The sequence below is a fragment of the Microbacterium sp. M4A5_1d genome (genome assembly GCF_053345465.1).
On sequence record NZ_JBKFAD010000002.1, the window covers coordinates 610668 to 668338 of the forward strand.

General features: G+C 69.5%; 42 protein-coding genes (2 of these 42 cut by a window edge). 20 read left to right on the plus strand and 22 right to left on the minus strand.

What is annotated here, in order from left to right:
• From ACLBWJ_RS11225 to ACLBWJ_RS11240, 4 genes are all read right to left on the minus strand, one after another.
• Positions 1-1136, minus strand: the 5' portion of a protein-coding gene (locus ACLBWJ_RS11225) for a UDP-glucose dehydrogenase family protein (protein WP_447660359.1). 175 nt of this gene lie to the left of the window's left edge; only the first 1136 of its 1311 coding nucleotides appear in the window; the start codon lies at positions 1134-1136; its stop codon lies beyond the left edge, outside the window.
• A gap of 96 nt (positions 1137-1232) precedes the next feature.
• Entirely contained in the window at positions 1233-3086 is a 1854-nt protein-coding gene (locus ACLBWJ_RS11230; RefSeq protein WP_447660305.1) for an amidase family protein, read from the minus strand.
• On the minus strand, positions 3083-3835 hold the full coding sequence (locus ACLBWJ_RS11235) for a hypothetical protein (protein WP_447660306.1): 753 nt from the start codon (positions 3833-3835) through the stop codon (positions 3083-3085). Before ACLBWJ_RS11235 ends, ACLBWJ_RS11230 begins: the two co-directional genes overlap by 4 nt.
• Positions 3836-3961: 126 nt before the next feature.
• A complete protein-coding gene (locus ACLBWJ_RS11240; protein ID WP_274179422.1) occupies positions 3962-4720 on the minus strand; it encodes a hypothetical protein in 759 nt (252 codons plus the stop codon).
• Positions 4721-4778: 58 nt separating this feature from the next.
• On the opposite strand from ACLBWJ_RS11240, the gene ACLBWJ_RS11245 reads away from it, so the two are divergent.
• Positions 4779-6239, plus strand: coding sequence for a protein adenylyltransferase SelO (locus tag ACLBWJ_RS11245; protein WP_447660307.1), 1461 nt, complete (start codon positions 4779-4781; stop codon positions 6237-6239).
• A 129-nt stretch (positions 6240-6368) separates the two neighbouring features.
• Positions 6369-6959 carry an excalibur calcium-binding domain-containing protein gene (locus ACLBWJ_RS11250; protein ID WP_205289239.1) on the plus strand — a complete coding sequence of 197 codons (591 nt, stop codon included), beginning with the start codon at positions 6369-6371 and terminating at the stop codon, positions 6957-6959.
• Between the two features lie 11 nt (positions 6960-6970).
• On the opposite strand, the gene ACLBWJ_RS11255 is transcribed toward ACLBWJ_RS11250, so the two are convergent.
• Positions 6971-7906 (minus strand): aldo/keto reductase, encoded by a 936-nt coding sequence (locus ACLBWJ_RS11255; protein ID WP_447660308.1) that lies wholly within the window; start codon positions 7904-7906, stop codon positions 6971-6973.
• Between the two features lie 59 nt (positions 7907-7965).
• On the opposite strand from ACLBWJ_RS11255, the gene ACLBWJ_RS11260 reads away from it, so the two are divergent.
• Positions 7966-8454 carry an SRPBCC family protein gene (locus ACLBWJ_RS11260; RefSeq protein WP_447660309.1) on the plus strand — a complete coding sequence of 163 codons (489 nt, stop codon included), beginning with the start codon at positions 7966-7968 and terminating at the stop codon, positions 8452-8454.
• Positions 8455-8488: 34 nt separating this feature from the next.
• Here the strand turns inward: ACLBWJ_RS11260 and ACLBWJ_RS11265 are convergent, their stop codons facing one another.
• Together ACLBWJ_RS11265 and ACLBWJ_RS11270 are read right to left on the minus strand one after the other, a co-directional pair.
• The gene (locus ACLBWJ_RS11265) at positions 8489-9919 is read right to left on the minus strand and encodes an HNH endonuclease (RefSeq protein ID WP_447660310.1); all 1431 of its coding nucleotides are present in this window, start codon (positions 9917-9919) and stop codon (positions 8489-8491) included.
• A 196-nt stretch (positions 9920-10115) separates the two neighbouring features.
• Positions 10116-11513, minus strand: coding sequence for a hypothetical protein (locus tag ACLBWJ_RS11270; protein ID WP_447660311.1), 1398 nt, complete (start codon positions 11511-11513; stop codon positions 10116-10118).
• A gap of 257 nt (positions 11514-11770) precedes the next feature.
• Between ACLBWJ_RS11270 and ACLBWJ_RS11275 the strand changes: the two genes are divergently transcribed.
• The 3 genes from ACLBWJ_RS11275 to ACLBWJ_RS11285 all read left to right on the plus strand — a co-directional run bounded on the left by ACLBWJ_RS11275 (position 11771) and on the right by ACLBWJ_RS11285 (position 14428).
• A complete protein-coding gene (locus ACLBWJ_RS11275) occupies positions 11771-12145 on the plus strand; it encodes a hypothetical protein (protein ID WP_447660312.1) in 375 nt (124 codons plus the stop codon).
• A gap of 523 nt (positions 12146-12668) precedes the next feature.
• On the plus strand, positions 12669-12851 hold the full coding sequence (locus ACLBWJ_RS11280; protein ID WP_447660313.1) for a hypothetical protein: 183 nt from the start codon (positions 12669-12671) through the stop codon (positions 12849-12851).
• A 284-nt stretch (positions 12852-13135) separates the two neighbouring features.
• Complete coding sequence (locus ACLBWJ_RS11285; RefSeq protein WP_447660314.1) at positions 13136-14428, plus strand: hypothetical protein; 1293 nt, start codon at positions 13136-13138, stop codon at positions 14426-14428.
• A 38-nt stretch (positions 14429-14466) separates the two neighbouring features.
• Here ACLBWJ_RS11285 and ACLBWJ_RS11290 read toward each other — a convergent pair whose 3' ends face one another.
• The gene (locus tag ACLBWJ_RS11290) at positions 14467-15267 is read right to left on the minus strand and encodes an SGNH/GDSL hydrolase family protein (RefSeq protein WP_447660315.1); all 801 of its coding nucleotides are present in this window, start codon (positions 15265-15267) and stop codon (positions 14467-14469) included.
• Positions 15268-15311: 44 nt separating this feature from the next.
• Between ACLBWJ_RS11290 and ACLBWJ_RS11295 the strand changes: the two genes are divergently transcribed.
• The gene (locus tag ACLBWJ_RS11295; protein ID WP_447660316.1) at positions 15312-15599 is read left to right on the plus strand and encodes a hypothetical protein; all 288 of its coding nucleotides are present in this window, start codon (positions 15312-15314) and stop codon (positions 15597-15599) included.
• 65 nt (positions 15600-15664) lie between these two features.
• Here the strand turns inward: ACLBWJ_RS11295 and ACLBWJ_RS11300 are convergent, their stop codons facing one another.
• The 4 genes from ACLBWJ_RS11300 to ACLBWJ_RS11315 are packed head-to-tail and all read right to left on the minus strand — an operon-like array spanning position 15665 to position 19279.
• Complete coding sequence (locus ACLBWJ_RS11300) at positions 15665-15976, minus strand: Dabb family protein (RefSeq protein ID WP_447660317.1); 312 nt, start codon at positions 15974-15976, stop codon at positions 15665-15667.
• The gene (locus ACLBWJ_RS11305) at positions 15973-16953 is read right to left on the minus strand and encodes a GDP-L-fucose synthase family protein (protein ID WP_447660318.1); all 981 of its coding nucleotides are present in this window, start codon (positions 16951-16953) and stop codon (positions 15973-15975) included. The genes ACLBWJ_RS11300 and ACLBWJ_RS11305 overlap by 4 nt, the downstream gene beginning before the upstream one ends.
• Complete coding sequence (gmd, locus tag ACLBWJ_RS11310) at positions 16950-17978, minus strand: GDP-mannose 4,6-dehydratase (RefSeq protein WP_447660319.1); 1029 nt, start codon at positions 17976-17978, stop codon at positions 16950-16952. Before gmd ends, ACLBWJ_RS11305 begins: the two co-directional genes overlap by 4 nt.
• A complete protein-coding gene (locus ACLBWJ_RS11315) occupies positions 17975-19279 on the minus strand; it encodes a glycosyltransferase (protein ID WP_447660320.1) in 1305 nt (434 codons plus the stop codon). The genes gmd and ACLBWJ_RS11315 overlap by 4 nt, the downstream gene beginning before the upstream one ends.
• Positions 19280-19334: 55 nt before the next feature.
• Here ACLBWJ_RS11315 and ACLBWJ_RS11320 point away from each other — a divergent pair, with 55 nt between their 5' ends.
• From ACLBWJ_RS11320 to ACLBWJ_RS11335, 4 genes are all read left to right on the plus strand, one after another.
• On the plus strand, positions 19335-19895 hold the full coding sequence (locus ACLBWJ_RS11320) for an acetyltransferase (protein WP_447660321.1): 561 nt from the start codon (positions 19335-19337) through the stop codon (positions 19893-19895).
• On the plus strand, positions 19832-21019 hold the full coding sequence (locus tag ACLBWJ_RS11325; RefSeq protein WP_447660322.1) for a glycosyltransferase: 1188 nt from the start codon (positions 19832-19834) through the stop codon (positions 21017-21019). The genes ACLBWJ_RS11320 and ACLBWJ_RS11325 overlap by 64 nt, the downstream gene beginning before the upstream one ends.
• Entirely contained in the window at positions 21012-22112 is a 1101-nt protein-coding gene (locus tag ACLBWJ_RS11330) for a glycosyltransferase (RefSeq protein ID WP_447660323.1), read from the plus strand. The genes ACLBWJ_RS11325 and ACLBWJ_RS11330 overlap by 8 nt, the downstream gene beginning before the upstream one ends.
• A gap of 624 nt (positions 22113-22736) precedes the next feature.
• Entirely contained in the window at positions 22737-23447 is a 711-nt protein-coding gene (locus ACLBWJ_RS11335; protein ID WP_447660324.1) for a glycosyltransferase, read from the plus strand.
• 424 nt (positions 23448-23871) lie between these two features.
• On the opposite strand, the gene ACLBWJ_RS11340 is transcribed toward ACLBWJ_RS11335, so the two are convergent.
• The 8 genes from ACLBWJ_RS11340 to ACLBWJ_RS11375 all read right to left on the minus strand — a co-directional run bounded on the left by ACLBWJ_RS11340 (position 23872) and on the right by ACLBWJ_RS11375 (position 34260).
• On the minus strand, positions 23872-24963 hold the full coding sequence (locus ACLBWJ_RS11340; RefSeq protein WP_447660325.1) for a glycosyltransferase: 1092 nt from the start codon (positions 24961-24963) through the stop codon (positions 23872-23874).
• Positions 24861-26063 carry a lipopolysaccharide biosynthesis protein gene (locus tag ACLBWJ_RS11345; RefSeq protein ID WP_447660326.1) on the minus strand — a complete coding sequence of 401 codons (1203 nt, stop codon included), beginning with the start codon at positions 26061-26063 and terminating at the stop codon, positions 24861-24863. The genes ACLBWJ_RS11340 and ACLBWJ_RS11345 overlap by 103 nt, the downstream gene beginning before the upstream one ends.
• A gap of 5 nt (positions 26064-26068) precedes the next feature.
• Complete coding sequence (locus ACLBWJ_RS11350; protein WP_447660327.1) at positions 26069-27154, minus strand: hypothetical protein; 1086 nt, start codon at positions 27152-27154, stop codon at positions 26069-26071.
• A gap of 68 nt (positions 27155-27222) precedes the next feature.
• Positions 27223-28782: a sugar transferase gene (locus ACLBWJ_RS11355; protein ID WP_447660328.1), complete on the minus strand. Its 1560-nt coding sequence runs from the start codon at positions 28780-28782 to the stop codon at positions 27223-27225.
• Between the two features lie 321 nt (positions 28783-29103).
• Positions 29104-31068: a glycoside hydrolase family 127 protein gene (locus tag ACLBWJ_RS11360; RefSeq protein ID WP_447660360.1), complete on the minus strand. Its 1965-nt coding sequence runs from the start codon at positions 31066-31068 to the stop codon at positions 29104-29106.
• A 2-nt stretch (positions 31069-31070) separates the two neighbouring features.
• Positions 31071-31994 carry a carbohydrate ABC transporter permease gene (locus ACLBWJ_RS11365; protein WP_274179402.1) on the minus strand — a complete coding sequence of 308 codons (924 nt, stop codon included), beginning with the start codon at positions 31992-31994 and terminating at the stop codon, positions 31071-31073.
• A gap of 1 nt (position 31995) precedes the next feature.
• Entirely contained in the window at positions 31996-32901 is a 906-nt protein-coding gene (locus ACLBWJ_RS11370) for a carbohydrate ABC transporter permease (RefSeq protein WP_274179401.1), read from the minus strand.
• A gap of 57 nt (positions 32902-32958) precedes the next feature.
• Positions 32959-34260 (minus strand): extracellular solute-binding protein, encoded by a 1302-nt coding sequence (locus ACLBWJ_RS11375; RefSeq protein ID WP_274179400.1) that lies wholly within the window; start codon positions 34258-34260, stop codon positions 32959-32961.
• Between the two features lie 158 nt (positions 34261-34418).
• On the opposite strand from ACLBWJ_RS11375, the gene ACLBWJ_RS11380 reads away from it, so the two are divergent.
• The 9 genes from ACLBWJ_RS11380 to ACLBWJ_RS11420 all read left to right on the plus strand — a co-directional run bounded on the left by ACLBWJ_RS11380 (position 34419) and on the right by ACLBWJ_RS11420 (position 56362).
• Entirely contained in the window at positions 34419-35441 is a 1023-nt protein-coding gene (locus ACLBWJ_RS11380; protein ID WP_269268067.1) for a LacI family DNA-binding transcriptional regulator, read from the plus strand.
• A 134-nt stretch (positions 35442-35575) separates the two neighbouring features.
• Positions 35576-41809, plus strand: a complete 6234-nt coding sequence (locus ACLBWJ_RS11385; protein WP_447660329.1) for an OmpL47-type beta-barrel domain-containing protein — start codon at positions 35576-35578, stop codon at positions 41807-41809.
• A gap of 115 nt (positions 41810-41924) precedes the next feature.
• Positions 41925-42938, plus strand: coding sequence for a LacI family DNA-binding transcriptional regulator (locus ACLBWJ_RS11390; protein ID WP_447660330.1), 1014 nt, complete (start codon positions 41925-41927; stop codon positions 42936-42938).
• 65 nt (positions 42939-43003) lie between these two features.
• Entirely contained in the window at positions 43004-47131 is a 4128-nt protein-coding gene (locus tag ACLBWJ_RS11395; RefSeq protein ID WP_447660331.1) for a LamG-like jellyroll fold domain-containing protein, read from the plus strand.
• A 255-nt stretch (positions 47132-47386) separates the two neighbouring features.
• A complete protein-coding gene (locus ACLBWJ_RS11400; RefSeq protein WP_447660332.1) occupies positions 47387-51016 on the plus strand; it encodes an OmpL47-type beta-barrel domain-containing protein in 3630 nt (1209 codons plus the stop codon).
• Complete coding sequence (locus ACLBWJ_RS11405) at positions 51013-52977, plus strand: discoidin domain-containing protein (RefSeq protein WP_447660333.1); 1965 nt, start codon at positions 51013-51015, stop codon at positions 52975-52977. The genes ACLBWJ_RS11400 and ACLBWJ_RS11405 overlap by 4 nt, the downstream gene beginning before the upstream one ends.
• A 21-nt stretch (positions 52978-52998) precedes the next feature.
• The gene (locus ACLBWJ_RS11410) at positions 52999-54696 is read left to right on the plus strand and encodes a LuxR C-terminal-related transcriptional regulator (RefSeq protein WP_447660334.1); all 1698 of its coding nucleotides are present in this window, start codon (positions 52999-53001) and stop codon (positions 54694-54696) included.
• 191 nt (positions 54697-54887) lie between these two features.
• Entirely contained in the window at positions 54888-55241 is a 354-nt protein-coding gene (locus ACLBWJ_RS11415) for a PadR family transcriptional regulator (protein ID WP_282501499.1), read from the plus strand.
• Positions 55238-56362 (plus strand): hypothetical protein, encoded by a 1125-nt coding sequence (locus ACLBWJ_RS11420; RefSeq protein WP_447660335.1) that lies wholly within the window; start codon positions 55238-55240, stop codon positions 56360-56362. The genes ACLBWJ_RS11415 and ACLBWJ_RS11420 overlap by 4 nt, the downstream gene beginning before the upstream one ends.
• A 145-nt stretch (positions 56363-56507) precedes the next feature.
• On the opposite strand, the gene ACLBWJ_RS11425 is transcribed toward ACLBWJ_RS11420, so the two are convergent.
• Together ACLBWJ_RS11425 and ACLBWJ_RS11430 are read right to left on the minus strand one after the other, a co-directional pair.
• Positions 56508-56963: a MarR family winged helix-turn-helix transcriptional regulator gene (locus ACLBWJ_RS11425; protein WP_274179391.1), complete on the minus strand. Its 456-nt coding sequence runs from the start codon at positions 56961-56963 to the stop codon at positions 56508-56510.
• Positions 56964-57074: 111 nt separating this feature from the next.
• Positions 57075-57671, minus strand: the 3' portion of a protein-coding gene (locus ACLBWJ_RS11430; RefSeq protein WP_447660336.1) for an SDR family NAD(P)-dependent oxidoreductase. 159 nt of this gene lie beyond the right edge of the window; 597 of the gene's 756 nt are visible here — the last part of the coding sequence; the start codon falls outside the window, past its right edge — the gene reads right to left on this strand; it ends in the stop codon at positions 57075-57077.

The following is a 57671-nucleotide window of genomic DNA, read 5'->3' on the forward strand; positions in this document are numbered from 1 at the left end:
CGGAGGGCCTCGTCGCGGTCCTCGACGTAGTTCAGCTGAGGGTGGATGCGGCGGGCGTTCTCGATCGCCTCGGGGTCGGTCACGGTGACCCAGGCACCGAGACCGTGCAGGCGTACGGCGACGTCGAGTGCGGGGGAATCGCGGGTGTCGTCGCTGTGCGGCTTGAACGCGGCGCCGAGCACCGTGATGTTCTTCTTGAACACCGACCCGCCGAAGGCGCTGACGACGAGGTCGACGGCGCGGTCGCGGCGGCGCATGTTGATGGCGTCGACCTCGCGCAGGAACGCGACCGACTCGCCGCGGCCGAGCTCCTCGGCGCGAGCCGAGAACGCGCGGATGTCCTTCGGCAGGCAGCCGCCGCCGAAGCCGATGCCGGCCCCGAGGAAGCGGCGGCCGATGCGGGCGTCGTGGCCGATCGCGTCGGCCAGGGTCGTGACGTCGGCGCCGGTGACCTCGGCGATCTCGGCCATCGCGTTGATGAAGCTGATCTTGGTCGCGAGGAAGGCGTTCGCGGCGACCTTGACGAGCTCGGCTGTGGCGAGGTCGGTGATGATGAACGGCGTGTTCTTGGCGACCGAGGGGTGGTAGACCTCCCGCAGGATGTCGGCGGCGCGCTCGCCTTCCGGCCCGGCGGGGACGCCCGCGACGAGGCGGTCGGGGTCGACGGTGTCTTGCACCGCCCAGCCCTCGCGCAGGAACTCGGGGTTCCAGACGAGCGTGGCGCCGGTGGGGGTCACGCGCTCGGCGAGCGTGGCCGCGGTGCCGACGGGGACCGTCGACTTGCCCGCGACGATGTCGCCCTGGGCCAGGTGCGGGATGAGCGCGTCGACGGCGGCGTTGACGTAGGTGAGGTCGGCGGCGTAGCCGTCCTTCTGCTGCGGGGTGCCGACGCCGATGAAGTGGACGGCGGCGCCCGCGGCATCCGCCATGTCGGTCGAGAACCGCAGGCGGCCCGAGGCGAGGCCGTCGCTCAGGATCTCCTGCAGCCCGGGCTCGAAGAACGGTGCGTCACCGTTCGAGAGCGAGGCGATCTTGCGCTCGTCGACGTCGATTCCGACGACCTCGTGCCCAATGGATGCCATCGCGGCCGCGTGGACCGCACCGAGGTAACCGCAACCGATGACCGACAGACGCATCATGCTCTCTCTCCGCGGCCCCGACGGCACCGACACTCTTTCATACCAACTTCCCGTGACGCGGGTGTAAACGAGCCACCCGCGTCACGGGAATGATCAGCCCGCCGGAAGCGGTCCGTAGAGCGCCGGCGTCGTCCGCGCGCCGGTCGCCTGCTCGAACGAGAACGCCAGACCCAGCAGGGTTCCCTCGGCGAAATCGCGTCCCAGGAACTCGAGGTTCACGCCGGCGCCGGGGATCTGCTCGGTCGCGCTCGCCTGGCCCATCGGCACCGTCACGGCCGGAAGGCCCGTGTTCGGGCTCAGCCGCATGTTGCTGCCGACCGTGCCGTAGGGCGTGCCGCTGGGATAGATGATCGCGTCGATGTCGTTCGCGTCGAGGAACTCCGTGACGACCTGCTTTCCGCGGGCGAGTTGCAGCGTGTGCGATCCTGCCGGTCCCGCCCAGTCCTCGTACTGCTGCGGGGTGACGGTCGAGCGCGGCCCGTACGTCGATGCGCCGCGGTTCGGCGCGATGTTCGGCGACTGCGCGATGGCCGCGAGGCTCCGGGCGCCGACCGCCGGGTTCAGGTAGTCGTCGATGTAGGCCTGCAGGTCGTACCCGAACTCGACGGCGCTGCCGCTTCCCTCGCCCAGGATGCCGCTGAATCCCTCGGGCGCCGCGAGCTCGACGACCTCCGCGCCCTGCGCTTCGAGCGTCTCACGCGCAGCGCTGAACAGGCGCTGCGTCGTGGCGTTGCTGCCGACCATGTTCTGCGAGGTCGGCAGACCCGTGATCACGGCGATGCGCGCGCCGCGGAGGGCGTCGGCGTCGAGTGAAGCGGTGTAGCTGGCGGGGACGAGCCCCTCCTGGCGAGCTGTCACCGGATCCGCCGAATCGGCGCCCACGACGGCGTCGAGAGCGACCGCCGCGTCGGTGACCGAGCGCGCCATCGGGCCGCCGGTGTCCTGCGAGAGCGCGAGCGGCACGATGCCGTCGCGGCTCGCGAGTCCGACCGTCGGACGCACGCCCACGAGCTGGTTGTAGGTCGACGGGATGCGGATCGAGCCGCCCGTGTCGGTGCCGAAACCGATCGCGGCGAGGTTGCTCGCAATGGCGGCGCCCGTCCCTCCTGACGATCCGCCGGAGCTGCGGTTCGTCGCGTACGGGCTCGAGACGGTGAGGGCGGTGCCCGCCGGCTGGTAAGCCGACCACTGCGACGACAGGTTGATGGCGAACTCGTCCATGCTCGCCTTGGCGAGGATGACCGCGCCGTCGGCGCGCAGGCCCTCGACCATGTGCGCGTCCGAGGCGGTGCGGTTGTCGTTCCAGCATCCGCAGCCGGCCGTGGTGGGCATGTCGACGGTGTTGTAGTTGTCCTTCACCGCGATCGGCACACCGAGCAGCATGCTCGTCATGCCCTGCTCGGCGCGAACGGTGTCGGCCGATGCCGCGGCGGCGAGGGCGGCGGCGTCGCCGGTCGTGATGATCGAGTTGAGCGGCCGTCCGCCGGGCTCGATCACCGCGCGATCGTAGGCGGCGATGCGGTCGAGATACTGCTGGGTGAGCTCGACCGAAGTGACGACCCCGGCGTTCATCGCCGCCTGCATCGACACGACGTCGGCCTCGACGATCTCGAAGGGACCGTCGTCGTAGATGGCCCGCTCGGAGACGAGGGCGATGTCGGATGCCGTGATCGCGCCGTCCCCGTCGAGGTCGTACGCGCCTGCCTCCGCCCAATCGGCGTCGGTGTCGGTGCTCCCGATGAACGCCGCGACGACGGCGAGGTCATCCGTGGTGACCCTGTCATCGCCGGTGAGGTCGAGCTCGGTGTAGTAGGGCGCGAGGAACGCGGCCCCGACGGTGGGCGCGGCCGCTGCGGCCACGGCGGGCACCGCGGCGGCGGGGGCGGCGACACCGCAGGTCAGCAGCGCGCCGACGGCGGCGGCGGGGACGATCAGCCGGCGGTTCATGCGTTCACCGCCCGACGGCGCAGGACGATCGCGGTGCCCGCGGCGAGGAGGACGGCGCCGAGCGCCGCGCCCAGCACGATCGGCGTCGCGTCGCCGCCGGTGGCCGAGAGCGATCCGCTCGCGGCTCCGCCGCCGGAGGCGGAACTTCCGGATCCGGCAGCCGGGGTGCCCACGACGGGCGCGCTCGCCGACGGTTCGGGTTCGGGTTCGGGTTCGGGTTCGGGCTCGGCGACGGGAAGGGCGGCGATCGTGATGTCGGTGGTCGCGGCATCCGTCGCCGTCGCCGTCTCGCCGGTGCCGCCGACGAGGCGGACGCTCGGGAGCGCGATCTCGGCGGCCCCGGCGCCCTCGGCGGTGAACGAGAGCGTTGCGAGCGTGAGGGGAGCGCCAGGGTCGGACGCGAGGCCGGGCGAGGTGCCGAGGCGGGAGTGGGTGACGGTGATCGTGCCGCTCGCGGTCTCGCGCGCGGCGGTGAAGCCGCCGTCGGGACCGGTGGCCGAGTCGTCGACGTAATCGAGCAGAGCGCCCGGCACGGAGACGTCGAGGTCGTAGGCGTAGAGGTCGACGACGTCGGTCGCCGTGAGGACGACGTCGATCCGATCGCCTTGCGTGGCGGTGGCGGCGACGCCGATTGCGAAGGTCGCGCTGGGCGGTGCGGCCACGGCGGCCGGTGCCGCAGCGAAGGCCGCGGTCAGTGCGACGACGCCGGCGAGCGCTGGCGGGAGTGTGATCGATGGGCGAGCAGGCATGCGGAAGCAGCCCCTTCCTGGGTCGGGTGCACTCAGGACGGCAGGCTCTCGTGGGGCTCCGAGCCCACGGTCCTCGGGGGATGTGCCGAGCCTGGCAGGACAGCGTTTCCTGCCGGTGTCGGTGCGTTACGCGCCGGTTTCGCCAGCCTCGCCGCGGAAGCCGGCCGCGAGCCGGCCGTCGAACTCGCGTCGGCCCGCCTTCGTCAGCGAGGCGGAGGGTGCGGCATCCGCATGCGTGATGCTGACGAGCCCCTCGCGTTCCAGCGCGCTCAGGTGCCCCTGCACGCTCGGCTGCTCGCCGTTCCCGTGCCCGAGGCTCTCTGCCAGGACGTCGACGCGCGCCGACGTGACCGGGCGGAGGGCGGCGCTCAGCCGGAAGCGCTGGGCGTCGGCGAATGGGGCCGCAGAGCGCGGAGCGCGGGCGAACGGGCGGACGACGTCGGCGGCGAAGGTGCGGTCGTAGGCGGTCACACCCAGGAACGAGACGACGAGACCGGCACCGGCCGTCAGCGCGATCCAGCCGCCCTGCCCGATCACCGCGAGGGCCATCGAGGTGACGGCGAGCCCGAGGACGACGACCGCGAGAGCGAAGCCCACAGCCCAGCTGCGCCATCCCGCCGGCAGGTCGATCGCCATGCCGAGGCGGCGGCGGAAGAACATCTCGACACCGACGAGCGCGCCGACGACCACGACGAAGGCGACGATCGTCGGGATGCCGACGCCGAGGGCGGGTACGGCGATGATCAGGGCGAAGCAGACCGATTGCGCGAGCGAGGCGGCCGGCGAAGCTCTGCGGAAACGTTGGGCCAGGCGGCGGCGGTCTTCGGCCACCGTGCGGAACAGGTCGTGGATCGGGGCGGAGTGGTCGGTCGTTTCGATCGCCATCACTCCACTCTGTCAAACCTGCGGCCCCGGTGGGGCGCACCGCGCGTAGCCTCGATTCATGACTCCCGTCACGCTCTCGCTGTCGCACGACTTCGCTGACGCGCTGCCCGCGCTCGCGCGGCCGTGGTCGGCGGATCCGGCGCCCGCCCCGCGGCTGCTCGTGCTCAACGAGGCGCTGGCCGACGAGCTGGGGCTGGATGCCGGGTTCCTGCGCAGCCCCGCGGGGGTCGACCTTCTCGTGGGTGCCGCGCTGCCGGAGGGCGCGCAGCCGGTCGCCCAGGGTTACGCCGGTCACCAGTTCGGGGGCTTCTCGCCGCGGCTCGGCGATGGGCGGGCGCTGCTGCTGGGCGAGCTGACCGCGCCTGACGGATCGCTGCGCGACATCCACCTGAAAGGCTCCGGGCCGACGCCGTTCGCGCGGGCCGGCGACGGGCTCGCGGCCGTCGGGCCGATGCTTCGCGAGTACGTCATGAGCGAGGCGATGCACGCCCTCGGCATCCCGACGACCCGGTCGCTCGCCGTCGTCGCGACGGGGCGCGAGGTGCTGCGTGAGGCGGCACTGCCGGGAGCGCTGCTCGTGCGGACGGCGTCGAGCCATCTGCGGGTGGGCAGCGTCGAGTTCGCGCGGGGGACGGGCGACATCGCCGTGCTGCGCGCGGTCGTCGACTACGCCATCGCGCGGCACCACCCCGAGGCGGCGGACGAGGATGTGCCCGCGCTCGGACTGTTCCGCGCGGTCGTGGCGGCGCAGGCCGACCTCGTCGCCCGCTGGATGCTGGTCGGCTTCATCCACGGCGTGATGAACACCGACAACATGACGCTGTCGGGCGAGACGATCGACTACGGCCCGTGTGCCTTCCTGGACGCGTACGACCCGGCGACCGTGTACAGCTCGATCGACACCGGCGGGCGTTACGCCTACGGCAATCAGCCGTACATCGCCGAGTGGAACCTCGCGCGGCTCGCCGAGGGGATGCTGCCGCTGTTCGACGACGAGCTCGAACGCGCGGTCGAGCTGGCGCAGGGCGTGCTGGCGGAGTTCCGCCCCCGGTTCGCCGAGGCCCGGGCGGCGGGCATGCGGCGCAAGCTCGGGCTCGCCGATGCGCGAGTCTCCGATGAGCAGGTCGAAGCGCTCGCCGGTGACTTCCACGAGATGCTCGAGCGCAAGCGCGCGGACTACACCTCGACGTTCCGGTCGCTGTCTGCTGCCGCGCGGGGCGACGCGGCAGGTCTCGAGGCGGCGCTCGGCGGGGATCCGGCGCTGACCGGCTGGCTGGATCGGTGGCGTGCGCACGCGCCCGACGCCGAGGTGATGGATGCCGCGAACCCGATCTACGTGCCGCGCAACCACCTCGTCGAGGAAGCGCTCGCCGCGGCGACCGCCGGAAACCTCGAGCCGCTCGGCTGGCTCACCACCGTCCTGTCGACGCCGTTCACGGCGCGCTCGGGCGCGGAGCGGTATGCCGAGCCGGCTCGTCCGGACTTCGCGGCCGGCTACCAGACGTTCTGCGGCACCTGACCGGATCGGAACGCGCGCGGGCGGTCCGTATTGCGACGCTCGTACCGCGCGTGCGTGGCGCGGCGATGCGCGTCCCGCGATGATGACGGCGGGGCCGCGCGGGGGCGCGGCGATGGGGGAGAAGAGAACATGGCCGGATCGAGCCTGCGCGCCGATGGCAAGCCGTCGTTCCTGGCGCGTCCGATGTCGCGCAAGGCGGCGCTGATCACGTCCGGGTCGGCGCTCGTGGCCGGGTTGCTGCTCGGCGGTGGCGCCGGAGGCGCGGGTGCGCAGTCCGAGGTGACGTCGCTGAAGGACCAGGTGGCCTCGCTCGAGACGGATGTCGCCGACGCCGAGACGGTGGCTGTCGAGAACGACACGGCGCTGACCGACGCCCGAGCGGATCTGGACGAGGCGCTCGATGACCTCGCAACGGCGACTGCGGCGCTCGAGACCGCCACCGCTCAGGTGACCGAGATGCAGACCGCGGCGACGGCGTCGCAGACCGAGCTCGATGCTCGCGCGGCCCGGATCTCGGACCTCGAGGGCCAGCTGTCCGCCCGGACGGTGCAAGCCCCCGCTGCTCAGGCACCGGCTGCGCAGGCACCCGCGGCACCGGCATCCACGTACTACGACAACTGCACGGCGGCCCGGAACGCCGGCGCCGCCCCCGTCCGGACGGGGGATCCCGGTTACGGGCGTCACCTCGACCGGGACGGCGACGGCATCGGCTGCGAGTAGGTCTCCCGGGCTCAGGGCACCTTGTGCCCGGCGGCCTGGATCAGCCCGTACCACTCGCCTCGCGTCAGGGGGATGTCGCTGCCTTCGGCTGCATCCGCGACGCGCTGGGGGTTCGTGGTGCCGAGCACGACCTGCATCGCGGCGGGGTGGCGGGTGATCCACGCCGTCGCGATGGCGGTCGGGGTGACGCCGTACTTCGCGGCCAGCTCGTCGAGCTTGGCGTTGAGCTCCGGGTACTCCTCGGCACCGAAGATGACGCCGTCGAAGAAGCCCTTCTGGAACGGCGACCAGGCCTGGAGCGTGATGCCGTTGATGCGCGAGTAGTCGACGAGTCCGCCGCCGTCACGGGTGATCGAGTCGTCTTCGCCGGCCATGTTCGACGCGAGCCCCTGGGCGATGATCGTCGAGTGCGTGATCGACAGCTGCACCTGGTTGGCCACGAGCGGCTGAGTCACCGCCGTCTTCAGCAGATCGATCTGGCGGGGCGTGTGGTTCGAGACGCCGAAGGCGCGGACCTTGCCCGAGGACTCGAGGTGATCGAACGCGCGGGCGACCTCGTCCGGCTCGACGAGAGCATCGGGGCGGTGGAGCAGCAGCACGTCGATGCGGTCGGTGCCGAGCGCTTCGAGCGACTCCTCGGCGGAGGCCACGATGTGCTCGTACGAGTGGTCGAAGTGCCAGTCGTCGGCGACGATGCCGGTCTTGGTCTGCAGCGTGATCTCGTCGCGCTCGGATGCCGTGAGCTTGAGCGCTTCGGTGAAGCGTCGCTCGCACGCGTGGCGCGACGAGCCGTAGAGGTCGGCGTGGTCGAAGAAGTCGACGCCGACCTCGCGGCAGCGGTCGTAGAGGGCGCGGATGTCGTCGTCGGAGAGCTCCTCGATCCGCATCATGCCCGCGACGACGTTGGGGACCTGGATGTTGCTCTGACCGAGGGGGACGCTGCGCATGATTCTTAGTATGCGCCGCGGGAGCAGGACGCGCGGCGGGGGCATGCCACCATGGGCGGATGCCGGTCGTCGAGTCGCGTTGCGTCGTTCCCGTGCCCGTCGAGGTCGCGTTCGCAGTGTCGCAGACGCAGGGCGAGGTGCGGAAGCGGTGGGATCCCTTCATCCGGCGACAGCACCTGATCGGCGCGGATCGGCCCGCGAAGGGCGTCCGCACGTACACGGTGCAGCGATTCGGGCTGGCGATGGAGAGCGAGTACGTCTCGTACAACCCGCCGTCGAACGTCGGGATGAAGATGACAAAAGGCTCGTGGTTCTTCGCTCGGATGGGCGGCGGATGGCGGTTCAGTCCGGTCGAGGGCGACCCCTCGCGCTCGGTCGCGGTGTGGCGCTACAACTTCGCCTGCCGTCCGGCATGGCTCGCGCCGCTGGCGGAGCGCATCGGCATGGTCATCCTGCAACGCGACATCGACCGGCGGATCGCGGGGTTCGCGCGCGGATGCGAGGATCCGGTCGTGCTCGCCGAAGCGGAGCGCATCCGGGGCGTGTGACTGCGCCGGACGGCGCCGGGCGGAGCCGGCCAGCTCAGAAGGGCGGTGGCTCGTCGTTGCCCACCACGGGTGGTGGCGCCCCGCCGGTGTCGGGAACGAAACACACCGACGGGATCGGAACGTCTTCTCGGTAGATCCGCCCCAGGGGTGAGGTCCACTCCAAAACCCCGCCGCCGACCTGCCTGACCTCCCACTTCGTGAACTGCTTCATCGAATGGTGTCGTTGGCACAGGTGCGCGAGGTTGAAGATGTGGGTGTGCCCGCCGAGGGCGTAATCGATGGTGTGGTCGAGTTCGCAGCGGATGGCCGCCCTCCGGCATCCGGGGAATCGGCAGTGCTGATCTCTTGCTTTGAGCAGTCTGCTCATCGCCGCGGTCGGCCGGTAGGTGTCGACTTCGACCGGGGTGCGGGTGATGGGGTCGATGAAGAGTCGGTTCCAGATTTTGGCGCGGCCGGCGAGCTTGCGGGCGGTGTCGGCGTCGATGAGCGCGGCGCCCACCAGTTCGGCGGGGGCCTCGTCGGCGCCGGTCACCGTCTCGGATGTCAGCGTCACCTGGACCTGCGCCCGGATCGCACCCAGCGGCCCGGCGGCGTCGCTGCCGTACGTCGGGTCGACGACCGGGGCGCCCCCGAGCAGCAGGTCGCCGAGGATGTCGGCGCGGAGCTGATCCATCGTGCGGACATCAGGCCCGGCGGCATCGGCCGGCGCCGCGGCATCCGCCGACGCAGCCGCAGAGCCCTCACCCGCGGCAGCATCCCCAGCCGCAGCATCCGCAGGCGCCTCCCCGGCGGCGGCACGAGCGTCTTTGACGGACTGCGCCATGGCGGTGAGGCGGTCGTGGATGCCCGCGGCGATGACCGTCGGGAGAGTGGCGCCGAGTTCGGACATGCCGTCGGTGCCGTGGGTCACCCAAACGCCTCGCTTTGCCGCGGCGGTGCGGTGTCGCTCGGCGAAGGACTCGGACCCCATGCGGGCGGCGAGGTTGCGGAGCGGCTCTCGCACGCGCGAGGCGATATCGCGCTCGCAGATCGAGATCGCCTGCCGCGCGTAGTCGTCGCGGATGTCGTCGGCGAGGCCGCATCCCATTCGGACGACGACGTCGACGTGGTCGCGCGTGATGCGCTGCTGCTCCCACGCCTCGAACACAGCGGGGTAGTCGTCGACGATGGTCAGCGCGTGGTCGATCTCGCTCTGCGCGCGGCGGTCGTGCGACCGTCGCACCCCGGCGATCTCGGCGGCGATCGAGCGCATCTCCATGTCGGAGCCCATGCCGCGCGGCCGCTCGCCGGAGCGCGCAGCGACGCTCAGAGCGCTCCGCCCCGCCTCGGCGAGCGCACGGGTCATCGCGATGTTCGCCGCGTGGAGCAGATCGTCTGCCTGACAGACCCGGTCGACGATGCCCGCGTACGGCGAGCCCGACGAGCCGGCATCCGGTTCGTGTGCGCTTTCGCCGTTCGTTGTCATGTTCCCATTCTGCCCAGGGGGTCAGACATTTTCATCGAATATCCGTACATCTGTGGAGAACAATTTTGCGGCTCGGTTGGGGAGGAATGGGCGGCCCCGGCAGAGCCCGTTTCTCTACAGCGAGCTCCTGGATTTGTCGTTTCTCTCTGACGAATCGAGGGATAACTCGAGAGACGGGCCGGTTGGCAGTGCCGACTCACGTGGTCGTTGCGGTGGAAATCGCGAGTGCCACGGCGGGGACGATCAGCACGAGGCTTGCAACGGTCCACGAGATCACCTCCGCGGCTCGCGCCCACCCTTCGCCGCGCTCTTCCGGCGGTGAGACCGTGGCGATCTGTTCGCGCGCTGCGGCGGCGAGTATCAGCCCGAGGGGGAACATGACGCTGACGAACGGACTGATGACAGCGAGCCGGTTCAACGGCAGCGTCGCAGGGCGCCTGCTCTCGTCCCGCAGGACACCGTCGTCGAGCCGGTTCGCCTTGCTTTCTGCGAGCTTGATTGCGATCGCTCGGAGAAGCCGGCTCTCGGCGGGACCATCGTCGGAGCGCGGCCGCCGTCGCCGGCCGGTGAGATAGAACGCCATGCCGGCGTTGCTGCAGGTGACGACGGCGAATCGAAGAAGAGCGTCGGCCGCAGCGCGGACCGGGTTCGTCCCGTCGGCCGATTCGATACTCGCGATGACGATCGTCCCCGAGACGCCCACCATGGCGAGGATGAACGGCAAGAACGCGGGTGTGAGCGGTGACCACCGGCGGCGAGCGGCCGCGACGAACGTGTCGTACACGGCAGCCGTGACGAAGACGGCGAAAGCCGTCAATGCGACGGCGCGCGCCACGACCACCTCAATGTCGGCAGGTGTGACCGCGTTGAGCACGAGGAGCTGAGCAACCACAAGACCGACGATGCGCGCAATGTCGCCGATCACCCCACGCACGGATGACGGCCCCGCGCGGAGCTTGAGCGCGGAAAGGGCTGCGCGCTGTTCTTCCGCGGCAATCTTCCGGCGCGTGCGACGCACAGCTGGGTCGGTCGGTGGGAGGGGGACTGCCGCAGCGGCGTCTGCCGCGAATAGCGCTAGGAGGATTCCAATAGCTATCGGGCCGAAGCCGCGCACCAGGTCGATGCCGGTCGGCGCGGATTCGATCATGTAGGGGATGGCGATGTAGATGCCCAAGCCGAGCGAGGTGGGCACGAGCAGCGCGGCGATCAGTGTGAGTAGTTGCTGCCGTCCTGCCGATGCTGTGGGCTGTTGAAGCGCCCCGGGGTCTCGTACGGCGAGTTGCAGAGTGGTGACGAACAGGCCGACGACACCGAACGCGGCGAGTGCGTCGCCGCCGCCGAACCGTGGCAGGACGAGCCGGGGCGCGTCTGGGTTGAGCTGGGTGAGGGCGAAGAGTGAGACGAGCGCGAGGGCGGCGACTCCGCGACCCAGCGTTGCGCCCAGAGTCCGCGCGTACTGCGAGAAGTCCTCGTCATGGGCTCGCAGCAAGTCGGCGAGATCGTCCGCGACCGATTCCTCTTCGGCAACCGGATCGGTGTCGGCGGGTGCGCTCAGCGAGGCATCCCGACGCGGCCGTCGGCTACGCAAGAGCATTGTCGCGAGGACTCTCATAAGGCGATTCTGCCGGTGGGCGCCTCGCCGCCGTGACGGCGCCGGGCATGTGACTTTGCCAGTCAGGTTGCGCCGATGTCACTCGCGTGGACGCGCGAAAGGCGCGCAGGTAGCCGTGATCACTAGAGTGGCGCCGCGGGGACACTCGGTCGCTTCGGCAGACGCGGCACTGCCCGCTCGAGCCGGGCGGTGACCGACTGAACGTGATGCGACGGAGCGTGGCGCGAAGGCCGCGCCGCGTGTTCGTCGCGACCGTCGGGTGCGTCGCCCTCGTGCTCGCGGTGAGCGCGTGTTCGCAGGGGCGCGTCGACCCGCAGGAGTACGACCCGTACACGGTGGCGCAGCGTGCGGATGCCGCGGCGGCGGCCGAAGCGGCCCTTTCGCGCGCGGCGGGCGGGGTCTTGCTGGCCACGGAGACCACGGATGTCTGCTCGCCGGGGAAGAGGAACTGGTGGGTCCAGGATCTCAGCGCGTGGACCTGCTCGCGTTCCTCTCGATGGCTCGTTGCGCCTGCGAGCGGCGACCCGGGGGAGGTGATCGCCGGATATCGGGCTCATCTGACCGACGCCGGATGCACGGTCGACGAATTGTCATACGAAATGGTCGAGCGCTAGTCGGCTGACTGGGGAGTCATCCTCAGCTACCACTCCGTCGATTGGACGGGCGAGATCAGCGGGACGGGCGAGGATGAGGCGGATTCGGACTTCGCGCCCGGCTGGTGCGCCTGCCGCAGCGACGACGACTGCGACTGCCCGGGCGGATAGGGGCGTCACGGGTGACGGTCACGTGCGCGTTCGGTCAGCGCTTGCGGCGGCTGCGTCGCCGACCGTACGCGGCTGCCGTCGCGATCGCCGCGACGGCGAGCAGCGCGGCGATGAAGAAGAGGGTGGTGTTTACGGTGGCTCCTCACGGTCGTCGGGTCTTCTCCACGCTACGCGGACGACGGATGCCGCGGGCGGCCCGGCTGTGTCGGAACCTCAGTGCCGGCGCAACCCGACCGGTAGTCGATACGGGTGGTAGCCCCGGGTTTGCTCAGGCCTCCTGTGCGCCCGACGTAAGCGGCGTATCGTCGCGTTCTGTCGGGGGCAGGGTGCCGACGCGCATCGATCAGGGGTGGTCTACGGAAGGGGAGGAACCATGCGCAAGTATCGAGTTACTCACATCTACGACGCAGCCGATGGCTGGCGCCAGGTGCAGCCCTTCGTCCTGACCGCTGACATCCGCGACGAACTCGTGCAGGGCGGATGCAGCATGGTGCGAGTCCGCTCAGGGCTCACGCATCGCAAGCTCTCGCTCCTTCGGGTACGCGACCTGCACTGAGGTGACCGCAGGTTGCTGATTGCAACGCTTCTCAGCCGAACCAGCCGGCGCCACGGGATCGATGAACCATCGCGGCTGCGTAGACCTCTCCCGCGCGGTTGCAAAGCGGAAGGCAGAGGCAGTCTTCTGATTCGGAGTGGCATCCGCTTCTCGGGGCTTCGATGATCGCGCCACTCGTCGTTGTCTTCCTGCTATTCCTCGGGTGGGGAACGCACTGGTAGGGCTGGCTGGTATCAGCGACCTCGCGACGAGCAACAGGTGAGCGGGGCCGATAGCATCGGCCTGTGAGTACTCAGCAACTGCCCGCGCAACTCCGCGCGGATGGCGGCCTGGCGGTCGGTGCTGGGGCGCTCGCATCGGGCGGCTTCGGTGCCGCGGTCTTCCTCATATCTGGCGACCCAGCACTCGCTGGGATGGTGGCCGTGGCGGTCGCCGCGCTCGCGTTCGTGGTCGCGCGAGTGGGGTTTCGGGGCGCTCTCGGGGCGCTGTTTGCCTTCCTTGTGGGGCCTGGCGTCTTCGGTGAGACGTCGTTCCTCTACTCCCTGATCGGAGTGCTCGGGCTGCTGGCCGTGTGCCTGTCGTACCGTCCGACTGTCCGCAGCGACGCCGGCCTGGTGACGTGTCTCGGTGCATTCGTGCTCCTGCCGGGTGTCGGCATGGCAGTGACATTTGGCGCCCCGGTGGCGGGCTTGTTCGCCGTCGCTGCGCTCGTCGGCGGCCTGGCCGTGTCCCGACCCAAGTTCGTTCTGGAGCTACTAGGTGGCATCACTTGGGTTTTGGGGGCCTTCGCGGCTTCGTTCGTCGTCACCTACCTTCTCGGAGCATTCGCTAACCCGTTGGCCGCATTTGCGGTTGAGAACCGTACCTTCACGCTCCATGTGCCGTTCACTGTGGCGACGGGCGGCGAACCGTTCATCCCGGGAACGCGACGCCTGGCGCCGCTCACAGGTGAGCCAGGGCTCGCCGCGTTCTACCTAGCGCCCCTGCTCGCAGTTGTCTTCGGGACGTGGGCGAGCCGACGGCGACGCATCTGGACCGGGGTCGTCTTGATCGCCATGATTGCGTTCGCGCAGTCTCTGGCGACCGTCCTGGCTTTCGCGGTTGCGGTCACGGCCGGGGTGATTATGATGCTCGCCCGCCAGCGTCGTTACTTCCTCGTCGCTGTCCTCGTGGGGGTCGCGGCGCTATCAGCGCCTCCGGTTATCGAGGCCGCGCTCGGCGAGAAGGCAACGGTAGCCGCAGCTTCGTTCACGGACCGCGGGATCGCCAACCTTGGGAACGCAAGCGCTGCGTCCACCGGAAACATCAACCTGTTGGTGACCTTCACGAACACCCCAGCGCTCGCCCTTGCCCTCTCCGTGGCGTTGATCTTCGGGGCCATCGCTGGCCTTCGGACCTTGCCCGGTGCAGTCGCCTTCGCCGCCTTCTTAGTCGTTGTCGTTGCTGCGCAACCCTCTCAATGGCATCCCGGTGCGTGGTTATTGATGGCGGGGGCGATGACGCTGACTTCCCGGTCGGGCGCGACCGATGGCGCGCAGGTCCGACCTGCGCGACAAAGCGCTGCCGCACGGTCGTAATCGACCGGACCGCGCTCGGCGTCACAATGCCATAAGCGCTATTGCGGGAGTGCCGCGTTGATCGCGTCGACGATGCGCTGGTAACCGGCATCGCTCGGGTGTATGCCGTCAGCGGCGACCAGCGCGGCGTCTCCTGCGAGCGGCTGACCGATGTCGATGTACTCGCCGCCGACGGCTGCAACTGCGGTCTGCACAGCGCTGCCAATCTGACCGATAACGGCGGGGACCGGGTCGTCGTCCCATAGGGGCGATGTCGCGATGATGCGCGCATTCGGCAACGCTGCACGGAGTTCGGTGAAGAACTGATCCACGTGCTCGGCCGTCAGGCCGATTTTCGCCCACGAGTTGTTGCGGCCGCCGCTGACCACAACGACGGCCGGGTTGGCATCCGCGGCCGAGTTGATGACCTCGCCGTAGTTTGGGCAGTAGTCGAGTCCGCAGGCGGCCCGCGCGTCTTCAGGGTCCTGCGCTTCGCCGGTCGTGATGTAGCCCGTACCTCCGACGCCGAGATTGAGCGCCTGCCAACCGTGGGCCGACGCGACGGAGTCAACAAAGCCTGCGCCGCTGCTCGATCCTGCGCCAGCCGTATACGAGTCGCCAATGAATGCCGCCACGACGGGGGCTTGAGCCGGTGTCCCGAACGAGAATGTGGGGATCGGACGCGGCTGCTGGTTCGGGTCTGCAGTGCTCTGCGCGGGCATCGCGAGCATCGTCCCGACACCGAGGACGACGAGGAGCGCGAGCGCGCCCACGAGGCCCCACAGTGGCATCCCGCCGAACTCCTGACGCCAGAAGCCCCCGGGCTGATCGTAGCTGTGGCGGCCGCGTCGTTTCCCCATGCGCGCGATTCTACGGGAGCGTCCGACTCGCTAGATTCGGCAGCATGCTGATTGTCATCATCCTGATTAGCCTTGCGCCTCTCGCCGCGTTCTGGCCCACGATAGACACCGTCGACGAGTTCGCTTGGCGGGTTGCCCTGTTCGGTCTGTTTGTGGCCATTGAGGCGTTCATCGGTCACACGTTCTCGTTGCCCCACCTCCACGGCGAGGACCGCCAATGGGGCGCGTTGACGCCCGATGCGTGGGGCAAGCTCGTGCGTTGGTGTGCCGCTCTCACTGCCGTTATCGGCCTCGCGATAAGCGTCTTCCTGGTTCCCGCCTTGACTCGCTGACCCCGCAGCGCCTCTTCATGTGACCTCGAGTAACGCACGCACTTAGTCCAGCAATGCCGTCCGAGCTAGGGGACACGAGAGTGCTGCCGGGGTCCGTGCATGTCGCCGACCCACCAATCCGAGATCTCAGCCATCGCCTGGGCCGTCGATCTGTGCAGCGACGCCGCGTGGAACGCCTCGAACGCGGCCTGATCACTGAAGACCCCATCCTCCACGATAACGCGGCCCTTGCGTCGGTCCAGCGACAGCTCGACCGCCCACGATTCGATGCCGGGCAGAACGGCGAGTGACCGAAGCGCGTAGATCGCTTCGGTCACTCGTTCATCCGAGACCTCATCGTGGATGCGGAACAGCACGATGTGGCGGAAGGCGCTCACTCGCGGATGCGCTCCACGTTGTCGTGGTACCACGCCACAGTGCGCTCCAGGCCCTCTTGCAGCGAGATCTGAGCGGTCCAGCCGGCCTCGGCGAGCTTCGATACGTCGAGCAGCTTCTGCGGCGTGCCGTCGGGCTTCGAGGTGTCCCACTCGGTCTCGCCCTCGAAGCCGGTGACGTCGGCGATCGTCTCGGCGATTTCGCGAATCGTGACGTCGGACCCGGTGCCGACGTTGACCTGCTCGGGGCCGTCATAGTGCTCGAGCAGGTGGAGCACGGCATCCGCCATGTCGTCGGAGTGCAGGAACTCGCGGCGCGGGGTTCCGGTGCCCCAGTTCGTCACTGAGCTCGCACCCGAACGCGCCGCCTCGTCATAACGACGGATGAGCGCGGGCAGGACGTGAGATCCCTGCGGCGAGAAGTTGTCGTTAGGCCCGTAGAGGTTCGTCGGCATGGCCGAGATCCAGGGGAGCCCGTACTGCCGCCGAACCGCCTGCGTGTGAAGGATGCCGGCGATCTTGGCGATCGCGTAGGCATCGTTCGTCGGCTCCAGGTGGCCCGTCAGCAGCGAGTCCTCGCGGATGGGCTGCTCGGCGAACTTCGGGTAGATGCACGACGAGCCGAGGAAGGCGACACGCTCGACGTCGTTCGCGAGTGCGGCATCGAGCACGTTCGTCTGGATGCGCATGTTGTCGCTCAGGAAGTCGACGGGGTACGTGCTGTTCGCCATGATGCCGCCGACCTTGGCTGCCGCCAAAACGATGTACTTCGGCTTGATCTCATCGAGGTAGGCGAAGACGTCGTCGCGGTTCTTGAGGTCGAGCTCTTTTGAGGTCTTGCCGACGACGTTGGTGAAGCCGGCTTTCTCGAGTCGCCGCACGATGGCGGAACCGACGAGACCGCGGTGTCCCGCAACGTAGAACGCCGCGTCACGGTCGAGCTCGCCCGGCGTGTAGCTCAGGCCGTCGCTCGCGGTCACTTGTGACCCCACGAGGCGAGCTTCACAGTGTCGATCCAGTTGGGGCCCTGTTCGAGTGCTTGCACGTCGGCATCAACCATCAGCTTCGCCAGTTCCTTCCCATCGATGGTCGGGACCCAGCCGAGCTTGTCGGCAGCCTTGGCGGGCTCGCCAATGAGGGCGTCGACCTCGGTGGGACGCAGGTAGCGCTCGTCGAACTTCACGTACTCCTGCCAGTCGAGCCCGACATGTCCGAACGCTGTCTCCAGGAAGTCACGGATCGTGTAGCCGACACCCGTGGCGAGAACGAAGTCCTCCGGCTCGTCGACCTGCAGCATCCGCCACATGCCTTCGACGTACTCGGCGGCGTAGCCCCAGTCGCGGATGGAGTCGAGGTTGCCAAGGTAGATGTCCTTCTGAACACCTGCCTTGATGCGCGCGACGGCCCGGGTGATCTTGCGGGTGACGAAGGTCTCGCCGCGGCGGGGAGACTCGTGATTGAAGAGGATGCCGTTGACCGCGAACATGTCGTACGCCTCGCGGTAATTCTTCGTGATCCAGTACGAGTACAGCTTTGCGACGCCGTAAGGCGAACGTGGGTAGAACGGGGTCTCCTCGTTCTGCGGCGGGGGAGTCGCGCCGTACAGCTCCGACGTCGACGCCTGGTAAAAGCGGGTTGAAATGCCCGAGAGGCGAACAGCCTCAAGCAGTCGGATGGTTCCGGTGCCGGTGGTGTCGGCCGTGTGCTCGGGCTCGTCGAACGAGACCCGAACATGCGACTGTGCGGCGAGGTTGTAGACCTCGTCGGGGTTGATCTCCGACATCAGCGTGACCATGCGCGCACCGTCGGAGAGGTCACCGTAGTGCAGGAACAGCTTCGCGCTCGGGTCGTGCGGGTCGACGTAAAGGTGGTCGATGCGGTGAGTGTTGAAGGTGGACGCTCGGCGGATGAGTCCGTGCACCTCGTACCCCTTCGACAACAGCAACTCCGCGAGGTAGGAGCCGTCCTGGCCAGTGATGCCGGTAATGAGTGCGCGCTTGGTCAAGAGGAAGCTCCGTCCAGGGGGCTGTGGCGAGTCGAGGGCGCTCGTTGCTGCTCATGTCCCCCACGGATGAGCTGCTCAAGTAGGTTAGCGAATCGATCGATCGCGAAGGATTCGTCGAGGACCGTCTCTCTGTAATGACGACCATTAGCACCGAGCGCGTCGGCACGCGCGGTGTCACGGCCGAGAGCAACGGCGGCTTCGAGAAGCGCTGACGGCGAGCCAGCCGGAACGACTACCCCGGCGTCAGCCGCACGAATCTCCTCGGCTGTGATGCCGCCCTCGTCGGTGGCTGCAAGCACCGGTCGGCCTGTCGAGAAGTACGAGGTGAGCTTGCTCGGCACAGCCATCTCGGAGACGCCGGGCTTCTCGTTCACGAGCAGAACGTCGGCGGCGGCGAGAGCAAGCGCGAACTGGTCGTCTGCGAGGGGGTCCATAAACTCGACCTGTTCGATGCCTTCCGCCAAACCCTCCAGGTGTCCGCGTTGGCCACCGTTTCCCAGCAGAACGAACCGCACGCGTGCGCCGGTCTCGCCCGACAAGCGAGCTGCGTTGACGACGTTTTCGAGCCCTTGCTTCACACCCATGTTGCCGGCGTGCAGCACGACGACTTCTTCCCCCCAACCGAAAACGCTCCGCGCGGTGGCCCTGTCAATAGCGGGAGCAAGAGGAAGATGTGTCCAGTTCCGCACAATCACGATGCGATTGGGTGGCACTCCGAAATCGGCAGCGACGCGGCGAGCGAAGCGATCGTGAATGACGACGACCCTGCTCGCTGCGCGAAGGAGCCTGCCCTCGACAACGCGCATGACCCGTGCCGTCAGCCCAGCCCCCTGTCCGGTCTCTGTCAACCCGAGACTGTAAAGGTCCTGCACCCAGACCGCGGTAGGAGTTCTGCGATGGAACAGCTTCGCCCGGATCATGCCCAAACTCGCACCGAAGAGCGCAGGTGAGACGAATACGAGCACGTCCGCCGCCCCCCACCGGGTCAACGCAGACCGGACGCCAAAGGTGATCTCCGACAGCAGCCGGCGGACGCCCGTCGGTGGGTTCGGCACGTAATGCCGGACTCGCTGGACCTGGACGGAATCCAGATGTTCGCTACTCGCCCACTGCCCGTAACCTGGCGCAACCCGCCAGTCCGGATAATGAGGGTGCGCTGTGACGGTTCGCACGCTGGTACCGCGAGCAGCTAGTCCACGGGCCATCGCTCCGGTGTATGGAGCGATGCCTGTGGGCTCCGGTGGGTAGTTGATGCCGACTACAGTGACAGCGGGGGCATCCTTCGGCATACCCTCGACCATATAGCGGGCATCGTTTCGCAGTCGTTACGGAGGGCGCACATTGGATGACATCCCGGTGATCGACCTTTCCCGGGCGCCCGGCGAACGCGCGGCCTGGGACCGTCCCAACTGGCAGGTCTACCTGTGGGCGGTGGTCGAACTCCTGCTCGTCACCAACCCGTGGCAGATCAGTTCCGGCTTACGCATCCGCACCCTTCGAGCGTTCGGCGCCGAGATTGGACGCGGAGTCGTCTTCCGCCCGCGGACGCGGGTCAAGTTTCCGTGGAAGCTCCATATCGGAGACCGTTCATGGATCGGAGAAGGCGTCTGGTTCCACAACCAGGATCATGTGTACGTCGGTCATGATGCCGTCATCTCGCAGGAGACCTTTGTCACTACGGGCAGCCACGCGCACCGACGCGACATGGCGCTGATCACACGCCCGGTCCACATCGGAGACGGGGCCTGGATCACATCCCGGTGCGTCGTGCTCGGGGGGAGCCGCATAGGACGGAGCGCTCTGGTCCGCCCGTTGAGCTTGGTCGACGGACGCCCCGTTCCGGACGCCGAGGTGTGGGGCGGCAATCCGCTGGCCTACATCGCTCCGCGCTTCTCGAAGACGGCCGTGCCCGAGTGAAAATCGCGCACGTCGTCACGTATTCGTCGTCGGACGGGGCGTTTGGGGGGCCGACGCGAGTTGCTCTCGCCCAAGCTAAGGCCCTTGCTCGTCGTGGGCACGAGGTCACGGTCTACGCCGGCACTCCTCGTGACGAGGCGAACAATGTCGTACAGGACGGCTACCGATTGCGTACCTTTCCCGTTCGACGGCTCGCGCCTTTTGGAGGGTTTGCCACGCTGTGGCCGGAGGGGATGCAGCGAGCGTTGCGTCGTGACCTCAGCGACACCGACGTCGCGCACATCCATCTCGCGCGCGACCTGGTCACCCTCCCCGCGGCGATGCTGTCCGCGAAGTCGGGGGTCCCCTTCGTCGTGCAGCCCCACGGGATGGTGGACGCCTCAGATCGTCTCCTCGCCAAGCTGCTCGATGCCGTTGCAATGCGAAGAGCGTTGCGGCGTGCGCGGGCCTGGCTCGTCCTGACGGAGCGGGAGCACTCCGATCTCGCTGATCTCGCATCCGCCGCACGCGTGACGCGCCTTGTCAACGGTGTGGAGCCCACGCCGCCGCCGCCCTACGACGGTCGACGTGACGAGGTTGTGTTTCTTGCTCGACTCCACGAGCGCAAGCGGCCCCTGGCGTTCGTCGAGATGGCCCGGGTGCTGGCGGATCGCCTGCCGACTACGACGTTCCGGATTATCGGACCCGACGAAGGCGAAGGCGGCAAAGTCGCAGCCGCGATCGACGCGGCGCGGATGGGTGACCGGCTCGTGTGGTCGGGGCCGCTTCCGCCATCGGAGACCGCCGATGCTCTCGCGTCCGCTCGGGTGTACGTGCTTCCCTCAGTGAACGAGGTGTTCCCGATGTCCGTCCTCGAGGCCTTCATCGCGGGGACTCCTGTCGTGACCACCTCGTCGCTTGGTATTGCGGACGATTGTGAACGATATGGCGCCGCGATGGTGACGGACGGTTCCGTCGAAGCGCTGGCGAATGCCGTGCACGAGGTATGGGGGTCGCCAGCGCGCTCGAAAGAGCTGCGCGACGGGGCGCGGCGGTACGTGGAGGCGGAACTCGACATCGATGCTGTAGCGGCAGTGCTGGAGCGAGAGTATGGGCTCGCTCAGGAACCGGCGCGGCATGCGTGAGCTGTCGATCGTGCAGCCTTACGTGCCTCGCTACCGCGTGGCCTTTTTCGACGGCTTGGAGCGGGCACTTCGAGACGACGACGTTCGCCTACGAGTCATCGCAGGAGAGCCGACGAAGAGCCAGAAGGCACGGGGAGATTCAGCCACGGCTGGCTGGCTCGAGACAGTGGCGCCTCGAATAGTCGAGATCGGCAGTAGGCATCTATCGCTCACCTACTCGCGTTCGCTTTGGCGAGGATCCGATGCGGTGATCGTGCCGCACCAGGGGTCATCGCTTGACGCGATGTCAGCGCTGGCGCACCGGGGACAGGCCCGCGTGGGCGTGTGGGGCCACATCGCGTCTTATACCTCTCCTCTCAACGCCGTCGACGGGCTGGTCGAACGCTGGCAGCTGCGACGCGCTCACCACGTCTTCGCCTACACCCCGGGGGGCGCGGAATTCGCCAGGAACGCGGGTGTAGCCCCGCGGGATATCACTACGGTGATGAACACCATCGACTCAGACGAGTTGCGGAGCGCGCTGGACCAGCTGTCGGTCGCGGAGGCGCAGGCTGCGCTGCGTGCGCGCGGCGTTCCAGATGGGCCGTATCTCGCGTACATCGGTGGTCTCGACGAGAGCAAGCGAATCAGATTCCTCGCAGCAGCGCTGGACCTCGCTCACCGACGCGGCGCCGACGTGCACATCGTGGTGCTCGGCCGTGGCGACCAGGCCGAGCTTCTAGACCGCGCAGTCGCTCGTGGGCAGGTGACGCGGCTCGGATACGGCGGAGTTGCCGAGAAGGCCGCGGTCCTGCGCGGAGCACGAGCCGTCGTCAACCCGGGCCGCGTCGGACTGCTCGCGGTCGACTGTCTGGCGTCTCGTACCCCGCTCATCACCACGGACTGGCCCTGGCATGCTCCTGAACTCGAGTACCTGCGGGGCGAAGATTTCACGCAGGTCGTTGCGGATGACGCTGGAGCGTTCGCGGAGGCTATGGCCGCGACGATGCAGGGAGCATCGCCGCGCCGTGTTGCCGATTGGCCAGATCCACCGACGCTGGACGACATGGTCGAGAACTTTCGACGCGGCGTTCGTTTGATGCTGGACGGATGAGCGAGCGTGCGCAGCGGATGTGATCGTCCACGCGACTGTGATCATCTGTTCATTGTTCCGCGGTGAAAACGACCAATCTCGTTGACGTTATGCGGTACGCTCCGACAGCGACCTCGACGAGGGCTCAGGGGACTCCGTTTGCGGAGGGTTTCGACCCCACGATTGTCATACCCGAAGTGACTCTCGCGGCCCCGACGCTCTTTCCTGCCGTCGGGCCGCTGGGGAGCTTGTGTGTCATCGTCGTCTGGGAAGCCCCAAGTGCTTTGGGTGACCAACAATGCCGCGCCGTACCGGATACCGGTCTGGGAATCTCTCGCCGAAAACGTCGACCTGCGGGTACGCCTACTCCAGGGCGATGAAGAGTTGTTGTCGGCGGGTCGGCGATCCGCAGATTGGACTGTCTCGTCGGCGCGGTCGAGCGGTTTGGACATCTCCACCCTTCGTACCGTGCGCGTGGGTCGCGGGGAGCGCCTCTACTATGGCCTGCGTGAACCAGCCTCCCGCTTGGTCAACGGCTGTGATGCCGTACTGCTTGGAGCATGGGAGTCGCCTGCCTGCTGGCAGCTGTCCGCTGCGGCAAGGAGGTTCGGCGTCAGGCGGGTTGGGTTCTATGAATCCACTCGCATGTCCCAGCGCCATCATGATGGCCCTGTAGCTCTGGCTCGAGGAAAGTTCTTCCGCAGTCTGGATGCTGTCGTGGTGCCCGGGCCGGCCGCTGCGGACGCGTTGCGCGATTTGGGGGTCCACGAGTCCAGAATCCGTGAGGGCTTCAACGCCGTCGACGTTGAGTCGTTCGCAAGTGTGGCTCAAAGCGCGCCTGTGGCCGCGGGGCATCGCTTCTTGTACGTCGGGCAACTGATTGACCGGAAAAATGTGGATAGCCTTATTCGGGCGTTCGCGAGGGTCTTCTTGTCGGGTGACAAGTTGACAATAGTGGGAGCAGGCCCAGAGCGGCGTCACCTGGAAGCGGTCGCAAGGGACCTTCAAGTCGCGGGAGACGTGGATTTCCTTGGCGCTCTCCCTTATAGTGCGCTTCCGGACCAGATGGCGAGGCACCACACGCTCGTCCTTCCTTCCCTAGAAGAGGTGTGGGGCTTGGTCGTCAACGAGGCTCTCGCGGCCGGTCGACACGCTGTCGTGAGCGATCGCGCCGGTGTCGCGTCCAGTGTTGAAGGGATGCGAGGCGTGTACATATCTTCGCCGGATGTGGCGGGTTTATCTCAGGCGCTGACAAGTTCGAGAGGTGCTTGGCGGGATCCCATTCCGGACCACGAGATCCTAAGCCGAACACCCCGACAGTTCGGACAGACCTTCTACCGAGCGCTCATCCGGTGAAAAGGTGACGACATGGCCGGTTCTCTCCTTGAACCGCGCTGCGCGGCATTGTGCGGGCGGGGCCCACTAACCACGACGGGGGACCTGGGCGGTGCACGCTGAAGCGTCAGCGCGTAGCCCGTTGACGAGTGATCCGGTCGCGGGGTTTCAGGTGAAAACCGCGGCGCTTCCGCGCGCAGCTGCCGGCGGTGAGGTGATGTGACTGGAGGGGGCTCTGCCTTGTCGTAAGAGAACTCAGTATCGATGGATCGCGACCGTAGCTGTCGCGTTCGGCGCTCGCATCGGCGGAGCGCGGCCGATACACCGCTACGTCGAGCAACCGACGGAACTCGGGCTGAGCGTTTGGATCTCGCTCCTCAGTTGGCATGCCGAATGATGACCGCTCAAAGTGGCACACCCATCGGGGCGCACATCGCCTTCGGTGCTAGCGGCTGATTACCGCAAGATAGGCCGCCGCCGTCCGTTCGATGCCGAACTGATCTCGCACCTTCGCCGCGTGCAGCGCTGCTTCCGCCGCTTTGAGCGGCAGGTCGTCGAACGTCTCCTTCAATGCCCGGGCTGCGTCGGAGGCCTGCCCGCCGCGGAACGTGGTGCGCGGCAGCCAGTCGGGAAGTGTCTCTGCCACGCTGTCGCTGCAGACTACGGGCAGACCGGTTGCCGCAGCCTCGAGGATAGCGACGCTGTGGGCCTCCCGACGTGAAGGGTGGAAGAAGATCGAGCCCGAGCGGAGAACAGTCGCCACGTGATCGGTCGGACCGCGAAACACCACGCTTCCATCCGGCGTGCTGTGTCGCGCGACGAGGTCATCCCACTCGCGCTCAACCATCGTTGGTCCGTACCACTCGAATCGAACTGTCGGTCGATCAGCTAGAACTGCCCTCGCGGCTTCCGCCCAGAGGTCGGGATCCTTCTGCCTAGCGACCCGGCCGACCGTGATGACCGGTGCGTCCGGGTGATACCGCGCGCCGGGCCGGAACTCGTCAGGAATGCCGTTTGGAATGAGCTCGACTCGTTGATTCGGGAAATGCGAGAGGTACTCACGCCTCTGCTCTTCGCTGACAGCAATCACGGCGGCTGTTCGCCGAGTCAGGAGGCGCTCCGCAAGCCGAATCTTCCGGTCATCGAAGTCCCGTGTGGCGCTGTGGAGGACGCAATAGATTGATTGGCTGGAAGACACCAGGCGTGCGTAGATGTTGGGAAGCGCGGAGTGTGAGACGACTACGTCAGGTGAGATGCGTCGCAGGGAGCGATGTAATTCTGAGATTCGTCGCCACGCACCCTGCGGTTGATCGTTATCAAGGTAGACGGTCTCGCATGACGCTCCCGAACGTTCCCACTCGCGGGCGAGCGCGGCCGCGGCCGATTCGGCCCCTCCAATGCGAGGACTCAAAAGCACTTGAAGTATGCGCATCTTCATTCCTTCCGAGCGGTCCGAACCAGCACGATGATGAGCCCGCCAAGGAGCAGGACCTGCGAGAGCGCGAACGCGAGCGCCCCGCCGGAGGCGCCAAGCCATGCGCTCAGGAAGAAGGTCGCCGCGAGCCGCGCGGCTACCCCGAAGCCAGTGACGACGCCCACGGCCTTGTCGCCGCCCCGCATCTGACTGAACACGGCTAACGGTTGGTTCAGGAGCGCGGGAATCGTCCCCAGGGCCATGATCTGAAAGACGGTGACAGCCGAGGTGTACTTCTCACCGAGGAGCAGGGGCACCAAGACCTGAGCGAGGAAGAACGCCGCGATGCAGCAGGCCAGGGCGGCGCCCAGCATCCATGTGGCTTTCTTGATCGCGGCCCAGGCCGCCCCAATGTTGCGCGCCCGAGCGACGAAGGGGGCTGAAGCCGAGGTGAAGCCCCCTACGGCGAGGCCCAGGGGTTGCGTCCAACGATTTACGGCAGCATAGGCGCCCGCGGCGGCCGGGCCGGCAGCCAGCGTCAGGATCGGAACGTCCAGCGACTGTGCGCTGGTTGCCACCGAGTAGACCCCGAAATGGAGGGACCCCTTCCAAGGGTTGACCAGACGTAGCGATCCGCGCCGGAACCGATGAGTGACGGGCGTGAATAGGAGGTAAAGCACCGTCTCTACAGCACCGTTGACGACGAGAGACACCCACAACGCGGTCGTCGACGGGACCTGAAGGTGCGTCATTCCGATCAACACACCAAATCCCGCAAGTCGACTGAGCGCGATGGCGAACGCGATCCGATCGCTCCGCGCTGCCGCTCTAAGGGGCACCTGAGCGAGCTGGGCGCCTGTGCTCGACAGGAATATGAGACCAAGGCCGATGTACTCGAGGGGTTGCTCGGTCCAGATCACGAGTGCAGTTGCCAGAGTCGCGATCACGAAGGCGAGCACTGCCTTCCAGAACGAGCGCCGAGTCACCTCCTCGATCGTGAGCTCGCGCGCCGTGAGCGACCTCACCCATAGTGAACCTGCCCCGAAATCAACAATCCCGATGAGCGAGGTGCCGAGAGCTATGGCAGCTGCAACCGCCCCGAAGGAGCCAGGGTCGGTTCCCCGGGCGGCAAGAATGTAGGAGACGGCAACGAGAAGTTGTGCGGAACCTGTCGCGACGACGAGATAAAGCGCTTGGGATGACGCTCCTGGCGTTCGAGTCATGGCTGCTAGACGGCCTCGCCGAGGAGGCGAGCGGCGAAGTCGGAGCTATACGGGCCGCCGCCAGTGCAGCGCTTCCTACTCAGAAGCGCCTCCGCTGCGCGCGCCATCGCTGTCGGCTCGAGGGGCGTCCACAATCCGAGCGCTGGGTTGGCCCGTATATCTGCCTTCAGGGAGAGGGCCCCTGCTGCCAGCACGAACCGGTTTGCGGCATGGGCTTTGCCCACGATGCCGCTTGGGCCCTCATTTGAATGCGCGACGACGGCGACGTCGAGGGCGCTGATGATGCTGTCGAGTTGCTCATCTGAAAGAGTGCCCGCCACCCGCTGAACGACGATATTCGCTGCGACGAGGGGCGCAACCCACCGTGCCACCTCGGCTTCGCCATCTTCCGCGTGGCCTGCGAGGACGAGGCCCACGGGCTGCGGAACCCGCGTAAGCGCGTCGGAGACCACCAGGATGTTCTTCCGGCTTGTGAGAGCTCCTACCACCCCAAGCCAACGGGTGCCTTCGGCCGCGGACGAGGCCCACTCCCTTCGATAAGCGTCTGCCAGATGCGGGTCGGGAGAGAATGCGATCGGGTCGCGTACCTCGAATGGACTTACATGCGCCGCCACCGCGCTGGCTAGCGTCATCACGGTCACGCCCGCTCGTCGGCGGGCAGCCCAGCGGACGCTGGCTTTCGCCGCGGTCGCTGCGGACCTGACCGCTAGAGACTTCTGTTGCCCTTTGGGACGCATGACCAGGATGGAAACGTCGTTACTGCCTCGGTGCAAGAGGCCGGAGGCGAATGCTGCAACGACGTCGTCGCCGTCGGGGAAGACCACGCTCGCGCTCTTCGATTCATCAAGAAGGCGCTGAACTGCGGCCGGCCCAAGATCTGGAAGCTCGCGAAGGTCGTGTGGCACGGTGTTTGCGGCCAAGTGCGTCCGATACTCGACGGCGGTGCTGATCCCGCGGGGCCCTACGAGCACCGCGTCGCGTCCGGTCGCTGCTGCGTGCTGAAGAAGCAGCTTCGCATAACTGAGCCGATGGCCCTCGATGCGTGGACACACAACAATCGCGGTCTGCCGTTGCCGACTGGTCGAGCTCATCTATCTCAGCTTTCGGCGATTACGTTGATTGGTGCCGCGGGCGCCTTTCGCGCGTTCAGAAACGCTCTCTACGACGCGCTTTCCCCTGGTGCGAGCGCTGCCCGGCCGGTCCGCGCCGCGATCACCAAATCGCCCACCAGCGTCCAGTTTTCCACGTACGACAGATCGAGGCGAACCGATTCCTCCCACGACAGGCTGGAGCGCCCGCTGACCTGCCACAGGCCGGTGATGCCGGGCTTGACGAGGAAGCGGCGGTGCACGTGGTCCGCGTACTTCGCGACCTCTGAGGGCAGCGGTGGACGGGGGCCGACGAGTGACATCGATCCGCCGACGACGTTGAAGAGCTGGGGCAACTCGTCGAGGCTGAACTTGCGCATCACACGGCCGACGGGCGTCACCCGCGGGTCGTTCTTCATCTTGAAGAGCACCTCATTGCCCGAGTCGCGTTGCTGTTTGGCAAGCGCCTCGAGCATGTCTTCCGCGTTGACGACCATCGTGCGGAACTTCAGCATCGTGAATTCGCGTCCGCGCAGTCCCACGCGCGTCTGCCGGAAGAAGATCGGCCCCTGGCTCGATAGTCGAACGCTGAGCGCCAGGAACAGCAGAACGGGGCTCAGGAAGATGACACCCATCGTGCTGGCGACGATGTCAACGGTGCGCTTGAGGAAGAGCTGACCGCGGCTGAACTTCGGCGTCTCGACGTGCATGAGGGGCACGCCGGCAACGGGGCGCGTCTGCACGCGCGGGCCTGCGATGTCAACGATGCTCGGTGCGAGCACGAGGTGCTGGCGGCCGGCCTCGAGCCCCCACGAGATCTGCTTCACCTTGTCGGGTGGCAGCTCGTCGGTGCTCGTCACGGCGACGGTGTCGGCGTCGGTCGCGGCCATGGCTTGGGCCACGGCATCCACGCTTCCCATGATCGGGATGTTCGTTCCCCGTACGGTCCCGGCAACGCGACCCGACGGGACGCATGCGCCGACGACGCGGTAGCCCGAGCCGGGCATCCGTCGCAGCTCGCGCGCGAGGTGGGTGACGGATGCCTCCGACCCGACCAGCAGAACGCGCGCGGAGTACTCGCCCACGGACCGTTTCGCGACGAGCCACTGGCGGCACAGCCAGCGCGAGAGCAGCAGCATTCCCACCCCGACGGGCAGGCTGATGAGCAGGAATCCGCGAGCGACGTCGACGCGCGCGAGGAAGGCGAGGATCGCGATGACGCCGAAGAGCGACAGGCTCGACCGCGCGATGCGGGCGTACTCCTCGGACCCGGCACCGATGATGCGGTGGTCGCGGGTGTCGGCGAGGCTGAGTGTCCACATCCACAGGGCGATGAGGGCCGCCGAGAAGAGCCAGTAGGAGAAGTCCGTGATGCGCGAATCTTCGCGGATCGAAACCTGGGCGTTGCCGATCCCGAACCAGGCGATCTGCGTTCCGTAGACGACCCAGACCAGCACCAGCAGATCGGTCACCCTCAGCAGTGAGGCATAGCGGCGGCGCCAGTCGCGGGGTCCGCGGTGGGCCGTGGCGGATGACGATGTGGCCGGGTGCGCGGTCGCGGCGGGCGGAGGTGAGACCTCGCGCGTCCCGGCGACGCCAGGCGCGGTGGCAGCGGAGAAGTCGTACGGCATGACATCCTCCTCGCGCTGTGTGATGTGGTGCTGAGGGGGAGATCGTATGCCTGAGATGTGTCGGGCATGTGAACCAGGATCGCCAAAATCGGCAAACTTCCCCCACGCCGATGGTACCGGTGCCACGCCTCGGCGTGATGTCGGCCATTCGGTGGACAAGGCTCGAAAAGGCCCGGTCAGGAGCCGGCTTGCCTGCGGGTAGCGGCCGGGCCGACTCGTAATTCGTACTAGTGGTCACGCAAGCGGGACATCGCCTCGATCAGGTGCCCCGGACATGCGTCCGGCTCGTGCGGCGCAGGGACCGCACGAGCCGGACGAACATCACTCGACGGGCAGCCAGACCCGCATCGTCGAGGGGCCGCGGTTGGCCCAGTCGTGGTACGCCACGAGGGGGACCAGGTCGCCCTCGCTGGCCGTCGCGGTGTCGCTCGCAGCATGATTGCCATATGGCCATCCGCGGGTTTCGTCGGGTCGCAGGCCGACCTGCAGCCACACACGGCCGTCGCGCTCGACCGGTTCGGCGTCACGCGCGATGGCCGCACGGCCGACGTCGGCACCGCCCGGCAGATCGGTCGACTCGAGCGCGAGCACCTCGGGGCCGCGCTCGACGGCGACGCAACCGCGCACGGCGTCGATACGCGCATCGGGGGCGACGAGCCGCGGCGCCATCGGCAGCTCGAGCTCGACGACCTCGCCGGCGCGGAAGTCGCGCCGCACCTCGACGCGGCCCGGAGCAGCGGCGTCATCGTCGATGACCGCGCCCGCGGCATCCCGAACGCGCAGGCGCGCGCCCTCGGCCCACTCGGGCACGCGCAGCGACAGGGTCCACGCGCCGCCGGCATCCTCACCGACCACCACCCGCACGACGCCGTCGGCGGGGTAGGCCGTCTGCACGTCGAGCGACACCATGCGGCCGTCGGGGAGAACCGTGCGGATCTCTGCCGGCGCGTACTGGTGCAGCTGCACGCCCTCGTCGTCGGCGGTCGCCACGTAGGCGTCGAGGCTCGCGAGCGTGCGCGCCACGTTGGGCGGGCAGCACGACACCTCGAACCACGGCGCGCGCAGCGACGACGACGCGCGCGGCGACGTGCCCTCGGGATCCGCCTCGACGCCGGGCACGCGCTGGTGCAGCGTGTTGGCGTAGAAGAAGCTGCGACCGTCGGCCGCGGGCGAGGTGGCTACAACGTTGTAAAGCGTGCGTTCGATGAGGTCGGCATACGCGGCATCCCCCTCGGCGAGCAGCAGCCGCCACGAGAACATGATCGACGCGATACCGGCGCACGTCTCGGAGTAGGCGCGGTCCGGCGGCAACTCCCAGTCGTCGCCGAACGCCTCGTCCTGGTGGTGCGACCCCTGACCGCCGGTGATGTAGGTGCGGCGGCCGCGGGTGCGCTCCCACTGGCGGCGCAGGGCGGCGAGCAGCTCGTTGTCACCCGCGTCGACGGCGACGTCGACCGCCCCGGCGGCGAGATAGTTCGCGCGCACGGCGTGGCCGGCGAGGGCGTCGGCATCGCGCAGGGGCACGTCGTCCTGGAAGTACGTGCGCCCGAACTCGATGTCGTCGAGCGTCTCGTGTCCGCGGCGCTCGACGAACAGCTCCGCCTGGGCGCGATAGCGCTCGTCACCGGTCACGCGGGCGAGCTCGGCCAGCGCGGTCTCGACCTCGGGATGCCCGCAGAAGGCCGGGATGCCGGTCGGCCCGAAGACCTCGCACACGAGGTCGGCGGCACGTCGGGCGACGCCGAGCAGACCGTCATCCGCTCCGGGGCGCGTGCGCTCGCGAGCGACGGCCGCCTGGAACAGGTGACCGAGGCAGTACAGCTCGTGCCCCCACTCGAGGTCGGACCAGCGCGGCTCCTGGCCGGGACGGCCGAACTTCGTGTTGAGGTAGCCGTCGGGCTCCTGCGCTGCGGCGACCCGGGCGACGACCGAGCGCAGCGTCGCCTCGAGCTCGGCGTCGTCGCTGCGACCGATCTCCCAGGCCACGGCTTCGAGGTACTTGTAGACCTCCGAGTCGGAGAACTCGCGCCCGCGGCGTCCGGCGGGAAGCGTGCCCGCGGCGGCGCGATCGAAGTTGGGCAGCCAGCCCTCGGACTCGAGGCGGCCGAGCACATGGCCGAGGGTATGCGCCGCGTTGATGCGCTGGCGCTCACCCCAGAAGCCTCCGGTGATCCGCACCTCGTGCAGACCGAGCGGACGCAGCCGCGAATGAGCGGGCACGACGGGAGCAGCGGCGACGGCGGATGCCGCGGAGCCGATGGAGCGTGCGGGGAAGGTAGTCGACATGGTCATCCCTTGAATGCGCCCGACATGAAGCCGCGCACGTAGTGACGTTGAAGGATCAGGAACAGAACGATGCAGGGCAGCGCGAGCACGACGACACCGGCTTCGGTGACCCCGTAGTCGATGACGCCCATCGTTTGGCCGCGCAGGTTCGCCACCGCGAGGGGCAGCGTGATGCGCGAGGTGTCGTTGATGAGGATGAGCGGTGCGATGAAGTCGTTCCACGCGGTGAGGAACGCGAACAGACCCACCGTGATGAGGCCCGGCTTGACCGCGGGGAGCAGCACGCGCCACAGGGCGGTGAGGCTCGTGCATCCGTCGACCAGCGCCGCCTCGTCGAGCTCGCGCGGCACCGATTCGAACGAGATGCGCATCATGAACATCGAGAACGGCAGCTGGAACATCGTGAGCACGAGCGCGACCCCGACGAGCGAGTTCTGCAGGCCGACGGCATTGAGGATGACGTACAGCGGGATGAGCAGCGTCGCGTACGGCACCATGAGGATCGCCAGCACGAGCAGGAACAGCGCGTTCTTGCCGGGGAAGTTGAACCGCGCGAACGCGTACCCGCCGAGGAAAGAGGTCAGCAGCGTCAGCGCTACCGTCAGCAGCGACACGAAGAGCGAGTTGCCGAGGTAGACCCAGATGCCCGACTGGAAGTTGGCGAGGGTGACGTAGTTGCCGAACCCCCACCCGTCCGACTGGCTCGTGCCGGCCTGCGGGCTCACCGAGGCGACACCGGTCCAGACGAGCGGGTACAGGAAGATGATCGCCAGCGCCCCCGTGAACACGGTCGAGGGGATGCCCCACAGCAGGCGACCGGTCGGCCGGCGCCGCGTGCGCGGCCGGGACTTCGGGATGACGATCGTGCGCGTGGTGTCGGGGGCGGCGGGCGGGACGGAGCCCGCCGGAGCGTCGGTCAGAGCCATGTCAGGCCTCCTCGGGGCGACGGAACGCGCGCAGCTGCACGACGTTGATGACGACCAGGGCGAGCAGGATGACGACCGACAGCGCCGCGGCGACGCCGAGGTTGTTCTGCCCCTGGAACGCGATGTTGTAGATGAGCTGCACGACGGTCATCGTGCTGTTGTCGGGTCCGCCCTTGGTCAGGATGTAGAACTGGTCGAACGCCAGGAGCGACCCGGTCACGCACATGACGGTCGTCAGTGCGAAGGTCGGACGCAGGAGCGGCACCGTGATGTCGCGGAAGATCTGCCAGCGCGAGGCGCCGTCGATGCGGGCGGCCTCGTAGACGTCTTCGGGGATGCCCTGCAGGCCCACGAGCAGCAGCAGCATGTAGAAGCCGGCGTACCGCCAGACGATGAGGAACACCGTCGACCACAGGGCGCCTTCGGGCGTGCCCAAGAACGTGATGCCCCACGATTCCATCAGCCCCGCGAAGGGACCGGCGATGGGGGAGTACAGCACGTAGAAGAGGAGGGATGCCGAGGCGAGACCCAGGGCGCTCGGCAGCAGGAACGCCGTGCGCAGGAAGCCCTTCCAGGCGGTCGACTCCTGCACGAGCAGGGCGAGCCCGAGCCCCAGGCCGATCAGCAGCACGGTCGTGATCCCCGTGTAGATCAGGGTGAACCGCACCGAGTCCCAGAACAGCCGGTGGTCGAGCGCCTCGGCGAAGTTCGTCGGGAAGTTCGGCCCCATGTTGCCGCGCAGCAGCGGCCAGTCCGAGCCGGACATCTGCAGCACCAGCACGAGGGGGATGAGGAAGAGCGCGATGACGAACAGCGCCGTCGGGGCGGCGTACAGCCAGCCCTGGACCGGTCCGCCGAGGGCGGTGCGCCGATATCGGGTGCGGCGCGGTGATGTGGTGAGTGCCACGTCATTCCTTTCGGAGGGTGGGGGCGCCGCCGCGCGGCGGCGACGCCCCCGGGTGTGTCACTGACCGAGGATCGCGGTGATCTCGTCGTTGTCGGCGTCGACCGTCGAGGTGCCTTCGAGCACGGCGTTGCGCACGAGGGTCAGCCAGGGGCTGCCCGGGGCGTTGAACGCCTGCTGGAAGTTCAGCGCGACGGGCGTCTGACCTTCGGCGGCGACCTGGTTGATCGTCACCTGGCGCGGGTCGGCCGAGGCGTAGGTGTTCTCAGCGAGGTCGCCGCGCGAGACGGCGTTGCCGTCCTTGGCGAGCACCTCGACCTGAGCGTCCTCCGACATCATCCACGAGAGGAAGTTCCACGCCTGCGCGGACTGCTTCGAGTCCTTGGAGATGCCGATGCCGTCGCCACCGACGAACGTCGAGGCGCCGCCGTCGACACCGGGGATGCCGGCGACCCCGGCCTCGAAGTCGAGGCCGGACAGCAGGGTGGCCGGGAACGGCATGACGCCGACCTTGCCTTCCTGGAAGCCCGCGACCCACGTGGCACCGGTCTCGTCGGCCGAGCCGGGAGCGACAGCGCCCGCAGCCTCGAGGTCCTTCCAGGTGTTGTAGACCTCCTGCGCGGCGTCGCCGGCGAGAAGCGACTCGGTGCCGTCGTCGCTGAGAACCTGCTCACCGGATGCCCAGACCGAGGGGAACCACGTGAAGACGAGGCAGCCACCGCAGTTCAGGCCGGTCGAGGTGCCCGAGACGCCCGGCTTGCCGAGGTCCTGAACCGCCTTGGCCGCGTCGGCGAACTCCGACAGCGTCGCGGGAGCCTTCTCGGGGTCGAGGCCGGCCTCGGCGAAGAGCTCCTTGTTCCACATCAGCATCGACAGGTCGAGGACGAAGGGCAGCACGTGCTCCTTGCCGTCGACCGTGCCGGCCGACAGGTGGCCCTGGTTGATGTCGTCCTTGTAGTCGAGGCCGTCGACCTGCGCCGTGATGTCCTGGAAGAGGCCCTGCTCGACCCAGTTCGGCACGTAGACGATGTCGGCGGCGAACAGGTCGGGGAGTCCTCCCGAACCGGCGGCGGCGCCGACCTTGGCGACGTAGTCGTCGTTGGGGACGACGGTCAGCTCGACCTGGTTCTCGTGGCTGGCGTTGTACGCCTCGACGAGCAGCTTCGCCTGACGCTCGAGCGGTGCGCGCGTCCACAGCGTCAGCGTCGTGCCGTCGTCGGTTCCTGCGGCGGGGATGTCGGCCGGGGCGGCGGTGTCGCCACCGCCGCTGGTCGAACACGCGGCGAGGCCGCCGACGAGGACGCCGGCGACGAGCGCGGCGGTCGCGGCCCGGAATGCCGGGCGGCGCCGGAATGGGGTCATTGCAGTCTCCTCTTGCTCTTCATTGAGCGGCTGCGCCGTTCGGGCGGGCACCGCGTGAGTCCGGGAATCCGAAAAAACCGAAATCCCTTTCGGGAAGGTAACCTAGGTTAGGACGGGCGTCAAGACGGCCGGATGTAACGATGAGGAAACGGATCAACATGGCACCGACCGATGGGCAACGCGCCACGACTCTCAGCGATGTGGCACGTCGCGCCGGTGTCTCGATCGCGACAGCATCCAAGGCTCTGAACGGTCGCGGCGACGTCGCCCCGGCCACCCGCAAGCGCGTGCTCGCCGCCGCCGACGAGCTGACCTTCACCCCGAACGCGGCGGCGCGCAGCCTCCTGGCGGGGCGCACCGGAACCGTGGGACTGCTCACGAGCGACCTCGAAGGCCGCTTCATGATTCCGATCCTCTCCGGCGCCGAAGATGCCTTCGGGGCCGGGCAGGTCAACGTCTTTTTGTGCGATGCGCGCGGTGACGCCATCCGCGAGCAGCACCATCTGCGGGCGCTCCTCAGTCGCCGCGTCGACGGGATCATCGTCGTGGGGCGGCAGACCGACCCGCGCCCCTCGCTCGGGCAGGAGATCCCGGTGCCCGTCGTCTACGCCTACTCGCCCTCGGACGACTCTCGCGATCTCTCGCTCACGCCCGACAACTACTCCGGCGGTCGCCTGGCGATCGAGCACCTGCTCTCATGCGGCCGCACCCGGATCGCCCACATCACCGGCGATCCGACCTACGCCGCCGCGCAGGACCGCCTCGCCGGTGCGCGCGCCGCGCTCGGCGCCGCCGGCCTCGACTTCGTCGCCGAGCCGATGTTCGCCGCGTGGACCGAGCACTGGGGTCGCGACGCCGCCGCGATGCTGCTCGAGCGGCATCCCGACGTCGACGCGGTCTTCTGCGGCTCGGACCAGATCGCGCGCGGGGTACTCGACACGGCGCGCGACCTCGGGCGCGACGTGCCGGGCGACCTCGCGGTCATCGGCTACGACAATTGGGAGCTGCTCGCGGGCAATGCGCGGCCGCCGCTAACCACCATCGACGCGAACCTGCAGCAGCTCGGCCGGCAGGCGGCGCAGCGCATCTTCGACGCGATCGACGGTGCCGACATCGGATCGGGCACCCACCAGCTTCCTGTCAAGCTCGTCATCCGCGGCTCGACGATCGCCCACCGCTGACGCGACCGAGGTCACAGTTTTTCGGGCTGTTTCGAAATTACCGAAAAGCGTTGCGGAACCCGGCATCCTCTCTGTAGCGTCCGAGCACGCACGCGTCGCTCATGGACGAACGGCGCCGAGAGGAATCAATCACCGTGGACTGCACTCCGACGACCTCCGGTCGGCTCGGGCGAACCGCGATCGCTACCGCAGCGGTCACGGCCGTGCTGGCGACGACCTTCGCGGTCGCGCCCGCCTACGCCGCCAACACAGACATCGGCTATCCGACCTTCACGGGCAGCCCCAACCCCGTGCCGGACACGGGGGTGACCTACACTCCCGGCAACCAGCTCATGCGGATCTTCGACGCCGACGTCGCCGCAGGCGCGGGTAGCAACGCCCAGAACGACTTCTGGATGGACGAGATGCTCGCCCGCACCGGCACCGCCGGCAGCTTCGGCGACAACAACCAGTGGCTCTTCACGCGCGGCCGCGCCGCGTTCATGAAGGAGCACAACCCCGCCGTCCTCGGCTTCGCGGGGCAGTTGGCGTACTGGGAGTCGATCGACGGCCGGAGCGCCTACACGATCACCGCTCGCGTCGGCGGCGCCGACATCGCCCTCACCGAGGACACGACCAAGCGCAAGCAGACCCCGAGCTACTGGCAGAGCGTGCACACCGACGCGGGCACCGGCATCGAGGTCGTGCAGACGAAGTTCATCACCGACGCGAACGTGCTCGTGACGAACCTCGACGTGCGCGCCACGGGCGGCGCCGTCGACGTCGAGCTCATTGTGAGCTCTCCCTACGCCGCGACGGCCGAGGGCGACGAGCTCGTCGGTCACGTCCAGGCGCTGAACGACCTGACGAAGCTCTCGCCGCGGCTGTCGGGTGACCAGTTCACCCCCGCCGGCGCGACCCTCGTGCGCACCCTCGCGGTGCCCGCGGGAGGGACGGCGTCGACGAAGGTGCAGCTCGGCCTCGTCACCGACGAGATCGCCGACTCGCGCGCCGACTACGACGCGATCCGCGAGGCCACCTCGGCGGCGGCGTACACCGCTCACGTCACGCTCTACAACCGGTGGTGGGCCGAGAACGTGCCCTACCTCGACACCCCGGAAGACAACATCGACAAGACGCTCTACTACCGCTGGTGGCTGATGCGTTACAACTTCCTCGACGCCGACATGCCGGGCAACACCTACCAGTTCCCGACCTCGATGGAGGGCGTGCTCGGCTACAACAACGCGATCGTGCTCACGACGGGCATGTTCATCGACGACCTGAAGTACTTCCGCGACCCGATCTACTCGTACGGTCCGTGGGTCTCGGCAGGAGAGACGAGCAAGAGCTACAAGTTCGTCGACAACCCCGGCGACCCCGCGAACTGGTCCAACAGCTACACGCAGTACATCTCCGAGGCGGCCTGGCGCGCCTACGAGCTGCACGGCGGCCCGACCCCGATCGCGCAGAACCTCGCCGAGTACGCCGAGTACGACGTCAAGGGACTCGTCGACGCCTACGACCACAACGGCAACGGCCTCATCGAGTACGACTGGGGCGCGATGACCGGCAACGACGCGGACGCGGTGTCGTTCCACTGGAAGGGCGGGTTCCAGGACCGCGCCGAGAACGCCTACCTGTACTCCAACGCGCTCGCCGCGGCGGAGGCCTACCGCGTCGCGGGCAACACCGCCAAGGCGGACGAGATGGAAGCCTTCGCGCAGAACATCAAGACCCAGGTCATGGACGTGCTGTGGAACCCCGATCGCAAGCTCCTCGAGCACGCGATGGCGAACAACGGCGAGCACGTGCCCTGGAAGGAGATCAACAACTACTACCCCTTCACCGTCGGGCTCGTCCCCAAGCCCGGTGACGCCGACTACGACGACGACTACGTCGAGGCGCTCCGACTGTTCGCCGACGACAAGCAGTACCCGATCTTCCCGTTCTTCACCGCCAACCAGGCCGACCAGGCCGCGTACAACGCGACCGGCGGCCAGGGCAGCAACAACTTCTCGGTGATCAACTCCACGGTGACGTTCCGCATGCTCTCCACCGTGCTGCGCGACTACCCCACCGATGCCATCAACGCGGAGTGGTACAAGAAGCTCCTCTACTGGAACGCCTGGGCCCACTACCAGAACGGCGGCGACAACCGCCTGCCCGACCAGAACGAGTTCTGGGCGAACGGATCGGCCGACCCGCAGAAGATCGACTACCGCTCGTGGATCCACCACACGATCCTCGGTGCGACGAACTTCACGATGATCGAGGATGCGATGGGCGTGCGCACCCGCAGCGACGCCAAGATCGAGCTCGACCCGATCGCGATCGGCTGGGATCACTTCACGGCCAACAACATCCGCTACCGCGACCGCGACCTCACCGTCACGTGGGATCAGCCGGGCGGCGAGCGCCACTACGGCGACGACGTCCCCGAGGGCTACTCGGTCTTCCTCGACGGCCAGCTCGCGTTCACGGTCGACGACCTCGCCCACGTCGTCTACGACCCCGCCACCGGTGAGGTCGAGGTGCTGGGCGGCGACGCCGAGGTGGTGACGGCCACGGCATCCGCCGTGCAGACGCCGCAAGAGGTGCGATTCGCCGACGACGCCCGCATCGTCGACCTGTTCGCCAAGGCCGGTGCCGACATCCGCACCGCCAGCACGGGCAGCGCCAACCTCGCCGAGTCGGCGACCGCGACCTTCTCGGCTGCCGGGCGCGAGCCCGCGGGCGCCGTGAACGGCACGACGATCAACGAGCCCTTCTGGGGCACGGCAGGCTCGCCCAACGATAAGGACGCGCTGACCGTCGAGCTCGGCGGAGAGCAGACCTTCGACGACGCACGGGTGTACTTCTACGACAGCTCGTCGTCGGCGACGGCGGCAGGCTATGCCGAGCCGTCGGTGTACACGCTCGAGGTGCGCCGGAACGGTCAGTGGACGCCGATCCCGCAACAGGCACGCATGCCCGCCTACCCGCGCGCGAACTACAACCACGTGCAGTTCCCCGAGGTCACCGGCGACGCCGTGCGACTGACGGTCACCCACGCGGCCGGCGCCAAGACCGGTGTCAAGGAGCTGCAGGTGTTCCGCACCGGTCTCGCAGCGCCGGAGTCGACCAACCAGGCGCCGCTCGTCACCGCGTGGGAGAACCCGCAGGCATCCGTCGGTGGAGCCGCCGCACTCGTCGGCTCGGTGAAGGACGACGGACTGCCCAGCGGTGAGCTCAGCTCGCAGTGGACGGTGCAGAGCGCGCCCGACGGCGCCACGGTGCTGTTCGACGACGCCGCCTCGGCATCGACGACGGCCCGGTTCTCGGATGCCGGCGAGTACGTGCTGCGCCTGACCGCCACCGACGGCGAGAAGACGTCGCAGGCCGATGTCACCGTGCAGGGCGAGCCGGCCACCGCCGGAGCCAACGTCGCACCCGACGCGGTGCCGACGGCCGAGTACACCGCGTCGTGGAACAACGTGCGCGCGGTCAACGACGGCAAGGTGCTCTTCACCGGTGGGGCCCAGAGCGACATCTGGGGAACCTGGTCGGGCAACCACCCGGCCACACGCTGGCTGCAGTACGAATGGGCGTCGCCGCAGCGCATCGCCGGTGCCGAGATCAGTTTCTGGAGCGACCAGGCCGACCCGGCTTCGACGAGCGGCGTGAACGTTCCGAAGAGCTGGAAGGCGCAGTACTGGACCGGCTCGGCGTGGGCCGACGTGACCGGCGCCTCGGCGTACGGCGTCGACCGCACCGCACCGAACAACGTCACCTTCGACGCCGTGACCACCACCCGCCTGCGGGTCGTGCTCGAGGCAGCCGGCACCGGTTCGGCGCGCGCCGCCGTGGCCGTCAGCGAGCTGGAGGTGTACGCCGACGCTCCGACGGCGGTCGAGCCGATCGACGTCCGGACGGCGGTGGGCACCATCCCGCAGCTGCCGACGACGGTCGACGCGACCTACTCCGACGGCAGCCACGCCGACCTCCCGGTCTCGTGGGCTCCCGTCACCGAGGACCAGGTCGCGGGCGAGGGCAGCTTCCCGCTCTCGGGCATCATCCCGGGATCGCCGCTGCCGGCGAAGGCGACGGTCTGGGTGCGTGCCACCGCCCCCGGCCAGATCAACCAGGTCGACACGGTCACCACGCGCACCCTCGTGGGTGTGGCTCCGGTGCTGCCGAAGAGCGTCGGCGTGCTGTTCAACGACGGCTCGCGGCAGGACCTCCCGGTGACCTGGAACGCCGTCGAGCCCGCTTCGTATGCTCAGGCCGGCGACTTCACCGTCGCCGGAACGGTGCAGAGCGATCTGCCGGGCACGAAGGTCGCCTCGGCCGCCGTGACCGTCGGGGGCGGGGGAGACGACGCCACGGCGCCGACCGTCGCCTTCGAGGTCTCGCCCGCCGCGCCCGACTCGGGCTGGCACACGCAGGCGGTCACCGTGGCCGTCACTGCGACCGACGACCAGGACTCCGCTCCCCGCACCGAGGTGCGCGTGGACGAGGGTGCCTGGACGGCATACACCGCGGCCGTCTCGGTCGACGGTGACGGCAGCCACGTCGTGCAGGCACGGTCGACGGATGCCGCCGGCAACCAGTCGGCGGTGGCTGAACAGGTCGTGCGCATCGACACCACCGCCCCGGTGGTGGAGGTCACCGCCGACGCCGTCTCGCGGACCGTGAAGGCGACCGCCACAGATGCGGCATCCGGGGTCGTCTCGGTCGAGTACCGGCTGAACGACGACCAGACCTGGACGCCGCTGACGGGCAGTGTGCTCGTGGGTCTCGACGAGACGCGGGTCGCGGTGCGGGCCACCGATACCGCGGGCAACGTCTCGCAGATCGTGGAGCGCACCGTTCCCCGGGCCGATGGTGAGCAGCGCCGCAACGTGGCGCTGCTGGCGACCCCGACCGCATCGGGGACGGCAGGCTGGAACACGGTCGACGGTCTGAACGACAACGTCCAGCCGACCTCATCGGGCGATGTCACCCCCAACGACAACGCCAACGTGTGGGGTGTGTGGCCCGAGGTCTCGCCGCAGTGGGTGCAGTACGAGTGGACCGAACCGGTGCGCGTCAGCTCGCTCGGAGTGTACTTCGTCTCGAACATCGACGCGCAGGGACTCGGCATCGACGTGCCGAAGGACTGGGCGGCGGAGTACTGGGATGCGGATGCCGAGGCCTGGGTCCCCGTCGAGACGACCGGTGACTACGGCGTCGCGAAGGACGCCTACAACACGGTCGACTTCGCACCCGTCGAGACGACGCGTCTGCGCCTGAACCTCACCCCGGCGGGGACCGAGTCGGGCAAGGGCAGCGTCGGCATCAAGGAATGGCAGGTCTGGGAGCAGCCCGACGTGGTCGTCCCCGACACGCAGGCCCCGGTGGTCACGGCCGCCGTGTCGCCGACCGCGCCGGCCAGCGGCTGGCACACCGGCACGGTGAGCGTCAGCGCGACGGCGATCGACGATCGCGACGACGCACCGGCGATCGAGGTCCGCGTCGGCGACGGTGCCTGGGCGGCGTACACCGCGCCCGTCGAGGTCGCCGCGGACGGAACCACGACCGTGTGGTTCCGTGCCACGGATGCCGCAGGCAACACCTCCGAGCCCGGCTCGGTCGAGGTGAAGCGCGACGCGGCGGCGCCCGAGGCGAGTGTCGGTTGGAATGCGGCATCCCGCACCATCACCCCCACGGGGACGGACACCCTCTCGGGAGTGGCGCTGGTCGAGTACCGGTTCGGCGAAGGCGCGTGGGCGACGGCGACGGGCGGGGCGATCCCGACCGGCGATGCCGCGACGACCGCGCAGGTGCGGGTGACGGATGTCGCCGGCAACGTCTCGGCCGTGGCCGAGGCAGCCGTCCCGGCCAAGACGACCGGCGGCACCGACCCGGGGACGGATCCCGGAACGGGGCCGGGCACCGACCCCGGAACGGGTCCGGGCACGGATCCCGGCGGCGAGCCGAGCGGTTCGCTGACGGGCGACGAGGTGCTGCGCCTCGGCGTCACGCAGGTCGCCCCCGGCGGTCAGCTGCCGGTGAGCGTCTCGGGCGCCAAGCCGGGCACGGTGTTCGCGGTGGAGTTCCGGTCGACCCCGGTCCGCCTGGGCACCCTGACCGTGGGCGCCGACGGGACGGCATCCGGTGTGTTCACCGTTCCCGCCTACGCCGAGGCCGGCGTGCACACCGTGGCACTGGTGGTGCCCAGCGGTGAGCTGACGGCGCAGGTGACGGTGGTCACGCCCGGCGCGACGTCTCCCACCGTGACGGGACTTCCCGCCACGGGCCAGGAGGCCGGCGTCGTCGCGAACACCATCGGAATCGGCGCGAGCGTGGTCCTGCTCGGACTCGCGCTGGTCGCCATCGGCATCATCCGCCGCCGCCGCGCGGCGTGACGCCGAGGGGCCGGGGGATCACACCCCCGGCCCCTTCCCCTCTCCTTCCTCTCCCGAGAACTCCGACGGCGCGGTGAACCGGTTCACCGTTGAACCGGTTCACCCGAAAGGCATCATGGCCACCATCACCGACGTCGCCCTCGCGGCGGGCGTATCCCGGGCGACCGTCTCGTATGTGCTGTCGGGCAAACGAACGATCTCCGAGCCCGTCTGCCAGCGCGTCCGGGAGGCCGTCGAGTCGCTGGGCTACACCCCGAATGCCGGTGCACGCGCGCTGGCGACATCGCAGACCAAGGTGCTCGCCCTGATGGCGAGATTCCTCTCCGACGAGTTCGCGCCCGCCATGCTCGAGTTCATCAGAGCGGTGACCGACGGCGCTCGAGACCTGGGCTACGACACCCTGCTGGTGTCGGACGAAGACGGCGTCGCGGCGCTGCGGCGGCTCGCGGCGTCTCGCATGGTCGACGGGATCGTGCTGCTCAACGTCGGCGAGAACGACGACCGGCTTCCCGTGCTGACGGAGATCGATCAGCCCAGCGTCCTCATCGGGTCGCCGGGCGACCCCGCGGGCCTCATGGTCTTCGACCTCGACTTCCGCTCGACGGGGCGACTCATGGTTCGGCACCTCCACGCCTTCGGCCACCGCGAGCTCGTCCTCGTGTCGCAACCCCGCCACGTCGTCGACCGGGGCGGCGCCTACGTCTGGCGGCTGGCCGCCAGGGCGAAGGAGATGGCGGATCGGCTGGGCGTGACCCTGCACCGTCACCACGCTGCCGCATCGCAGCCGGATGTCGGCCGCCAGCTGCACGACATCTTCGACATGCACCCCGATGCGACCGGCATCCTGCTGAACAACGAGGCCGCCGCGGCGGCGCTGCCGTTCGTCCTGCGGGAACGCGGCCTCCGCGCCCCCGACGACGTCTCGGTCATCGGGCGGTATTCGGACGACTTCGCCCGGGCGTTCTCGTTGCCCTTCACCGCGATCGACAGCGCCGCCGGAGAACTCGGGCGACGCGCCGTGGCGCAGCTCGTCGGCGCTATCGAGGACGGTGCGCCCCGCGACGCCCACCTTCTGCTTCCGCCGGTCGTCATCGACCGCGGCTCGGTCGCGCAACCGCCGCAGCCGTGACGACCCGCTCCTGTTCCCACCCCCCGCACGACCCGAGCTCCACCGTTCCGAAGAGAGGCAACGACATGACCCATCCACGATCGCGCCATCTGCGCAGACGCGTCACCGCCGTGACCACCGCTTTCGCGGTCGGCGGCGGCCTCGCGCTGACCGGCGCCGCCCTGCCCGCCGCGGCCGCGGCCCCCGAACCCGACCTGCACTATTCGATGGACGGCGTCGCCGACGGCGTGGTTCCCGACTCGTCGGGCAACGGCTGGAACGGTGCACTCTCGGGCGCGGCAACCACGATCGTGGGACCCGACGGCGCCGCGCTCGACCTGAGCGGCGGATCCATCCGCATCCCGCGCGACCCCATCGCCGGAGCGACGGACCTCAGCGTCACGACGCGGGTTCGCTGGGACGGTGGCGCGAACTGGCAGTGGCTCTTCGGAATCGGCACCGACAACCAGAAGTACCTCTTCTTCACGCCGCAATCGGGCGACGGCAACCTCCGCACGGCCATCACACGTGCCAGCGGCGGTGCCGCCGAGAAGCAGATTTTGGGCTCGAACCCCCTCCGCGTCGGCGACTGGGTAGACCTCGCCTTCACCCTCGACACCGACGCCGACGAGCTGACCGCGTACATCAACGGCACGGAACTGGCCACCACCACGACCGACATCACCCCCGGCGAACTCGTCACGGCGACGTCGGAGTTCGGCGGGTCGATCGGCCGGTCGTTCTACCCCGATCCGGCCTTCGACGGAGCCGTCGACGACTTCCGCATCTACCGGGCGGCGCTCACCGCGTCCGACGTGGCGGAGATCAGCCGAACCGCGCAGCCCACGCTGCAGTCGCTGACGCAGCAGGTCTTCACCGCATCCACGCGGATCGGCGAAGCTCCCGCGCTTGCACCGGCGGTTCGCGGAGCGTTCTCGGACGGCTACGCCCGAGACATCGCCATCGACTGGGAAGACGTCCCCGCCGAGCGCTACGCCGAACCCGGCACCTTCACCGTGTCGGGCGTCGCGGCAGGCCAGAGCGTCCGCACCGACGTGACCGTCGCCCGGGGCGAGCTCACGGTCGACCTGTCGGCGCGCACCGGCGAATTCCAGGGCGGCGCGTCGGGCCTGCTCTACGGCCTCTACGGCGACGGCATGCCGACCGACAACCTCATCGAGGGGATGAACGTCCGCTCGGTCGCGACCAAAGCGCAGGACGGCGGCCAGCACCCCGGGTCGGACGCACTGGAGATCCTGCCGAACCTCGCCCGCGCGGGCGGCGACGTCTACCTCCGCATCACCGACTACTACCGCGGTTTCCCGTATCAGGTGCCGGGCAGCACGCCCGAAGAGCGGCGCGCCGACTACACCCAGCGTCTAAACGACCAGCTCGAGATGATCGAGCAGTTCGCCGCGGTCGACGACACCCAGCGCGGCTACGTCGCCGATCACCTCGTCATCGAGCCGTTCAACGAGCCCGAGGGCAACATGTTCAGCAACCGCAACGTGCCGTGGTCGCTGTCGGGCAACGTGTCATGGCTCGATGACCCCACCGTCTACTTCGCGATGTGGGACGACACCTACCGCACCATCCGCGACTGGTCGGAGCGCACCGGCATCCCGCTGCGCATCGCCGGCCCGGGAACCGAGCACCTCTTCGCACAGGTCGAGGGGTTCCTCCGCCACACGGTGCAGGCCGACACCGTGCCCGACATCGTCACCTGGCACGAACTGTCGCACCCGCAGGCCATCCGCGAGTCGGTGGCGCGCTACCGCGGCTGGGAGGCCGCGGCATTCGCCGGCACCGCCTGGGAGGGCGAGCCCCGTCCGATCAACATCAACGAGTACGCGTTCAACTACCACACCTCGGTCCCGGGCCAGATGGTGCAGTGGATGTCGGCGATCGAAGACACCAAGGTCGAGGCGATGATCGCCTTCTGGAACATCAACGGCAACCTGTCGGACTCGGCGGTGCAGCAGAACCGCGGCAACGGGCAGTGGTGGCTGTACAACGCCTACGCGCAGATGAGCGGTCAGTCCGCCACCGTTACCCCGCCCTCACCCGGGGTGAACTACACGCTCCAGGGCGTGGCCTCCATCGACGACGACAAGCGCGTCGCGCGAGCGCTCGTCGGCGGCGCCAACGGCAGCGCGCCCGTCGACGTCACCGGCATCTCGAGCGAGACCTTCGGAACGTCGGTGCGCGTCCAGGTGCGCGAGATCGGGTGGACCGGGCAGATCGGCGACTCGTCGGAGCCGCGGCTCCTGAGCGACCGGGTGGTCGCCGTCGAGGACGGGACGATCACCGTGCCGTTCGGCCGTGACGGGCTGCCGGCGATGACGGACTCCGATGCCTACGAGATCGTCGTCACCCCCGGCGAGAACGCGCAGCCGATCGACGTCGCCGCCACCTGGCGGGGCTCGCACGAGGCGGAGGATGCCGCCCTGACCGGCGACGTGACGCGCAACGGTCCCGAGGGATCGCCGAACGCCGTGGGCAACTACTTCACCTCGGGCGCCTACGACATCGGCGGGTTCCGCACGGGCGCCGATTCGACCGCGGTCTTCACCGTCGAGGTGCCCGAGGACGGCTCGTACGACCTGTCGGTCTTCTCGAGCAGCCTCAACACCGACCCCGAGATCGCCGACAACGGCCCGACGAACGTGTTCCTCACCGTCGACGGCGGCAGCGAACAGGAGATCCACCTGCCCCTCAGCTACCGCTGGGTCGTGTGGGATCACGCCGACACCCGGGTCGAGCTGAGCGCCGGACGTCACGAGATCGCTCTCTCGACCTCGAGCGTGGACGGATCGCGTTCGACCCGGGGTGACGCCATCATCGATCGCATCACGCTGGAGACGACCGAGGCGGCCCCGAGCACCGTGTACGAGGCCGAGCACTCCGACCACAACGGCGAGGTGTCGGTGCAGAACCCCGGTTCCGTCGTCCTCGACGCCTCCGACTCGGCGACCTTCTGGGTCTACAGCGACACCGACGGCGAGGCCTACCTCGAGGTCGCGGGCGCGGGCGGCGGAACGGTCAGCCTCAACGGCGACGACATCCTCGACCTCTCCCGCGCGGGAGCGGCCGACGTCCAGCTGCAGGGCGGCGTGAACAAGATCGTCGTGCGCGGTGCGGCATCCCTCGACAAGATCACCGTCTCGGGCTCACGCGACAAGATCGAGCACCGCACCTACCAGGCCGAGGACGGAGCACTCGCCGGGACGGCGACGGTCGTCGAAGCCGACCTCGCCGACGGCGGCGCGGCGGTCGACGGCATCGGCGGCAAGCCGGGTAACGACAACACGCTCACGTTCACGGTGGATGCCGCCGAGGCGGGTCCGCACGCGGTCGTCGTGCGGTTCTCGAACCCCGAGCAGGTTCCGGCCACGCACTACAACCCGAACCCGATGGCCCGTCACGCCGACATCTCGGTCAACGACGGCGCCGCGCAACGAGTGCTGTTCGTGCCGACCTTCCACCGCAACAACTTCTGGGAGCGCACCCTGGTGCTCGACCTCGCCCAGGGGCAGAACCAGATCCGGTTCGCATCGTCGGAGCAGCCGAACTTCGATGGCGAGACCTTCGCCGAGGACAACTTCCCCGGCATCCCGTTGCGGGCGGAGCTGTCTCCGATCATCGACCGGATCGTCGTGTCGGCGCTCACGGCGTCCGCCGGCTCGACCCCGGACCCGGACCCGGAGCCGGAGCCGGAGCCGACGCCCGGGCCCTCGACCCCGCCGACCCCCGGCCCCACGGCGGGACCGACGCCGAGTTCGACGACGCAGCCGACGACCTCGAAGGCTCCGACGTCAGCGGAGCTGACGGAAGCGACGCGCGACTCGGTGTCGGGTCCGACGACGCTCGTGCGCGGTGAGACGGTGAGAATCACCGTCGGAACCGCCGCGGCCGGCCGAGACGTGTCGGGCTGGTTGCTCTCGACGCCGAGCGCGCTCGGATCGGGAACCGTCGCCGCGGACGGAACCGTCTCGCTCCGCGTGGCCAGCGACGCGCCGCTCGGCGAGCACCGTCTCGCGATCACCGGCGCGGACGGCCGCGTCATCGGGTGGTACGGGGTGACCGTCGTCGAGCCGGGATCGCTGGCGGCCACGGGCGGCACGTTCGCCCTCGGTGCCTGGGTGCTCGGCGGCGCCGCGCTCGTCGGCGCGGGTGCCGCGCTGGCGCGGTCTCGCCGACGTCGCCTGAGCTGACCCGGTCGTCGTCAGGGGGTGCGCACGCAGACCGCGCACCCCCTGACGGCGCGCCTCGGCGCCGGCGCGCCGCGCCCCGATTTCGAGCCGTTTCGAAATCACCGAAAAGCATTGCGGTCGCATGGGCGGGCTCGATAGCGTGCCATCCACGCACGTCTCCGGTCCACCTTTTCGGCGGGCCGGCCGGCGCTGTTTGACCCCGCCGCACCCCGTTTCTCTCCGCGGCACCCGTCGCTCCGGTCGAAGGAGACCGTCATGCCCCGCTCGCTTCCCCGCCGCGCATCGGCCGCCCTCATCGCGGGTGCCGTCGTCGCCGGTCTCGCCGTCGCCGTGCCGGCCACCAAGGCCACCGCGCTCGACAACCCGATCCTCGGCGACGGCTCGGTGTACTCGGCCGATCCCGCCACGCTCGTCGTCGACGACACCCTCTACGTCTACGCGGGGCGCGACGAGGCGGGGCCGACCACGAACGACTTCATCATGAACGAGTGGCAGGCCTTCTCGACCGCGGACGTCGGCGGCGGAGAGTGGGAGCGGCATCCCGCGCTCATGCGTCCCGAGCAGGTCTTCGACTGGGCGACACCCGGGCGCGCGTACGCCGGACAGGTCGTCGAGGGCGCCGACGGCCGCTTCTACTGGTACGTGCCCGTGCACGAAGCCGGCAGCGACTCGCCCGACCCCTTCGGTATCGGCGTCGCCGTGTCGGACACGCCCCTCGGCCCCTGGACCGACGCGGTCGGGGCGCCGATCGTGTCGCAGGAGATCCTCGGCAACGACGCCCACAACATCGACCCGACCGTGTACGTCGCGAGCGACGGGCGCGTGTGGATGTACTGGGGCAGCTTCAGCCGGCTGTTCGCGATCGAGCTCGGCGCCGACATGACCAGCCTCATCGGTGAGCCCACCGCCATCACGAGCGGCGTCGACGGGTTCTTCGAGGCGGCGTGGCTGTTCGAGCGCGCCGGCACCTACTACCTCGCCTACGCCGCGAACACGGCCGGCCCCGACAGCTGGTGCACGCCCGCGGTCTACCACGCGTGCATCGCGTACTCGACGGCGCCCGGACCGCTGGGGCCGTGGACGTCGCAGGGCCGCATCCTCGCGCCGGTCTCGTCGACGACCAGCCACCCGGCGATCACCGAGTTCCAGGGGAAGTGGTACATGGCGTACCACACGGCCGACGCCGAGGGCGGCAACCACTTCCGCCGATCGGTCGCCGTCGACGCCCTGCGCTGGGACGACTCGGTCACCCCCGCCCGCATCCTGCCCGTCGTCCCGACCCTCGGTGCCGAGCAGGTCGAGACCCCGAGTGCGAACGTCGCACCGCAGGCGACGGCCTCGGCATCGAACGAGCCGATCCCCGCGCAGTACTGGATCGCCGCGCTGAACGACGGAATCGTCCGCCCGAACCCGCTGCCGCCGGACATGTGGGGCTCGTACGACGGCGACCGTGCCGCGGCGGAGTGGATCCAGTACGACTGGACCGAGCCGGTGCGCATCGACCGGTCGACGATCCAGTTCTGGAGCGACCGTGAACCCGGCAGCGGCGACGGCGTCTCGGCCCCCCGCGCCTGGAAGCTGCAGTACTGGCAGAACGGCGGGTGGCGGGATGTCGAGGGAGCGAGCGGATACCCCACGACGACGCGCACGCCGATCGAGGTGACCTTCGCCCCCGTGACGACGACGCGCCTGCGGGCTGTGCTCGACGCCGCGCCGGGAACGGGCGCGACGCCGCGCTACTCGGCCCTGGCGGTGGAGGAGTGGTCGGTCGATGCCGTGGCCGCCGACGGCTACGGCCCGGCGTCTACCCGCACCGCCGTCGGCGAGGCGCCCGAGCTGCCCGAGACCGTCGAGCTGCGCTACGGCGACGAGCGCGTGCCTGCTCCGGTGCGCTGGGATGCCGTCGACCCGGCGGCATACGCGCAGCCGGGCACGTTCACGGTGAGCGGCGTGGCCATGGGCTATGCGGCTGCGCGCGTCGAGGTCACGGTGACCGTGATCGACCCGAGCGACGCCGGCGAGCCCGACGTGACCGCGCCGGTGCTGCAGCTGACGGCCCGCGGCGCGGAAGGTGCCGACGGCTGGTTCGTCGGTGCCGTGACGGTCCGTGCCGAGGCGACCGATGACCGCGACGTGCGCTCGAGCATCGCGGTGTCGGTCGACGGCGGCGACTGGACGACGACGTCGGACGTTCGACGCGTCGACACCACGATCGAGACCGACGGTATGCATACGGTCTCGGCGCGGGCAACGGATGCCGCGGGCAACGTCTCGGCCGAACAGACCATCTCGGTGCGTGTCGACCGCACCGCCCCCGTGGCGACGGGTGTCGTCGACGCGCAGGCGCGCACGGTCGCCGCCGCCGCGACGGACGCGGGTTCGGGGCTCGCGAGCCTCGAGTACGCCGTGGACGAGCCGACGGGTTGGCAGCCGTACGACGCCCCGATCGCCGCCCCCGACCTCGAGCGCCACGTCGTCTACCTCCGCGCGACCGACGCCGCCGGCAACGTGTCGATGCCGGTGCCGGTGACGATCCCGCGCTCGCCCGACGCTCCGCTGACGGGCAACGTCGCGCCGTTCGCCGCGGTGACCGCGTCGTACGCATCGCCGTGGGCGCCCGTCGACGCCGTCGTGGACGGTGCCCTCGGTGGCGCGTCGTGGGGCACGTGGCCGCGTGTCGGCGAGCAGTGGCTGCAGCTGGCCTGGGACCGCCCCGTCACCCTCGACCGTGCCGCCGTAGTGTTCGCGCGGGATGCCGCCGACGACCAGAACGCCGGTCTCATCCCCCCGCGCTCGTGGGTGCTGCAGTACCGCGATGCCGCCGGCGCGTGGCACGACGTCGAGACCGACGACGTCTACGAGCGGTCGACGACCGATCGCAACGAGGTGCGCTTCGCTGCGGTCGAGACCACGGCGCTGCGCGCGCTGATGCAGTCGTGGGGCGCGGCCGAGGCGGGAGGCTCCGTTGCGGCGCACGAGTTCGAGGCCTGGAACGCCGAGGTCACGGAGCCCGTCGACACCACCGCCCCCACCCTGAGCTTCGACACCGCCGACGTGGTGCCGGCCTCGGGCTGGTTCCGGCAGCCGGTGCGTTTCGCCGGCGCCGCCGAAGACGACGCGGATGCGGGACCGGCGGTGCGCGTTCGCATCGACGGCCAGGCCTGGCAGCCGTTGTCGGATGACGTCGTGGTGGCCGATGACGGCATCCATCTCGTCGAGGCCGAAGCCGTCGACGCGGCGGGCAACGTCTCGGACCGCGTCGCGGTGACGGTGCGGATCGACACGGTCGCCCCGGAGGTGCGGGGCTCGGTGAGCGAGGACGAGGAAGGCTTCCTGGTCGACCTGCAGGCCACCGATGACGGTTCCGGGGTCGGCATCGTCGAGGTGCGCTCGGGCGATGCCTGGGTGCCGGTGCGCGGCGGCGAGCTGCGCGTCGCGAGAGACGGCACGGCGCGCGCACCCCTCGACGGCGTGCTGCGGCTGCCGCGCGGCGGGGGCGCCGTCGACGTGGTGTTCCGCGCGACCGATGTCGCGGGCAACGTCTCGCCGGACCGCTCGCTGCGGGTCGAGACCGGGTCGACCGGGACCGACGGGCCGGGCGTGCCCGGAGTCCCGGGAGTGCCCGCCACCCCCGGCGTGCCGAACGGATCCGGCGGCGCCGGGGGCGGAGCCGGGGCCGGTGTCGCCGGTCCGGGAACCGTGCGCGCAGACGCGAAGCCGAGCGGTCGCCTCGCGAACACCGGTGCCGACGTGCCGACGGGGCTGGCGGCGGGGGCGCTGCTGCTGCTCCTGGCCGGCGGCGGTGTTCTCCTCCCGCGCATGCTCCGCACCGCCGACGGCGTCGGAGCACGGCCGCGGACCCGCACCGGACGCGCGGGATCGTGACGGTCGGCGCCCGCCGCGCGACGGCCGCGAGTCGTCGCACGGCCGCTGTCCTCAGCGCGGTCCTCGCCATCAGCGCCGCGGTGTTCACGGGGGCCTCGCCCGCTGTCGCCTCGCCCGTGCGGGCCGAGGCCGGGCCGGGGTTCGTCGATGTCGACGTCCCGGCACGCGCCGACATCCGTGATCACCGGGTGACGATCGCGCTCCTCGCGCCGCAGGGCTCGGAGCCGTCGTTCGCGGCGGACGAGGCGCGGCGCTCGCTCGAGCTCGTCGACGAGTTCTACGACCGTGAGACGAACGGCGCGATCCGCTTCGAGCTCGAGCAGCTCCTCGACTGGCAGAGCGTCGACCAGCCGATCGGATGCAGCGACACGGCCGGTCTGCATCAGTGGCTGCGCGAACGGATCGGCTGGCAGGGCGGAGCGGCCCGGCACCTCGTCATCATGGTCCCGCCCGGTGACCCGTGCCCCACGTGGGCCAACGGTGAGCAGCCCGGTGATCCCGACGACGGCGGCGGGACGTTCCAGCCCGGGCCCGACCCGTATCTGCTCGCGCACGAGCTCGGTCACAACCTCTCACTGGCTCACGCGTCCAGCATCCGCTGCGACACGAGCTGGGACTATCCCGCCGGCGTCGAGTGCCCGCGCGACGAGTACGGCAACCGGACCGACATGATGGGCGGCGCCTGGTCGTTCCTGCCGCTGTCGAGCCCGACCCTGGCGCGCCTGGGCGTGCTCCCGAACGTTCGCGAGCCGGTGTGCGGCGATGCCCGCACGGCGGTGCTCGACAGCCTGGGAGCCGGGACCGCCGCATCCCGGACGCTCACCTGGACCGACCCCGAGAACCCCGACGCGCGGTACTGGGTGCAGTACAGCGACGCGTCCGACCCGGTGAGCGGCGACGGTGCCTGGCCGAGCCCGTGGCAGGCCGAACGGACCGTGTCGGGCGTTCAGATCCTCCGCTCGAACCCCGCGCAGCCGTACGGCGGTGACCTGCTGGAACGGCCGGGCGACACGACCGAGGCGAACGAGTTCGTCACGGCGGGCGAGACGGTCGCGCTCAACTCCGGGATGACCGTCCGCGTCGACGAGATCGATGAGATCGCGCACCGGGCCACGGTGACCGTCACCGTGCCGTGCGCCGACCCGACGACGGTGCGCGACATCACCGGTTCGGCCGTGGCGACCGCGTCGTACGTGCCTGAGTGGTCGAGCGCGGCTGCCGCCGTGGACGGCGACCCGGGCAGTGTGTGGAGCTCATGGCCGCGGGTGGGCGAGCAGTGGCTCGAGCTCACGTGGGGCGGCCCGGTCACCGTGGAGCGGGTGTCGGTCGCCCTCGCGCGGGATGCCGCAGACGACGAGGCGCGGGGGCTCATCCCGCCGCGCGCCTGGCGCGTCGAGCGGTGGGATGCGGCCACCGGCCGGTGGCTCGCGGTGGCGGGCGCCACGTTCACGCCGTCCCGCGACGAGCCGTCCCGCGACGAGTCGCCCGGCGAGGTGGCGTTCGAGCGTGTCACGACCTCGGCGATCCGGCTCGTCTTCGATGCCTGGGGTGAAGCCGAGTACACCGGATCGACGGGAGTCGCCGACATCGCCGTGTTCGGCGGGACGGCCCCGCCCGTGGTCGACCCCGAGCCGCCGGTCGTGGTGGACCCGGAGCCGCCGGTCGTCGTCGACCCAGAGCCGCCCGTGGTGGTGGAGCCGGAGCCGCCGGTCGTTGTGCCGGGCGGGTCGGCGGTGCCGGGCGGATCGGCGGTGCCGGGCGGATCGAGCGCCGGCACGGCCCGCGGCGCGGCATCCGGGGTTCGCTCTCTCGCGGCGACCGGTGGCGCTGCGCCGTCGGCGGCGATCGCCGTCGCGGCGCTGCTTACTGTGCTCGCCGGCGGCGGCGCGATGCTCGCGCGACATCGCACACCGTCACGCCCGCGCGTGCAGACGACGAGCCCGCCGCACCTGGCAGACTGAACGCCGACAGAAGGGCGGCGGATGCCACGACACCCGCTTCTCGACGAGGCCCGCTCCGCGTGGCGACGCCGGGAGACCGAGACCGCGGTCCGCGCCGCACTCACCGCACATGCCGCCGGGGATGCCGACGGCCTCGCACTGGCCTGCTCGATCGGGATGCGCGGCTACCGCGCCGACCTGCTCGCCGCCCACCGGGACGACGTGGCTGCATTGCCGGAGGGGATTCTGCGCGAGGGCGTGCTCGCGATGCTGCAGATCGGCGACGGCGACCTCGACAGCGCTGTGGCCCGCATCGTCGCGCTCGCCGAGGTGAACGAGACCGACGTCGTCGATCCGCTCGAGGGCGAGGGGATGCTGCTGCCGCTGCTGCTGTCCTACGTCGCGACCGGCTGCGTCGCATCGGCGTCGTGGGTGCCGGCGCGACGGTGCATCGACGCGGCCCGGGCGGTCATGGCCGCGGCATCCGGTGTCGAGGGCCGGGTCGCGGCCCCGGAGCACGTGGCCTTCGACCTGCTCGGTCTCGACGCGATGGTCGAGCAGCACACGGCAGCGGGGGATGCCGCGCGGCGTGCCCTCATCGAGACCCTGGCGCCGCTGCGGATGCGCAACAGCCTGTGGCCCGCGCATGCGCTCGCCCTCGTGAGCCTCGGCAGTGTCGAGCACCTGTCGGGCCGGCTGGGGGAGGCCGCGCTCAACCTCTCGCGCGGTGCGCGCCTCGCACCCGCGTGGCGGCCCGGGGTGCGCCTGCACGCCGAGGTCGAGCTCGCGTTCGTCCGCGTACGCCAGGGGCGGTGGCGCGAGGCGGCCGAGGCGGTGCGCGCGACGGCTCCGCCGACCGGGTCGATCGAGCACGACTGGCTCGAGCCCCAGGCGCTCGCGGTGCACGGGCTCTTCCTCGCCCTCCGCGGCGACATGGACGCGAGCCGGCCCGTGCTCGACCGAGCCGCACTGCTGTGCCGCGACACCCCGTCGTTCCTCGCGCAGATCGTGATCACGCACGCCCGCATCATGATGGCGATCTCGCTCAGCGACTGGTCGGCGCTGCGGCGGGCCCTGGAGGATGCCGCCGAGCCCGGGTACCGGCATCCGTACCGGGTCGACGAATGGCGGATGCTGAACCTGCTCGCCTCGTGGCACCTCGGCCGGGTCGACGAGGTGCGACGCGGCGTGGCCCTGTGGACCGCCCAGCCCGGAGCCGACCAGAGTGCGTACGCCTGGGCCTTCGTGTCGATCCTGGCGGAGCACGACGAACGGTACGCCGAGGCGACGACCGCCGTCGACCGGGCCCTCGCGCTGCTGACCCTCGACCACGACCCGCTCGGGCGGGCGTGGGTGCGCGTCGTCGCCGGCATCCACTACAGCCTCTTCGGTGCGCACGGCCGGCCGGATCCGCGGCGCGCGCTCGTCGTCTACGAAGACGCCAGTGCCGAGCTGCAGGAGCTCGGCGCGGGCGGGCTGGCGCGGCGGTACGACGAGGCGGTCGCCGCGACGACGACGGAGATGCAGCGCGGATCGAGCGGCGGCGAGCCCGCGGCGCGGCTGACCGAGCAGCAGCGGAAGGTCGCTGACGCCGTCGGACAGGGGTACACCAGCGGCGAGATCGCCGGCCTGCTGCACCTCTCGAAGCGGACCGTCGACTACCACGTGGCCAACATCATGCGCCGCCTGGGGGTGTCGAGCCGCCGCGAGATCGCCCGCGTGCTCGGCGGGCGGCGCTGAGGTCTGCGCGGTGCGCGGTGCGCGGTGCGCGGTGCGCGGTGCGCGGGTGCGCGGATGCAAGGGATCGTGTGCGACGCGCCGGGGATGCGGCATCCGGGTCGGGGTGTCGGATCGGATGCCTTGCATCGCGGCACGGGCGGCTGGCTGACACGCAGGGGCTATCTCTAGGTATATAGAGATAGCATGCGGTCATGCAGCCGCTCACACGCATCACCCCGGCGACCGTCGATGTGCTCGAGGCTCTGATCAGCGAGTCCGAACCGGTGTGGGGGCTTCGCATCGTCAACCGCACCGGCCGGCCCGCGGGCAGCGTGTACCCGATCCTCGAGCGCCTCGAGTCGATGGAGTGGGCGACCTCCGAGTGGGAGGTCGACCCGAATCGCAGCGGGCCCCGGCGGCGGCTGTACCGCCTGACGCCGGAGGGTCTCGTCGCAGCCCGCGCCGCCGTCGATGCGCATGAGGTGCGGATGCAGCGCCGCCGAGCGCGTCGGCAAGAGCCCGAGCCCGGACGCGGCCGGGGCGACGCGAGGGGAGTGATCGCATGAACCTCGACCTTGTCCTTCGGGCGGTGAGCCGGACGATGCCGGTTGCGTCGCGGGCACGTCATCTCGAGCAGTGGCGGGCGGATGTCGCCGGGGCTCACGAAGCCGGGGTGCGCCGGGGGGATGTCGTGCGCGGCGCGATCGCGGTCGCCCTCAGCGCGGACCGTGACTCCCCGGTGCTGACCGGCGAGCCCCGAGGCACGGCTTCGCGCCGGCTGAGCCGGCGGGGTGTCACGCTGCTCGCCGCGGTCGGGGCGACGTCGGCCGCGCTGTGGATGACCGGGGATCTCACCTCCCCGGAGGTCGCCATACCGGCTGTGGTCGAGATCGCGCTCGCCGCCGGCCGTTCCGCGCTCAGCGTGCTCCTGTTCGGGGGAGTGCTGCTCGCCATCGCCCTCTTCATCGGCGCGGCCGCGCTGTCGCGGTCGGCGGTCGTGAGGTTCGCGTTCGCCGCCACCGCGCTCGGCATCCCCGTGCTCGCGCTCGCCGCGGTTCGCCCCGTGGCGGCTGGGGTGAGCGCCGCGGGCGTCGGCCTCACCGTCGGCGGTGCCGCGATCGGGCTGGCCGGCGCCTGGCGATCGATGCCGCTCGCCCTGGAGGACCGCTCCGCACCGCTGGCTCGACGGCGGCCGGTCGCGATCGCGGGGCTCGTGTCCGTCACGGCGTTGCTCGTGCTCGGCGCCCTCGATCTGCTGGTGTGGAATCCGCTCGCCAAGGTGCCCGGCTACGAGTTGGACGCCATCTACGCCGCGATGATCGCGGCCGACGGGTTCGACCCGGCGTTCGCTGCGGGGGCGGTGGCTGTGTGGGTCGGGGTGTGGCTGGTGGCGGCGGCCGGTGTGACTGTCGGCTCGCTGACGAGGGGCGGGGCGTGGCTGACGCCCCGCCGGCTCGGCATCCTGTACCTCTCGATCATCGGGGCCGCGCTGTTCCTGCGACTGTTCGCCGGATTCTCGATCGGGATGTCGATCGCCGACACCTTCGCCACCTCGGGCGGTGACGTCTCAGCGCTGTCTCAGGTCTTCCACCTGATCGGGCCGCTCAGTTTCGCCGCGGCGCTTCTCCTCTTCGGCTGGGCCCCGGCCGGGCGTCGGACGACGGGCGTGCCGGTCGCCGCGACCTGAGCCCGGGCGCCCCGGTGCGCGGTTGCAGGGGATCGCGGGCGACTCGCCGGGGCAGCGGCATCCGGACCGGGGCGTCGGATCGGATGCCTTGCATCGCGGCACGTCGCGGCACGCGGCACGGGCGCGGGCCGGCATGCGTGGGAGGTCAGGCCGCTTCGGCGGCGATCCGCATGCGCGAGAGGAAGTCGACGAGCACGGCGGCGGAGCCGGCGGGCATGTCGGCGATGACATCCTCGACGCGGTGCTGCACGTCCGTACCCGACTGGCGCAGGCTCTCGACCGGGCGGTCACCGAGCGTCACGAAGACCTTGCGGCGGTCGGAGGGATGCGGCTGCCGCCGCAGGTACCCGGAACGCTCGAGGCGATCGAGCATCGCGGTCGTGCTCGCGGACGAGATCCCGAGTTCCTGGGTGATGTTCGACGGGGTCAGCGTGACGTCGCGATCGTGCGCCTCGATGAGCGTCTCGAGCGCGATCAGGTCGTTCTCGCACACGAGCATCGAGTCGCGCAGCCGCAGCCGGATGGCGCCCTCCGCGGCCTCGTACGCCCACAGCGCGTCGAGGACTGCCGATGCCGACGATGTCTCACCCTGCACTGCCATGACGACTCCCCGTATTGATCGACCTAGCGGCTCAGTCTGTCCGAGCATCCGGCCGAAGGGGAGCCCTTCCCGTGGGAGCGCTCACCTGGTATGGGCGAAGGAAGGTGAGCCTCAGTGGACCGAGAAACCGCCGTCCACGGCGATCGACTGGCCGGTCACATAGGCCGAGCCCGGGCCGGCCAGGAAGATCGCCGCGGCGGCGAAGTCGTCCGGCACGCCGTTGCGCCCGACGAAGGTGCGAGCGGCCAGCGCGTCGACGACGTCGGGGTTGCTCGCGAGGCGCTCGTTGAGGCGAGTGAGGACGAAGCCCGGGACCAGCACGTTCGAGGTCACCCCGGATGCCGACCACGCCTCCGCCTGCGAGCGGGCGAGGCCCTCGAGGGCGGCCTTCGACGCGCCGTAGGCGCCGCTCGATGCGAAGGCGCGGCTCGCCTGCTGCGAGCTGATCGAGATGATGCGGCCGTACCCACGCTCGATCATCCCGGGGGCGAATCGCTGGCCCAGGATGAAGGGGGCGTCGAGGTTGACCGCCATCGTGGCATCCCAGGCGGGCTCGTCGAGTTCGAGGAGGGGAGGGCGGATGTTGATGCCCGCCGAGTTCACGAGGATGTCGATGTCGCCGGCCTGATCGGCGAGCTCGTGGCAGCCGGCACGGGAGGACAGGTCGGCGACGATACCCGACGCGAGCCCGCCCTCGGAGCGGATCTG

What these genes read in the sequence shown, in the direction of transcription:
- ACLBWJ_RS11400 (WP_447660332.1), top strand. Translation starts at nt 47,387, where the DNA reads ATGCCCCGCTCGCTTCCCCGCCGCGCATCGGCCGCCCTCATCGCGGGT.
- ACLBWJ_RS11265 (WP_447660310.1), bottom strand. Translation starts at nt 9,919, where the DNA reads ATGACAACGAACGGCGAAAGCGCACACGAACCGGATGCCGGCTCGTCG.
- ACLBWJ_RS11270 (WP_447660311.1), bottom strand. Translation starts at nt 11,513, where the DNA reads ATGCTCTTGCGTAGCCGACGGCCGCGTCGGGATGCCTCGCTGAGCGCA.
- ACLBWJ_RS11375 (WP_274179400.1), bottom strand. Translation starts at nt 34,260, where the DNA reads ATGACCCCATTCCGGCGCCGCCCGGCATTCCGGGCCGCGACCGCCGCG.
- ACLBWJ_RS11355 (WP_447660328.1), bottom strand. Translation starts at nt 28,782, where the DNA reads ATGCCGTACGACTTCTCCGCTGCCACCGCGCCTGGCGTCGCCGGGACG.
- ACLBWJ_RS11250 (WP_205289239.1), top strand. Translation starts at nt 6,369, where the DNA reads ATGGCCGGATCGAGCCTGCGCGCCGATGGCAAGCCGTCGTTCCTGGCG.
- ACLBWJ_RS11360 (WP_447660360.1), bottom strand. Translation starts at nt 31,068, where the DNA reads ATGTCGACTACCTTCCCCGCACGCTCCATCGGCTCCGCGGCATCCGCC.
- ACLBWJ_RS11295 (WP_447660316.1), top strand. Translation starts at nt 15,312, where the DNA reads ATGCTGATTGTCATCATCCTGATTAGCCTTGCGCCTCTCGCCGCGTTC.
- ACLBWJ_RS11240 (WP_274179422.1), bottom strand. Translation starts at nt 4,720, where the DNA reads ATGGCGATCGAAACGACCGACCACTCCGCCCCGATCCACGACCTGTTC.
- ACLBWJ_RS11335 (WP_447660324.1), top strand. Translation starts at nt 22,737, where the DNA reads ATGTCCCAGCGCCATCATGATGGCCCTGTAGCTCTGGCTCGAGGAAAG.
- ACLBWJ_RS11235 (WP_447660306.1), bottom strand. Translation starts at nt 3,835, where the DNA reads ATGCCTGCTCGCCCATCGATCACACTCCCGCCAGCGCTCGCCGGCGTC.
- ACLBWJ_RS11340 (WP_447660325.1), bottom strand. Translation starts at nt 24,963, where the DNA reads ATGGCTTGGCGCCTCCGGCGGGGCGCTCGCGTTCGCGCTCTCGCAGGT.
- ACLBWJ_RS11420 (WP_447660335.1), top strand. Translation starts at nt 55,238, where the DNA reads ATGAACCTCGACCTTGTCCTTCGGGCGGTGAGCCGGACGATGCCGGTT.
- ACLBWJ_RS11390 (WP_447660330.1), top strand. Translation starts at nt 41,925, where the DNA reads ATGGCCACCATCACCGACGTCGCCCTCGCGGCGGGCGTATCCCGGGCG.
- ACLBWJ_RS11410 (WP_447660334.1), top strand. Translation starts at nt 52,999, where the DNA reads ATGCCACGACACCCGCTTCTCGACGAGGCCCGCTCCGCGTGGCGACGC.
- ACLBWJ_RS11350 (WP_447660327.1), bottom strand. Translation starts at nt 27,154, where the DNA reads ATGAGCTCGACCAGTCGGCAACGGCAGACCGCGATTGTTGTGTGTCCA.
- ACLBWJ_RS11255 (WP_447660308.1), bottom strand. Translation starts at nt 7,906, where the DNA reads ATGCGCAGCGTCCCCCTCGGTCAGAGCAACATCCAGGTCCCCAACGTC.
- ACLBWJ_RS11415 (WP_282501499.1), top strand. Translation starts at nt 54,888, where the DNA reads ATGCAGCCGCTCACACGCATCACCCCGGCGACCGTCGATGTGCTCGAG.
- ACLBWJ_RS11280 (WP_447660313.1), top strand. Translation starts at nt 12,669, where the DNA reads ATGCGCAAGTATCGAGTTACTCACATCTACGACGCAGCCGATGGCTGG.
- ACLBWJ_RS11425 (WP_274179391.1), bottom strand. Translation starts at nt 56,963, where the DNA reads ATGGCAGTGCAGGGTGAGACATCGTCGGCATCGGCAGTCCTCGACGCG.
- ACLBWJ_RS11380 (WP_269268067.1), top strand. Translation starts at nt 34,419, where the DNA reads ATGGCACCGACCGATGGGCAACGCGCCACGACTCTCAGCGATGTGGCA.
- ACLBWJ_RS11330 (WP_447660323.1), top strand. Translation starts at nt 21,012, where the DNA reads ATGCGTGAGCTGTCGATCGTGCAGCCTTACGTGCCTCGCTACCGCGTG.
- ACLBWJ_RS11315 (WP_447660320.1), bottom strand. Translation starts at nt 19,279, where the DNA reads ATGGTCGAGGGTATGCCGAAGGATGCCCCCGCTGTCACTGTAGTCGGC.
- ACLBWJ_RS11290 (WP_447660315.1), bottom strand. Translation starts at nt 15,267, where the DNA reads ATGGGGAAACGACGCGGCCGCCACAGCTACGATCAGCCCGGGGGCTTC.
- ACLBWJ_RS11260 (WP_447660309.1), top strand. Translation starts at nt 7,966, where the DNA reads ATGCCGGTCGTCGAGTCGCGTTGCGTCGTTCCCGTGCCCGTCGAGGTC.
- ACLBWJ_RS11345 (WP_447660326.1), bottom strand. Translation starts at nt 26,063, where the DNA reads ATGACTCGAACGCCAGGAGCGTCATCCCAAGCGCTTTATCTCGTCGTC.
- ACLBWJ_RS11365 (WP_274179402.1), bottom strand. Translation starts at nt 31,994, where the DNA reads ATGGCTCTGACCGACGCTCCGGCGGGCTCCGTCCCGCCCGCCGCCCCC.
- ACLBWJ_RS11245 (WP_447660307.1), top strand. Translation starts at nt 4,779, where the DNA reads ATGACTCCCGTCACGCTCTCGCTGTCGCACGACTTCGCTGACGCGCTG.
- ACLBWJ_RS11230 (WP_447660305.1), bottom strand. Translation starts at nt 3,086, where the DNA reads ATGAACCGCCGGCTGATCGTCCCCGCCGCCGCCGTCGGCGCGCTGCTG.
- ACLBWJ_RS11395 (WP_447660331.1), top strand. Translation starts at nt 43,004, where the DNA reads ATGACCCATCCACGATCGCGCCATCTGCGCAGACGCGTCACCGCCGTG.